53 protein-coding genes (1 of these 53 running past the window's edge) are annotated in these 57,671 nt (G+C 36.5%); 18 read left to right on the top strand and 35 right to left on the bottom strand.

Annotation, left to right across the window (positions count from 1 at the left end):
- On the top strand, nucleotides 1-1,614 hold the 3' end of the coding sequence (locus H9635_RS14780) for a S8 family serine peptidase (protein ID WP_191701087.1). Its footprint begins 2,271 nt before the window's first position; the window shows 1,614 of its 3,885 coding nt (coding positions 2,272-3,885); the start codon falls outside the window, past its left edge; its stop codon occupies nucleotides 1,612-1,614.
- A gap of 61 nt (nucleotides 1,615-1,675) precedes the next feature.
- Here the strand turns inward: H9635_RS14780 and H9635_RS14775 are convergent, their stop codons facing one another.
- The 4 genes from H9635_RS14775 to H9635_RS14760 form a co-directional block, all read right to left on the bottom strand.
- Nucleotides 1,676-2,950, bottom strand: coding sequence for an OFA family MFS transporter (locus tag H9635_RS14775; RefSeq protein ID WP_191701086.1), 1,275 nt, complete (start codon nucleotides 2,948-2,950; stop codon nucleotides 1,676-1,678).
- Nucleotides 2,951-3,272: 322 nt separating this feature from the next.
- Nucleotides 3,273-4,016 carry a DUF4230 domain-containing protein gene (locus tag H9635_RS14770; protein WP_191701085.1) on the bottom strand — a complete coding sequence of 248 codons (744 nt, stop codon included), beginning with the start codon at nucleotides 4,014-4,016 and terminating at the stop codon, nucleotides 3,273-3,275.
- A gap of 563 nt (nucleotides 4,017-4,579) precedes the next feature.
- A complete protein-coding gene (locus H9635_RS14765; protein ID WP_191701084.1) occupies nucleotides 4,580-6,253 on the bottom strand; it encodes a sodium:solute symporter family protein in 1,674 nt (557 codons plus the stop codon).
- A gap of 17 nt (nucleotides 6,254-6,270) precedes the next feature.
- The gene (locus H9635_RS14760) at nucleotides 6,271-6,573 is read right to left on the bottom strand and encodes a DUF4212 domain-containing protein (RefSeq protein ID WP_191701083.1); all 303 of its coding nucleotides are present in this window, start codon (nucleotides 6,571-6,573) and stop codon (nucleotides 6,271-6,273) included.
- A 620-nt stretch (nucleotides 6,574-7,193) separates the two neighbouring features.
- Here H9635_RS14760 and H9635_RS14755 point away from each other — a divergent pair.
- A complete protein-coding gene (locus tag H9635_RS14755) occupies nucleotides 7,194-7,340 on the top strand; it encodes a hypothetical protein (RefSeq protein ID WP_191701192.1) in 147 nt (48 codons plus the stop codon).
- Between the two features lie 274 nt (nucleotides 7,341-7,614).
- Nucleotides 7,615-8,709: a GGDEF domain-containing protein gene (locus H9635_RS14750; protein WP_191701082.1), complete on the top strand. Its 1,095-nt coding sequence runs from the start codon at nucleotides 7,615-7,617 to the stop codon at nucleotides 8,707-8,709.
- A 171-nt stretch (nucleotides 8,710-8,880) separates the two neighbouring features.
- Here H9635_RS14750 and rlmH read toward each other — a convergent pair whose 3' ends face one another.
- From rlmH to H9635_RS14680, 14 genes are all read right to left on the bottom strand, one after another.
- Nucleotides 8,881-9,360 carry a 23S rRNA (pseudouridine(1915)-N(3))-methyltransferase RlmH gene (gene rlmH / locus H9635_RS14745; protein WP_191701081.1) on the bottom strand — a complete coding sequence of 160 codons (480 nt, stop codon included), beginning with the start codon at nucleotides 9,358-9,360 and terminating at the stop codon, nucleotides 8,881-8,883.
- 90 nt (nucleotides 9,361-9,450) lie between these two features.
- The gene (locus H9635_RS14740) at nucleotides 9,451-9,615 is read right to left on the bottom strand and encodes a CxxH/CxxC protein (protein WP_191701185.1); all 165 of its coding nucleotides are present in this window, start codon (nucleotides 9,613-9,615) and stop codon (nucleotides 9,451-9,453) included.
- A 163-nt stretch (nucleotides 9,616-9,778) separates the two neighbouring features.
- A complete protein-coding gene (locus tag H9635_RS14735; RefSeq protein WP_191701080.1) occupies nucleotides 9,779-11,077 on the bottom strand; it encodes a S1C family serine protease in 1,299 nt (432 codons plus the stop codon).
- 137 nt (nucleotides 11,078-11,214) lie between these two features.
- Nucleotides 11,215-12,003 carry an MBL fold metallo-hydrolase gene (locus tag H9635_RS14730; RefSeq protein WP_191701079.1) on the bottom strand — a complete coding sequence of 263 codons (789 nt, stop codon included), beginning with the start codon at nucleotides 12,001-12,003 and terminating at the stop codon, nucleotides 11,215-11,217.
- A gap of 12 nt (nucleotides 12,004-12,015) precedes the next feature.
- Complete coding sequence (locus tag H9635_RS14725) at nucleotides 12,016-12,849, bottom strand: two-component system regulatory protein YycI (RefSeq protein WP_191701078.1); 834 nt, start codon at nucleotides 12,847-12,849, stop codon at nucleotides 12,016-12,018.
- The gene (locus tag H9635_RS14720) at nucleotides 12,836-14,170 is read right to left on the bottom strand and encodes a YycH family regulatory protein (RefSeq protein ID WP_191701077.1); all 1,335 of its coding nucleotides are present in this window, start codon (nucleotides 14,168-14,170) and stop codon (nucleotides 12,836-12,838) included. The genes H9635_RS14725 and H9635_RS14720 overlap by 14 nt, the downstream gene beginning before the upstream one ends.
- Nucleotides 14,167-16,002, bottom strand: a complete 1,836-nt coding sequence (gene walK, locus H9635_RS14715; protein WP_191701076.1) for a cell wall metabolism sensor histidine kinase WalK — start codon at nucleotides 16,000-16,002, stop codon at nucleotides 14,167-14,169. Before walK ends, H9635_RS14720 begins: the two co-directional genes overlap by 4 nt.
- 5 nt (nucleotides 16,003-16,007) lie before the next feature.
- Nucleotides 16,008-16,718, bottom strand: a complete 711-nt coding sequence (gene yycF, locus H9635_RS14710) for a response regulator YycF (RefSeq protein WP_191701184.1) — start codon at nucleotides 16,716-16,718, stop codon at nucleotides 16,008-16,010.
- A 233-nt stretch (nucleotides 16,719-16,951) separates the two neighbouring features.
- Nucleotides 16,952-18,421 carry a M23 family metallopeptidase gene (locus H9635_RS14705; protein ID WP_191701075.1) on the bottom strand — a complete coding sequence of 490 codons (1,470 nt, stop codon included), beginning with the start codon at nucleotides 18,419-18,421 and terminating at the stop codon, nucleotides 16,952-16,954.
- Between the two features lie 287 nt (nucleotides 18,422-18,708).
- Nucleotides 18,709-19,995, bottom strand: coding sequence for an adenylosuccinate synthase (locus tag H9635_RS14700; protein ID WP_191701074.1), 1,287 nt, complete (start codon nucleotides 19,993-19,995; stop codon nucleotides 18,709-18,711).
- Between the two features lie 182 nt (nucleotides 19,996-20,177).
- Nucleotides 20,178-21,530: a replicative DNA helicase gene (gene dnaB, locus H9635_RS14695; protein WP_191701073.1), complete on the bottom strand. Its 1,353-nt coding sequence runs from the start codon at nucleotides 21,528-21,530 to the stop codon at nucleotides 20,178-20,180.
- A 12-nt stretch (nucleotides 21,531-21,542) separates the two neighbouring features.
- Nucleotides 21,543-21,989 (bottom strand): 50S ribosomal protein L9, encoded by a 447-nt coding sequence (rplI, locus tag H9635_RS14690; protein ID WP_191701072.1) that lies wholly within the window; start codon nucleotides 21,987-21,989, stop codon nucleotides 21,543-21,545.
- Complete coding sequence (locus tag H9635_RS14685; protein ID WP_191701071.1) at nucleotides 21,986-23,965, bottom strand: DHH family phosphoesterase; 1,980 nt, start codon at nucleotides 23,963-23,965, stop codon at nucleotides 21,986-21,988. The genes rplI and H9635_RS14685 overlap by 4 nt, the downstream gene beginning before the upstream one ends.
- Before the next feature lie 13 nt (nucleotides 23,966-23,978).
- Nucleotides 23,979-24,926: a YybS family protein gene (locus H9635_RS14680; protein WP_191701070.1), complete on the bottom strand. Its 948-nt coding sequence runs from the start codon at nucleotides 24,924-24,926 to the stop codon at nucleotides 23,979-23,981.
- A gap of 480 nt (nucleotides 24,927-25,406) precedes the next feature.
- On the opposite strand from H9635_RS14680, the gene H9635_RS14675 reads away from it, so the two are divergent.
- The 6 genes from H9635_RS14675 to rbsB are packed head-to-tail and all read left to right on the top strand — an operon-like array spanning nucleotide 25,407 to nucleotide 31,049.
- The gene (locus H9635_RS14675; protein ID WP_191701069.1) at nucleotides 25,407-26,393 is read left to right on the top strand and encodes a LacI family DNA-binding transcriptional regulator; all 987 of its coding nucleotides are present in this window, start codon (nucleotides 25,407-25,409) and stop codon (nucleotides 26,391-26,393) included.
- The gene (gene rbsK / locus H9635_RS14670) at nucleotides 26,390-27,268 is read left to right on the top strand and encodes a ribokinase (RefSeq protein ID WP_191701068.1); all 879 of its coding nucleotides are present in this window, start codon (nucleotides 26,390-26,392) and stop codon (nucleotides 27,266-27,268) included. The genes H9635_RS14675 and rbsK overlap by 4 nt, the downstream gene beginning before the upstream one ends.
- Nucleotides 27,265-27,654, top strand: a complete 390-nt coding sequence (rbsD, locus tag H9635_RS14665; protein WP_191701067.1) for a D-ribose pyranase — start codon at nucleotides 27,265-27,267, stop codon at nucleotides 27,652-27,654. Before rbsK ends, rbsD begins: the two co-directional genes overlap by 4 nt.
- A 15-nt stretch (nucleotides 27,655-27,669) precedes the next feature.
- Nucleotides 27,670-29,166, top strand: a complete 1,497-nt coding sequence (locus H9635_RS14660; RefSeq protein ID WP_191701066.1) for a sugar ABC transporter ATP-binding protein — start codon at nucleotides 27,670-27,672, stop codon at nucleotides 29,164-29,166.
- Nucleotides 29,153-30,094 (top strand): ribose ABC transporter permease, encoded by a 942-nt coding sequence (rbsC, locus tag H9635_RS14655; protein ID WP_191701065.1) that lies wholly within the window; start codon nucleotides 29,153-29,155, stop codon nucleotides 30,092-30,094. The genes H9635_RS14660 and rbsC overlap by 14 nt, the downstream gene beginning before the upstream one ends.
- Before the next feature lie 16 nt (nucleotides 30,095-30,110).
- Complete coding sequence (rbsB, locus tag H9635_RS14650) at nucleotides 30,111-31,049, top strand: ribose ABC transporter substrate-binding protein RbsB (RefSeq protein WP_191701064.1); 939 nt, start codon at nucleotides 30,111-30,113, stop codon at nucleotides 31,047-31,049.
- A 161-nt stretch (nucleotides 31,050-31,210) separates the two neighbouring features.
- Here rbsB and rpsR read toward each other — a convergent pair whose 3' ends face one another.
- Genes rpsR through rpsF form a run of 3 tightly spaced genes read right to left on the bottom strand, consistent with a single transcriptional unit; the run spans nucleotide 31,211 to nucleotide 32,380 of the window.
- A complete protein-coding gene (gene rpsR, locus H9635_RS14645; RefSeq protein ID WP_191701183.1) occupies nucleotides 31,211-31,450 on the bottom strand; it encodes a 30S ribosomal protein S18 in 240 nt (79 codons plus the stop codon).
- A gap of 41 nt (nucleotides 31,451-31,491) precedes the next feature.
- A complete protein-coding gene (gene ssb, locus H9635_RS14640; RefSeq protein ID WP_191701063.1) occupies nucleotides 31,492-32,052 on the bottom strand; it encodes a single-stranded DNA-binding protein in 561 nt (186 codons plus the stop codon).
- A gap of 37 nt (nucleotides 32,053-32,089) precedes the next feature.
- Nucleotides 32,090-32,380, bottom strand: a complete 291-nt coding sequence (gene rpsF, locus H9635_RS14635; RefSeq protein WP_191701062.1) for a 30S ribosomal protein S6 — start codon at nucleotides 32,378-32,380, stop codon at nucleotides 32,090-32,092.
- Between the two features lie 176 nt (nucleotides 32,381-32,556).
- On the opposite strand from rpsF, the gene H9635_RS14630 reads away from it, so the two are divergent.
- Complete coding sequence (locus H9635_RS14630; protein WP_191701061.1) at nucleotides 32,557-33,093, top strand: DUF3267 domain-containing protein; 537 nt, start codon at nucleotides 32,557-32,559, stop codon at nucleotides 33,091-33,093.
- A 102-nt stretch (nucleotides 33,094-33,195) separates the two neighbouring features.
- Here the strand turns inward: H9635_RS14630 and ychF are convergent, their stop codons facing one another.
- From ychF to H9635_RS14615, 3 genes are all read right to left on the bottom strand, one after another.
- Entirely contained in the window at nucleotides 33,196-34,296 is a 1,101-nt protein-coding gene (ychF, locus tag H9635_RS14625) for a redox-regulated ATPase YchF (protein WP_191701060.1), read from the bottom strand.
- 129 nt (nucleotides 34,297-34,425) lie between these two features.
- Nucleotides 34,426-34,626 (bottom strand): DUF951 domain-containing protein, encoded by a 201-nt coding sequence (locus H9635_RS14620; protein ID WP_191701059.1) that lies wholly within the window; start codon nucleotides 34,624-34,626, stop codon nucleotides 34,426-34,428.
- Between the two features lie 3 nt (nucleotides 34,627-34,629).
- Nucleotides 34,630-35,547 (bottom strand): mechanosensitive ion channel family protein, encoded by a 918-nt coding sequence (locus tag H9635_RS14615; protein ID WP_191701058.1) that lies wholly within the window; start codon nucleotides 35,545-35,547, stop codon nucleotides 34,630-34,632.
- Between the two features lie 111 nt (nucleotides 35,548-35,658).
- Here H9635_RS14615 and yyaC point away from each other — a divergent pair, with 111 nt between their 5' ends.
- Nucleotides 35,659-36,285, top strand: a complete 627-nt coding sequence (gene yyaC / locus H9635_RS14610) for a spore protease YyaC (RefSeq protein WP_191701057.1) — start codon at nucleotides 35,659-35,661, stop codon at nucleotides 36,283-36,285.
- On the opposite strand, the gene H9635_RS14605 is transcribed toward yyaC, so the two are convergent.
- From H9635_RS14605 to rpmH, 11 genes are all read right to left on the bottom strand, one after another.
- A complete protein-coding gene (locus H9635_RS14605; RefSeq protein ID WP_191701056.1) occupies nucleotides 36,202-36,909 on the bottom strand; it encodes a DUF554 domain-containing protein in 708 nt (235 codons plus the stop codon). The two genes, yyaC and H9635_RS14605, sit on opposite strands and share 84 nt — an antisense overlap.
- Nucleotides 36,910-37,024: 115 nt before the next feature.
- Nucleotides 37,025-37,870, bottom strand: coding sequence for a ParB/RepB/Spo0J family partition protein (locus tag H9635_RS14600; RefSeq protein WP_191701055.1), 846 nt, complete (start codon nucleotides 37,868-37,870; stop codon nucleotides 37,025-37,027).
- Nucleotides 37,863-38,624 (bottom strand): ParA family protein, encoded by a 762-nt coding sequence (locus H9635_RS14595; protein ID WP_191701054.1) that lies wholly within the window; start codon nucleotides 38,622-38,624, stop codon nucleotides 37,863-37,865. Before H9635_RS14595 ends, H9635_RS14600 begins: the two co-directional genes overlap by 8 nt.
- Before the next feature lie 211 nt (nucleotides 38,625-38,835).
- Nucleotides 38,836-39,750, bottom strand: coding sequence for a nucleoid occlusion protein (noc, locus tag H9635_RS14590; RefSeq protein ID WP_191701053.1), 915 nt, complete (start codon nucleotides 39,748-39,750; stop codon nucleotides 38,836-38,838).
- A 183-nt stretch (nucleotides 39,751-39,933) separates the two neighbouring features.
- Nucleotides 39,934-40,650, bottom strand: coding sequence for a 16S rRNA (guanine(527)-N(7))-methyltransferase RsmG (gene rsmG / locus H9635_RS14585; RefSeq protein ID WP_191701052.1), 717 nt, complete (start codon nucleotides 40,648-40,650; stop codon nucleotides 39,934-39,936).
- A gap of 62 nt (nucleotides 40,651-40,712) precedes the next feature.
- The gene (mnmG, locus tag H9635_RS14580; protein ID WP_191701051.1) at nucleotides 40,713-42,608 is read right to left on the bottom strand and encodes a tRNA uridine-5-carboxymethylaminomethyl(34) synthesis enzyme MnmG; all 1,896 of its coding nucleotides are present in this window, start codon (nucleotides 42,606-42,608) and stop codon (nucleotides 40,713-40,715) included.
- Nucleotides 42,609-42,635: 27 nt separating this feature from the next.
- Nucleotides 42,636-44,021, bottom strand: a complete 1,386-nt coding sequence (gene mnmE, locus H9635_RS14575) for a tRNA uridine-5-carboxymethylaminomethyl(34) synthesis GTPase MnmE (RefSeq protein WP_191701050.1) — start codon at nucleotides 44,019-44,021, stop codon at nucleotides 42,636-42,638.
- A gap of 180 nt (nucleotides 44,022-44,201) precedes the next feature.
- On the bottom strand, nucleotides 44,202-44,966 hold the full coding sequence (jag, locus tag H9635_RS14570; protein ID WP_191701049.1) for an RNA-binding cell elongation regulator Jag/EloR: 765 nt from the start codon (nucleotides 44,964-44,966) through the stop codon (nucleotides 44,202-44,204).
- Nucleotides 44,967-45,749 (bottom strand): membrane protein insertase YidC, encoded by a 783-nt coding sequence (gene yidC / locus H9635_RS14565; RefSeq protein WP_191701048.1) that lies wholly within the window; start codon nucleotides 45,747-45,749, stop codon nucleotides 44,967-44,969.
- 156 nt (nucleotides 45,750-45,905) lie between these two features.
- Complete coding sequence (gene rnpA, locus H9635_RS14560; protein ID WP_191701047.1) at nucleotides 45,906-46,247, bottom strand: ribonuclease P protein component; 342 nt, start codon at nucleotides 46,245-46,247, stop codon at nucleotides 45,906-45,908.
- A 267-nt stretch (nucleotides 46,248-46,514) separates the two neighbouring features.
- A complete protein-coding gene (rpmH, locus tag H9635_RS14555) occupies nucleotides 46,515-46,649 on the bottom strand; it encodes a 50S ribosomal protein L34 (protein WP_008408389.1) in 135 nt (44 codons plus the stop codon).
- 685 nt (nucleotides 46,650-47,334) lie between these two features.
- Here rpmH and dnaA point away from each other — a divergent pair.
- From dnaA to H9635_RS14520, 7 genes are all read left to right on the top strand, one after another.
- Nucleotides 47,335-48,678 carry a chromosomal replication initiator protein DnaA gene (gene dnaA, locus H9635_RS14550; protein ID WP_191701046.1) on the top strand — a complete coding sequence of 448 codons (1,344 nt, stop codon included), beginning with the start codon at nucleotides 47,335-47,337 and terminating at the stop codon, nucleotides 48,676-48,678.
- A 170-nt stretch (nucleotides 48,679-48,848) separates the two neighbouring features.
- Entirely contained in the window at nucleotides 48,849-49,985 is a 1,137-nt protein-coding gene (gene dnaN, locus H9635_RS14545) for a DNA polymerase III subunit beta (protein ID WP_191701045.1), read from the top strand.
- Nucleotides 49,986-50,109: 124 nt separating this feature from the next.
- Nucleotides 50,110-50,346 (top strand): S4 domain-containing protein YaaA, encoded by a 237-nt coding sequence (gene yaaA, locus H9635_RS14540; protein WP_191701044.1) that lies wholly within the window; start codon nucleotides 50,110-50,112, stop codon nucleotides 50,344-50,346.
- A 3-nt stretch (nucleotides 50,347-50,349) separates the two neighbouring features.
- Nucleotides 50,350-51,462, top strand: coding sequence for a DNA replication/repair protein RecF (gene recF, locus H9635_RS14535; protein WP_191701043.1), 1,113 nt, complete (start codon nucleotides 50,350-50,352; stop codon nucleotides 51,460-51,462).
- 67 nt (nucleotides 51,463-51,529) lie between these two features.
- Entirely contained in the window at nucleotides 51,530-53,455 is a 1,926-nt protein-coding gene (gene gyrB / locus H9635_RS14530; RefSeq protein ID WP_191701042.1) for a DNA topoisomerase (ATP-hydrolyzing) subunit B, read from the top strand.
- Nucleotides 53,456-53,483: 28 nt separating this feature from the next.
- Nucleotides 53,484-55,985 (top strand): DNA gyrase subunit A, encoded by a 2,502-nt coding sequence (gene gyrA / locus H9635_RS14525; protein ID WP_191701041.1) that lies wholly within the window; start codon nucleotides 53,484-53,486, stop codon nucleotides 55,983-55,985.
- A gap of 184 nt (nucleotides 55,986-56,169) precedes the next feature.
- Nucleotides 56,170-57,270 carry an HD-GYP domain-containing protein gene (locus tag H9635_RS14520; protein ID WP_404828872.1) on the top strand — a complete coding sequence of 367 codons (1,101 nt, stop codon included), beginning with the start codon at nucleotides 56,170-56,172 and terminating at the stop codon, nucleotides 57,268-57,270.
- Nucleotides 57,271-57,671: the final 401 nt, after the last annotated feature.

The following is a 57,671-nucleotide window of genomic DNA, read 5'->3' as shown; positions in this document are numbered from 1 at the left end:
TTAAATATAACCTTAACTGCTTCTCAAGCTGTGGCACCAAATGGCTCTGAAATCTTAGGTTTTATCCACATTAACGGTGGCGCTACAGAAGCTTCATTGCCATTCGCGGCTGACTTCGGTAGTGCAGCAACAACAGAAATTAAAGATTTTAAAATTACGGAAACAGACTTATCATTTAACGGTGATGGTGTGAAAGACTCAGCGGTACTTTCATTCACATTAACTGGAGATGTAACAACGAACTATATTGAGCTTTGGGATATTATGAATCCGGAAGGCGGAGAATATGGAGATGGGTATATTGGTTATCTTCATTCAGGTACTTCACTTGGAAAAGGTTCATATACACTGAATGTTGGCGGTCAGTATAAGCCATGGGGCAGTGCACCTGCAACAACGATTCCAGATGGTCTATATACAATTGATTTCACAGGTCTTGCCGCTACAGGAGTAGTTTCGGATTATGTTGGACCAATTGTCGTGAAAACAACTAAACCGGAACTTACAGGTACAGTAGCTGAAGGTATCATTACAGGACAAGTAACAGATAAGTATATTGACTATAATGAAGAGTTATATTTATACGGTTTAGATTACAATTTAAATGATAAATTAAAAGCTTCATATGTTGCGACTGTAAATGGTGAAGTACAAGCTCCGGTTGCTTTCAACTTAAATCAAGACGGTAGCTTCACATTCCCGGTAACAGCAGACACGAACGCTGTAACAGTGGTAATTAATGATGCTGCGGGAAATGTTGGCGAAGCGATTATCTTTGAAAATGAAATCGTTGAACCGGTAAAAACACTTTCTGTTAACCCTACTGAACTAAGCTTAACAGCTGGCGAAACGGCACAGCTTGCAGTAACAGAAACATCAACACCTGCTGAAGGTGATGCAACAGAAGAAGATGTAACCTCAAAAGCTACTTATGTTGTTGCAGATGAAAATGTAGCAACAGTAGTCAATGGATTAGTAACTGCAGTAGGAGAAGGTACGACAACAATTACTGTTGCATACGGTGAAAACGAAGTAACTGTAAATGTTACAGTTACAGCACCTGTTGTAGAGGTACCAGTCGTAACACTGGAAATTAACCAAACTCACGTTGAAACGAACATCGGTAAAGAAGTAAACGTTACGATTACTGAAGTAACTACTTTAAACGGTGAAACAACAGAAAAAGATGTTACAAAGCTAGCGAATTACAAAGTTCAAAATGACAAGATTGCTACTGTAAAAGCCGGTACTGTAAAAGGTAAAGGCCAAGGTACTACATCTGTTACAGTAACTTATGGTGAACATACACTGACATTCGATGTTACTGTTGTTAAGCCTGGCAATGGTAACGGCAATGGCAATGGCAATGGCAATGGCAATGGCAACGGTAACGGCAACGGTAACGGTAACGGCAACGGCAACGGCAACGGCAATGGTAACGGCAATGGTAACGGTAACGGTAACGGTAACGGCAATGGTAACGGCAATGGTAACGGCAACGGTAATGGTAACGGTAACGGTAACGGTAACGGTAACGGTAACGGTAACGGTAACGGTAACGGTAACGGCAATGGTCCTAAGCACAATAATGAAGTTACCGAGTCTGAGCTATAATTAATTTTAGTTAAACAAAAAGAGAAATTGCACAGTGCAATTTCTCTTTTTACTTTTATATTTATCTTAAACCTACTACTATTTCTTCTTTCTTATTAAACTCATCATTTTCCAAGTTTACTTTTTCAGGCTTCACAACGAAAATACTAATTAAAGTCGCAAGCGTGAACAAAGCCATAATTACGTATAATACCATGTCATAGGATTGTGTCTTTTCCAGAATAAATGCACTTAACTGATTCCCTGACAATCCTGCAAATGCCCAAGCTGATAAAGCTAAGCCATGCACAGTTGAAATACTGTCTAAACCAAAGTGGTCGGATAACAGTGGTGGTAAAGATGAGAACCCACCACCGTAACCTGCATTTACAATACAAAGTAAAGCAATAATAAGAATTGCCATAGAATTATTAATGCCATCAAACACAACCGTACATAAAATTATGCCAATGGAAGAAATGAATATAATTTTATAGATGGAGTTACGATCTTTTAAACGATCCCCCCATGCAGAAAATGCAATTCGCCCACCTGCATTAAAAATAGCTGTTAATGAACTAACTAAACCAATTGCTCCAAATCCAATGAATGCTAATATCCCTTTTTCTTGTGAAATTAATGCTAAGCCACATGTAATATTAATATAGAACATCAACCAAATACCGATAAACGTTTTATTCGTTAATACTTTTTTATAGCTAAAGCTTTGCATTTGTATACTTTCCTCTTCGAATCCTGATGGTTTCTTTAAAATTAAGTGTCCAATAACCATCATTACTAAATAGATTCCAGCCAAAACGTAAAACATTGTATAGATATTTGTTGGATTCACTAAAATTCCTTCATTGTTTCTTTCACCAAGTAACTTTTCCATTAACGGACTAGCAATGACTTTTGCTAAACCAAAGCCGGCAACAGCAAGACCCGTCGCTAAACCTTTTTGCTCTTTAAACCAAAGCATCAGTGTTTTTACTGGTGTTAAATACCCGATTCCAAGCCCAATTCCCATAATCACTCCATAAGAAATATAAATACCTAGTAACGACTTTTGATAAATAAAGAAACCTGTTGCTGCCATCCCCACAACAAAAAATATGGCCGCAAGCAATGACGACTTATGAATATCTTTTTCAACAAATTTCCCTCCAAAGGCCGCAGACATTCCCAGAACAAAAATGGCTATACTGAATGCCCATTCCACTTCACCGACAGAATTTCCAATGTAAGAGGCAATATCTGCCTTGAACAATGACCAACAGTAAACAGTACCGATACTACAGTGAATCAACAAAGCTGGAATTACAGCACGAATCCACTTATTTTCAAACTTTCCCACAATAAAACTCCTTCGTTATCCTATTAACCCAAAAACACGAACATTATCAATAAAATATAAAATTAATTTCGTATTTTAATGAAAAATATTGTTATTAATATTTATTTTTAGGTTTTATATTGGTTATTTACGAAAATTAATAAAATGATTATATAACATCTTTACAAATAAATGAATAGTAAATGTTATATTAAAATATTTTTTAAGAAAAATTAGAAAAGTTAGGCTAAATACATTTTTATATTCCAAAATAAAAAACAGCCTAATGAATATCATTAGACTGTTAGAAAAACTGGTTATTTTGATTTTAAAAATCACCATTTTATTTAAACGTTACTTTCACAGTATAGCCTAGGTTGCTAAAGAACCCTTTGAGAACTTTCTCCGCGCTTTTTTCTGCTGATTGTAATAATCCTATTTCAATAGCCTTATCTTTAATATCTTTCTGAGCTATTGCTGCCAAGTCAAATCCTTCATTCCATTTTACTTCCCCACGGAATATTCCCTCGTCAGAGAAAGTTTTAACATCATCCATTTGAATTGCTGGATCATGTATAAGTGTTGCCTTTGGTAGGATAATTTCTAACTCTTTTATATCATCATTCACCTTTATATCGTCTGAAGTGATACCTTTAAGATCTACTCCTGCAATAACTGTAGCAGGAACAATTAATAACAGCTCCCTCTTTGTACCTGGGAAATTAACTGCAATGTTATTTCCGAACAGCTTATTGTCTTCTTCCTCAATAGTTACAGTTACATGGGCTTCAGCCGTTGCAAGCGTGGCTAATTCTTGGACTTGTTCTACAAATACAGTACTTTCGCTTTTAAATGTACTTCCAAAGTATAACCAAGCACCTCCAGATACGAGGCCGACGAGAAGCAATACTATTAAAATAAATTTTAATCCCCAAAATTTAAATAGCACCTTCAATAATGCTCCTGAAATATTGGTACTTCTCCTACTTTGTCCAACAACGGCAGTAGCTGCACTTTCTTCTTCGCCCTCTTTTAGTTCCTTTAATATCCGCTCAATTTGTGTTAATGCTTCGTCTTTTTTACTCATATCATCCCCCCTCCCTATGATGTTTAATAGACTCCTATTTTTAAAGTAGGGGAAATTATAAAATTTGGCAAGTTATTCTATATAAACCATCGAAATTCTAGAAGAAACATTTCTTACATTTCATTAAAACAAACTACTGTTTTCAAGTTTATACACAGAATACATAATTATTTAAGATTTCACTGATAACTATGCTATATTGAATAAGTAGAAAAACACTAATACTTGTTGACATCGAATAATGGTAATTTAAGATTGCGAAATCAGCATTATTGGGTGCCAAACCCATTAGAGTTCTTCAGGAACAAAGAATTCTACCGCAGCATCTCCTTGTGAGATGCTGCCTTTTTTGTTTCCTTTAGAAAAGGATCTTACTTAAGTAAATTGTGTAATTTAATTAAAGGAACACTTGCATGACAATACGATGCTTCTAGTTTTCTCAGCCATAAGGTAGAGGCCATCCTATCCTTTAATGAGGAATAAAAAGATGCCAAAACGTCTATTTAACAACGTTTTGGCATCTTTTTAGTTTAGTCATTCTGTAAGTGGAATAATTCCCCCACTTAATTTACATCTTTTATTGAGCCGTCATTTAAATAAACTTCACCGTCTTTATACGTCATTTGTTCAGGATAACGTAGGTTTATAACCGCATCCTGAAGTTCTTGTGAAGGTGGACGCGTTGAGAGTGACACAATGATATTAGTAGCGAAGGCAGCTATTGCTCCGAAAACACCCGCACCTGTATCGATAATTCCTAATATCGTAAATCCGCCATACTTCGCACTAAAAATGTAAACAAGTGTCACAGTTAAACCGACAAGCATACCAGCCATAGTTCCTTTTGCATTCGCTCGTTTCCACCAGACGCCCAATACAAGTGCTGGGAAGAAAGTGCCGGTAGCAAGCGCAAATGCCCATGCGACAATTTGTGTAATGGCACCAGGTGGATTTAATGCAATAATTCCAGCTAGTAATGTTGCAACGACAATAGAAATACGACCTACAAGTAAACGTTTTTGTTCAGAGGCTTGAGGATTGATGATACGATAATAAATATCATGTGCAAACGACGAAGAAATTGAGATCATCAAGCCACCAGCAGTAGATAACGCAGCCGCCATTGCACCTGCAGCCACTAATCCAATAACAAATACACCTAGATTTGCGATTTCAGGGGTAGCCATTACGACAATGTCATTAGCGATTTTAAGTTCAAGCCACTGAAGAATGCCATCACCATTCGTATCGACTATCCCTAGTTTTCCTGTATCAATCCATGATTGAGTCCAGGCCGGTAACTCCGCAATCTTATTACCAGCGATTTCCGTCATTAAAATGAAACGGGCAAAGGCTGCATAAGCTGGTGCACTAAAATATAAAAGTCCGATAAACACTAGTGCCCATGCACCTGACCAACGCGCTGCCTTCATAGTCCCTACCGTATAAAAACGGACAATAACATGGGGAAGTCCGGCTGTACCACACATTAATGTGAACATGAGCGCTAAAAATTGCCACTTTGTTCCATTTGTAAATGGCGCAAAGTATTCCGAGATTCCAAGCTCTCGGTCAAGTTCGCCCATTTTTGTTACAATTTCACCATAGGAAATCCAAGGTAAAGGATTACTCGTTAATTGTAATGACATAAAAATAACTGGTACTAAGTAAGCAATAATTAAAATAATGTATTGTGCTACTTGTGTCCAAGTAATACCTTTCATCCCACCAAATGCTGCATAAAAGGCAATTAACACAACGCCGATCATTGTTCCTAATTTTGCATCTATTTCAAAAAGGCGTCCGATTACTACACCAGAACCTGATAGCTGTCCAATGGAATACGTGAAGCTTATTATTATTGTACATATAGCCGCTATTATTAGTGCTGCCTTACTATTAAAACGGTCTCCGATAAATTCAGGTACAGTAAAGCGCCCAAATTTACGGAGTTGCGGCGCAAGTAATATCGTTAAAAATAAATATCCGCCAGTCCATCCCATAATATAAGCTAAGCCATCATAGCCAAGTAACATGATCGTTCCGGCCATTCCGATAAAGGATGCAGCACTCATCCAATCTGCTCCGATTGCCATCCCATTAAAAATAGGAGGAACTCCACGGCCAGCAACATAGAAATCAGATGTTTGCTTAGCAGTATTAAATACTGCAATCCAAATATACAAAGCGAATGTACACAATATAATTACCAGTGACACTAAAAATTGACTATCCATTATTCAGCCCCCTTCCATTAGTGATCTATCATTTTTTTTGCGCCTATTTCTTTATTACGTTCATCATCAATTCCATACTTTTTATCAATTTTGTCACCGACAATCGCATTTACAAACAGTAAAACAATGAAAGTAAACAATGCTCCAATTGCTCCCATAAAATAATGGAATGGGAATCCTAAAAATTGAATTTCAGTTAATGAGTCTGCAAACGCTACCACGACATAAGACACAAGGAACCAAATAGCAAAATAAACTAGCATGTACTTATTTTTCTCACGGAAATATGCATCAGCAACTTTTTGATCAATCTTTTTCATTCGGACCACCTTTCTTCATAAATTTATCTCAGATCAAAAATGAATTGAAGCGTTTCCATTAAAGGAAGCGGAACCAACAGTACTTTGACTACCATTAAAATAACTAGTGCAACTACAGGAAAAGTAAGTGCAATAAAACGTTTCTTTATTAGTGCATAGGTAAGGCAGCAAATAGTAAATAAAATAAAAAACAGCAGCAACTAAACACCTCCTATAATCTCAACGTTTTCTAATATATGTTGGAAATGACCCGGATAAAACGAATATGAAGTAAAAAACTCCTAGACAATTTGCTCAAAAAAAAGAAAAGGATTACTTAAGGCAAGTATCTAAGTAACTATAAAAAAATAAAAACCGCCTAAAACGATGACAAATCAACGTCTTAGGTGGTACTTTTAAAAACTTCACTTAATTATGATAAATGCGCATTATTATTTATCCTTAATTCCTCTTATATGTACTTAAAAAAAGAAATAACGCTACCTGGTAAGCTGCCAATCCATTTACAGTTATTTTTTAAATTTAATAACCATTAAAAATCAAGAATAAAATTAACCGTTCTGAACAAATTAATTTTGACTCTGTCGCATAGCTTTGACTCATAAAATGGAGGTGAACGATTGATGGCTAAGAAAAGTAAAACAACTTTTACAAAAAGAAAAAAGCCGAAAAAAGATATTAATCATCGTGAAGAGTATTCCAAAGAGTTTAACCAAGTGATTCATAATAATCCTCCACAAGAAGTGACAAAGCACAGAGGCATATAAGAAAAGCTTTAGTCCAGTTCGACTTAGAACTTGGACTAAAGCTTTTCTCATAAAAAATACGCTTCACCGTAACTAATGTAAGCGTAGTTATAAATTGCAGTTATATTTAATCCAACATAGACATTTGGAAAGTGAACTTGCTAGACTACACTTCCACCTTTATACTACAATCAATTTAAAATAAATCAAATAAAGGTATAAAACAGTGAATTTATTTCTCCCATCTCAAATAATCATACTAACGCTTAGTATAGGCTATTTAATAACACTATTATTGATAATCGCCTATGAGCATAAACAATTAACAAAACGTATTAAATATTCCTTTCTCCTCGCAAAATTTATTCAAATTATCGCCTGGATAGGTTTAGGATATGGTGAAGGAGCTTATAAAAGTTTCTTTTTAGGTTTTTCTAATTCCTTACTTTTTATTTCTTATACATTAGAAATCATCGCATTCCTAACCTTAAAAAATATGCTTCATAATGTTGAAAAACGCTTACTTTACTTCTTTATGGTTGTTAGTATAATCGGATTTAATTTAATTATTATTATTAATGATACGACGGCTTTACGCATTATCTTTTATTCAGTTGTAAATGCTGTTATTTACCTTTTTATGTACCGGATGGTTTTCTCAAAAGGTGCAACGGCTCTTATGAAATTAATTGGAAGTCTCTATTTAATAGTTTCTTTCGCATCTGTCATACGCGCCGTAATAACAGCTATATCGTCAGTTCCCACCAGCTTTTATATTCCAGGGACATTTCAATGGACCGTGGTACTAGCAATTTATATTTTCTCAAATTTAGGGACAATCGGCTTTATTCTTTTAATGAAAGAAGAAGTGGATCGAGATTTATATCACTTCGCAAATTTTGATGATTTAACAGGTGTCCTTAATCGGCGTTCCTTTAGCACCGAAACAGAAAATAAATTAAGGTACTATGCTAAAAAAAGAGAAAGTATAACTTATGTTTTATTTGATGTCGACCATTTTAAATCTATTAATGACACATACGGACACCTTATTGGAGATAAAGTTCTTCAAAATCTCACAACAATCATCAAGCCATTTTTACAAACTAATGATTTATTTGGTCGTTATGGTGGTGATGAATTTGCTCTCCTTCTAGTAGACAAAAATGAACAGGAAGCAACCGAAATAATCAAACAAATCAATCAGTCAATAAAACCTTTAATTGTGGGTGAGTTAGTAGTGCACTATACAATAAGTATGGGTGGCATTACAATTGCTCCATCTAACGATACATGCTTAGAAGATGTCTACATAAGCTGCGATAAAGCACTTTATACGGCTAAAAGAAATGGTAGAAACATTTTCGTAAAAGGAAAATTGGAAAGTTAACTTTGACAGTAAAGGAAATACATATAATTTACGTATCTATGATATGACCGTGCTTTATATTATTTATATTTATAAAGGCCGATTTTCTATATAACGAAAATCGGCCTTAGTTTTTGCTTCTTTTTTGAATTTGTAATTTAAATATTAAATTAGGACACGTTAATCCCGCACTTACTTATGATACGGTTCTCCCTTAATAATTCTAAAACTACGATAAATCTGTTCTACTAATACGAGCTTCATTAACTGATGAGGTAACGTCATTTTTCCAAAACACAGCTTTTCGTCTGCTCGTTTTAATACATCGGCGTGCAGCCCCAATGAACCGCCAATAACAAAGGCGACTTTACTTTTTCCGTATGTCATGAGAGATTCTAAATCAGCGGCCATTTCTTCACTTGTTTTCATTTTACCATCTAAAGCGAGCGCAATAACATATGTACCCTCATTAATTTTTGCTAGGATGCGCTCACCTTCTTTACGTTTCACAATTTCCATATCGGCTTCACTCAACTGTTCAGGTGCCTTTTCGTCCGGAACCTCTACTAAATCAATCTTTGCATATCCGCCTAAACGCTTCACGTATTCTTCGATACCTAATTTCAAATATTTTTCTTTAAGTTTACCTACTGAAACGATTGTTATATTCACAACTTATCCACCTTTACATTCCATTTACAAACAAGTTATCCACAAAAGTTATACACATATCCACAACTAAAACCTATATATGGTGTAAAGTTATTTACTTGATACTATATATGTTGCTTGCTCTTCACAGTAAGAACAAGTTGTTGATAACTTTTCATCTTCTGTTAAAAAGTCCATCGTTGGAAATTGTTCTGTCTCAGCTACCAGCATATCTAAAGCGTGATCTATATGGGTTTCGCAGCTATATTTTTTCATTTTTAATCCTTCTTTCTTTTCTGAAATTTCTAGAAACTTATTCACAATTTTTATATGTTATCCACAATCCATTGTAACAAACAAAAATCGGGTAGAAAAGAAAAGCCTTTTTCTTCTCTACCCATTGTGTATAAAATAGTTCTAATATTTAGTTATCCACAATTTATAATTGTGCATTCTCTACTAATTCCAATTGTGCTTCAACTATTTTTCCTTCACGGTACACTTTAATTTGCAATGTATCCCCAATTGCCTTCTCATTATATAAATGCTTTCGTAGCTGAATCGAATTCTCGATTTTTTGTCCATCCATTTCCACAATGACGTCATATTGCTGTAAACCTGCTTTATCTGCAGCAGATCCGCGCACAACTTGTGAAATGACAACACCGTTCGTTACCTCTTCAGGTAATTGTAATGTCTGCTGCTGGTAATAAGCCGGAACCTCTGTCAAATCAACTAATGAAATACCCATTGTTGGGCGTTGAACTTCTCCATGCTTCTCTAACTGTTCGATAATAGGTATTGCCGAATTAATCGGAATAGCAAAACCTAAACCTTCTACAGAAGATTGCGCAATTTTCATCGAATTTATGCCTATTAAATCACCGGCAATATTAATTAAAGCACCGCCGGAATTCCCTTGGTTAATTGCTGCATCTGTTTGTAATACTTCAGTCGACCAATCTTCTACACCATCTTCATTTAAATCAACTGGTACAGACCGATCCTTCCCTGAAATAACACCCGTTGTTACCGACCCATAGAATTCTAAGCCTAATGGGTTCCCGATTGCAATAACTGTTTCACCTTGTTTTAATATGTCGGAATCACCAAATTGCGCCACTGTCTCAATTCCTTCACTCGGAATAGAAATAATTGCTAAGTCTGTCCAAATATCTGAGCCAACAAGCTGTGCTTCAACTTTTTCGCCATCTTCCAACGTTACTTCAATTTGTTCTGCAGCTTCTACTACGTGATGATTCGTAACAATAAAAGCAAAGTCCTTTTCTACTTTATAAACAATACCTGAGCCACTCCCTACAGCTTGTTCAGTCCCGGTACTTTGATTCCAGAAATTTGGTGCAACTTTTTGGATATTTGTTATCCCTACTACAGCGCTCGATACTTTTTCTACTGCATTCGTAACATCAGTCGTTACTTCCGTTGCAGTTTGATTAATTGTTGAGTTTGATGATTCACTTGAAATAGAGTTTATTTCGTTTGAACCTGGCAACTGATTAGCAAGAGACGGTAAAAGTAACCATAATAATAAAGCACCTACAACAACACCGCTCAGTCCCGATATAAAGTAGCCTAATTTACTGCCGCTTTTATTACCTTTGTTTTTTAGGCGCAGCTGTCTTTCTTCCTCTTCTCTTTTTAAACGAGCCTCAAGCTCTGTAATATGGTTGTTTTGGCTATCCTTTTTTTCATTTTCATCTTCAGGAAAATAACCCATGATGTTCATCCTTTCATTACTTTTCTTATTCATAGCATACACATTTAACATTAAAATTAGATGAAAATTACTTAAAACCTCCTTAAAAAAAAGATGTGTTGAAAGTATAGACTTTCAACACATCCCTTTACCCATATTTATACCATCACAAGCTTGGTAGGTTCGTTTGCATCTGTATCATGTAAATGCAAATACTCCCCCGTTATAATTCCGCAAGACTGCAACGTTTGTTCGACACTCATACGAGCTAAATCTTTCATATTATTGTCTTTACTTAAGTGGGCTAAATAAATTTGCGTCTGCTTTTCTGCTACGACATCTGCCATTGCTACTGCAGCATCTTCATTTGAAACGTGACCGACATCAGATAAGATACGTCGTTTAATGCTCCAAGGGTATTTACCCATTTGCAGCATACTCACATCATGATTACTTTCAAATACATACGCATCTGCTGCTGAGATATATCCTTTCATCCGATCACTTACATAGCCCGTATCTGTAATGACAACAAGCTTACGGCCATTATCATGGAATGTATAGAACATTGGATCCGCGGCATCATGCGACACGGCAAACGATTGAATATCAAGACTGCCAAATGTTTTTACTGTTTCCATATCAAAATCGAAGCATAAATCTGTTGGAATTGTACCAACTAAACCATCCATTGCCGTCCATGTTTTTGCATTTGCATATACTGGTATATTATATTTACGTGCAATAACTCCAAGACCTTTAATATGATCACTATGCTCATGCGTTACTAAAATACCTGATAAATTTTTCATATTACGATCTATATTAGCAAACAGTTGCTCCATCTTTTTCCCGCTTAAGCCTACATCGACTAAAAATGAATGATTATCATTTTCTACGTAGACCGCGTTTCCTGTACTGCCACTTGCTAAAACGCTAAATCGCATTGTTAAAACTCCCTACTCTTCCATATCCTCTGTCTGCTCGACGATTTCGGATAAATCATTTTGTATTTCCACAATATTACCTTGTACTGCATCTACAAAATGTATTTCTTGTGTACCGTCAGCTAACTTCACACGCACTTCCCATGTCGGGGCAAAAACCTGTGTTTGTGTTAATTGAACATTTGTGGAATAACCAAGATTCATCTCTAAAATTTGAGAATCTGGTTTTAATAAATTTTTACCATATAAAATCTGCAAAACTTGTATCGACGTTAATAAATTTTGTTGCTTATCTACTTTCTCGTGTTTTTCAAGCATAGTTTGTTCATACGCATACACACGATTTTCTTCATCCCAATAAATTTTTACATAACCGCGCACATTGTAATACAGTGTTAAGTTATTTACCTTTTGGAAAAATGTCGCCTCTCTTTTTTCCTCATTAACATCCCATAATACATAGGCATTTCCTTCATGAACATGGCCATTAACAAATTCAACATATGGATTACGGCCACCGCTTTCCTGCAACTTTACGGGCTTTTCCATCGTAACGATTAGCTTATTTTCATTTTCAATTTGTGTTATCTGATTTGGAAAAAACGGTATTTCTTCTGGTAAGAATTTTTTGATTTCACCAGAATAGTAAGCTGCATTTTCATTGTTATTAGGAAGAGCAATATACGTAATATTATCATCTTTCAAACGTGCTTCAATTTTTGTCGTTTCTCCTAAAACTTCCATTAATTGCCCTTCGTTATAGCTTTCTAGATATTGCGTATACAAAAAGAGATTTAAGATTAAAAACACCCATATAAAAATAGATTTCGTTCTACTCCAATCCATCTGTAATCCCCCCTGTACGCTCGGGCGAAATCTGTTTAAACACATTGTTCGAAATGATAAACCAACTAGGTTCTAAAACGAAGGCTTCATTTTGCGTGAAATGGTAACCAACAACGATTTCATCAATATCTTTAAATGAATATTCCTTTGTATTTCGAAGGTATTCAATTACCTGCTCACCAGAAATCAATTCTTTTTGTTCTCGTTCTCTATTAATTTCATTTGCAGTTGCGATAGTATAAAATGGTCGGCGATAACGGAAAATACGATTCTCTCCCCATGTTGTGGAAATGCGGGAAGTCGTCATATTACTATAAATCGGCAATCCGTGTAAAAACAGTTGATAATCTACTATATGCTTACCTATATTCATGGAAGAGAATCGATAATCCGCTGTAAACCCTCCATGATCATTAATATAATTAAAGCTATCGCTTAATAATTTGGAGGATTTAATTGGCGCAATACTTTCTGCAAGTGGGTATACATAATTAAGAATACGATTCTTTGTATCCACTGTCATAAACGATGTATTATCTGTATATCTTACCGATTGTTCACTTTCCTTATTTGGCTTTACAATCTTGGGATCTGTAAAAACGATTGATTTAAATAAACTTTCACTAATATAATCGACTAAATACGTATAGCGTGTCGATTGTATTGGGTTTTGAGAGACGTATAGTGAAAGTAATGAATCTCTTTCCACCTCAACGTAAGGACTATAATCCTCTGCAGGCTTAACTACCTCTGCTAAAAATCTATCTGTATTTCTTAAATTTGTATATCCTCTAAATAATAAGCGCTTTTCTGTATTTAAAAAGAGAAGCTCCAATTGATTGTTTGTTTCTACAGTGGACCAGTCTAAAATTAAACGATTAAAGCTTGATTCAGGTAAATCCTTATCGTTGTTAAAGGATAAAAGGTTGGTAAAGACTTGAAACGGTATCTCCTCATTGAAAAACATCGTGATCCGATTATTTGCTCTTATAACTTCATTCATTCTTTCATCTGATAGCTTTTCATTGCTATTAATCAATTCCAACTCATTCGTTTGCCATGTTGGAAAATAGCTGTAAATTTCATTCAACACGCTTGGTGATACTGTACCGAAAAATTGGCCATTTTGCCGGTACAGTAATCGATAAGGCTTTAATACATCTTTCAATTCTTTTTGCTCTCCGACCATAACTTCCTCAATTTGTGTTTCTTCTATTAACCCATATTCGGGCCTATAGTTCCAAATAAGAAGCGTAAAAATAATACTAAGTAAAACGAGGAATGTTAACAAAATAGATTTTACTTGTTCAACATATTTCATTCCCAATCCTCCGCTTCATCTAATTCGTATGGTAGAGTGAAGAATATCGTAGTACCTTGACCTTCCTCACTTTCTGCCCAAATTTTTCCGCCATGTGCTTCAATCATTTCACGAGCAATTGCAAGTCCTAAACCTGTTCCACCCATAGAACGTGCTCGGGCACGGTCTACACGATAGAAGCGATCAAAAATTTTCGTCACATTTTCTTTCGGAATCCCCATTCCATCATCTGAAATCATGACACGCAGCATATTACCATGAACTGTAAAGCCAAAACGAATATTGCCACCGTCCGGGGAATACTTTAATGCATTTGAAATAATATTATCAATTACCTGTGTGAGCTTATCGGTATCAATATCAACAAAATAGCTTTTCTCTGGAAGCAAACGAATAAATTCAACATTTTGTGATTTCGACATTTCAAAGCGATCAATTATTTGAGTGAAAAATTTATTGAATTCTACAAACCCTAAATTCAAGTCATACTCTTGGCTATCCATTTTAGATAGTTGTAATAAATCATTTACTAGACGAATCATACGCTCTGTTTCTGTCTGAGTTACATTTAAAAACGTCGGCGCAATATTTTCATCGCGCCAAGCACCTTCTGCCAATGCTTCTAAATAACTGCGCATTGTAGTAAGTGGTGTCCGTAGCTCGTGCGATACGTTCGCAACAAATTCTCTGCGTTCCATATCAATTTTCTCTTGTTCAGTAATATCATGCAGTACGGTAATTAAACCATTTACAAAGCCCGTTTCCTTTTGAATTACAGAGAAATTAGCTCGTAAAATGTACCGCGCTTCACTCATACTAAAATCAAGATTCACTGGATCTTTCATATGAATTAAATCTTCAAAACTATATTCCTGATCTAATCCCAATACAGAGGCAATCGGACGATTTAACGTAGATTCTCTTGTTTCATGAAGTAGATCCAAAGCAGGCTCATTAATTAATATAATTTTCCCTTTGCGATCTGTTGCGATAACCCCATCTGTCATATTACTAAGAACGCTTGCCAATTTTCGGCGTTCAGCCTCTGTCGTAGACTGCGCTTCTTGTAGACGGTTAGTCAAATGGTTAAAAGCAATTGCTAACTGACCAATCTCATCTGTGCCATATACTCGCACTTTTCGAGCGTAATTCCCTTTTGACATCGCTTGCGCCTGTTTTCGCATATCGGAAATGGGCCTTGTAATCGTTCGTGCTACCAGTATTCCTAAAATGATGGTAATTACGAGAGACATCGCAATACCCGCAGCAAAAATACGGTTAATTTCATTTAATTGTTCATATACTTTTTGAATATTTGATTGGACATAAATGGCCCCTATAATTTCCCCATTCGGGCCAACTGATTCGCTAATGGGTGTTGCAAGTATCCAGACTCGTTGTCCTGTATCTCGATCCAATGAAATATTATCCCATAACGTTTCGGCAGATATCGCTTTTCGTATAATTTCTTCATTTGCCCGCTGACCTATAAGTGCCTGACTATTGTTATCAGAAGTAGCTAGAATTCGTCCACGTCTATTAACGATATGAATTTTGTTAATATCTTCAGTAGAAAATTCCTGTAAAATTGTATTTAACCTCTCCTCTATTGAGGGTGTTGTATCATCCGGCTCTTTAATCATTTCTTCACGAATACTATAGTGGACAAGCTCGATCCTTTGACGAATGGAATCCTGGAAATTTGATTTCAAATTCGTCTCAAGCTGCTTTGAAAAATAAATACCAATAATTTGGAGCGCAATAATAATTAAAAGTACATAGATTAATACAAGCTTTACATGAATTGACTTAAAAAAGCTTACTTTTTGCATGCAGTCTACTCCTGTTCAGGATTTCGTAAATAATAACCGACACCTCGTCTTGTCACAATCCATAAAGGATGACTAGGATTATCTTCAATTTTTTCCCGCAGACGGCGAATTGTCACGTCTACTGTACGTACATCTCCAAAGTAATCATATCCCCAAACCGTTTGCAGCAAGTGTTCACGTGTCATTACTTGGCCAATATGTTTTGCTAAATAGTGTAATAATTCAAATTCACGATGGGTCAACTCAATGGAGTCTTCACGCTTTAACACTAAATATGCATCAGGCTGAATTGTCAATGAACCTACAACAATATCATTCGATTCAGCTGTTGCTTCTTCTACTTGAGCAGGGACATTTAATCGACGCATATTTGCCTTCACACGTGCGATTAGTTCACGCGTACTAAATGGTTTCGTAACGTAATCATCTGCACCCATTTCAAGACCTAATACTTTATCAATCTCCGAGCCTTTTGCTGTTAGCATAATAATAGGGAAATCATATTTTTTACGGACTTCACGACATACTTCCATCCCATCACGCTTTGGAAGCATAATATCCAACAGCATTAAATCTGGTTGCTCTTCTTCTACTCTTTGTAGTGCTTCGTCTCCATCGTATGCACAAATTACACGATAGCCTTCTTTAATTAAGTTAAATTGTAGAATATCTGCAATTGGTTTTTCATCATCTACAACTAAAATTGTTTTATCCATCATCTATATACCTCTTTCCTAATAAATTCTATATGAAATGAAAAGTAATTTTTATAATTTACTATCATTACTCTATCACGCTTTACGATTTGATGCATTATACAGATGTTTCCCATAGATTATTTTCCAGGAAATATTTTTTAATTTTTTTCGAATTTTAGTTCTAAAATATAAAATTACTGTATATTGAAAAAAGTGTGCTAAAAGACAAAGCTTTTAACACACCTCCCAGATTAATTTAAATATGATAATGGATTTACTTCTGAACCATTTTTGTGAATTTCGAAATGTAAATGCGTTCCTGTTGAACGACCTGTTGAACCCATTTGTCCAAGTGCCGACCCTTGTTCTACTACTTGTCCAACTGATACGTCAATACGTGATAAGTGAGCGTATAGTGATTCAAAACCATTATTATGGTCGATTACAACATAGTTTCCATAAGTTGAATGACTGCCAGCTGTTTTAATAACCCCATTATCTGATGCTTTGATTGTATAATTGGATGGTCGCGCAATATCGATTCCATAATGATAGCGTCCCCAACGATGTCCCATATTACTTGAAACATAACCTCCAACTGCTGGCCAAGCAAATGTCCCTGTCCCAACAGAAGGAATTACCTTCGTTCCTACAACGACTATACGATTTTCAGGTTCTACTAATATATTTTCTACAGATTGAAGTCGCTCTGTTCGTACACCATTTTCTTCTGAAATTAAATAAGTAACTTCTTTTTTACCTTTTTTACCTTCTTGCTTAACAAGCTTTTCACCTTTTAACATTGTTGGATCTTCTTCAACAATTTTGGCGAAATCAATTTCTTCAATTTTTTTCTTCTCATATACTGCCTTCACAGTAACAAATGGTTTTTCTACTGTTACATTTAATTCTTGACCAATCTGAAGTACTGTATTTTCTTTAAGAGAAGGATTTAAATTTAGTAATTGTGCCGTTGTTAAATCATGTGCAGATGCTATGGAGCCCAACACATCCCCAGATTTTACAGTATAGGTTTCTTGTTCTATTGAACCTGTTTGTAATAACTGAACCGCCTCTGAAACAGAAACAATTTCTTCAGGCTTTGCTAAATCTTCCTGTCCCGTAATCGGAGCTGATAAGGCAACATCGATTAAACGTGTTTCATCTTTTTTTAATTCGGGTAATGAATCATTAGTTGAGTTATTTTTTAATTTATTCAATTGATATTGAGTAATATACTGAAGCTTTAATCCGTCAATTACAGCTTCAAAATCTGCTTTATCCTTCAATGAAGCAACGACTGTTTCTTCTACTTGTAATGAGTAAGCTTGTGCTTGAACAGTCAATGCTTCTTGAAGGTTTTTTATCGTTTCTTCTTCATTTGCATCTACTGTAAACACTTGCTCTGGAATAATTTTAACTTCGGCACTAGCATCGACCTTTAAGTCTTCATACTTTTTACTAGCCTCTAGTTCTTTATTTAGTACAACCTCTTCTACTGTTGCTTCATCTGCAACAGATCCAACATATGTATCAGCTACATAAACGTGGAAAATTTTAGCGAATTGTTCTTTATCTGTTTCATTCGCGAAACCTAGATTGAATGTCACCGTAGAAACGAGTAACGCAAAAATTGCAGCCATTTTTAGTTTTCCATTATGACGATTCATTAGACTTTGTTTTAAATTGCCCAAGCCTAACTTGTTTCCTTTTGAACTCATGATAAAGCTCCTTCCAACTATGTCTAATCTATATTTTTTAGTCCATCTATTTATTTTCAAGCGTTAAAACACACTTTGATACTGTATCATATTTCTCATACCAAATGAACTACTTCAATATTTTTGTAATGAAATTGTATTATTATCTAAAAAATTGTTACATTCTAATTAATTGAGCTATTTTATATTGCTTCGTACCTTTTTATTCTTTTTAACTCTTTAATAGCATAGAAAAAGGAGTATCAAAAGCCTAATGACTTTTAATACCCCTCTAAAGCGCACTTCTATTATTCCCAGATACCGTTTACAATATTAGTTTGTTCACGAGCAGGACCAACTGAAAATGTTGTTAATGGGATTCCTGTAAGTTCTACAATACGATTAATATAGTTACGTGCATTTTCCGGCAAATCTTCCATTGTACGGACACCCGTTACATCTTCTGACCATCCAGGTAACTCTTCATATACTGGCTTACATTGTTTAATTATTTCAAGGTTAGCCGGGTACTCTGTAATTTGCTCTCCATTATACTCATATGCTGTGCAAATTTTTACTGTTTCTAAGCCTGACAATACATCGATGGAGTTTAATGCTAAGTCAGTAATTCCTGACACGCGGCGTGAATGGCGAACAACTACCGCGTCAAACCAACCAACACGGCGTGGACGACCTGTCGTTGTACCATATTCACGGCCCACTTCACGAATTTGTTGACCAATTTCATCGTGTAGTTCTGATGGGAACGGACCATCTCCCACTCGGGATGTATAAGCTTTACATACACCTACTACGCGTTCTACTGCAGTAGGACCTACACCTGATCCAATCGCAATGCCTCCTGCAACAGGATTTGATGAAGTTACGAAAGGATATGTCCCCTGATCAACATCAAGCATAATTCCTTGAGCTCCTTCAAATAACACCTTGCCACCTTCATCAATTACATCATTCAACACTTTTGAAGTATCCGTTACATATTGGGCAATTTCTTGACCATACGCGTAATACTCTTCAAATATATCTTCAAAATTTAAGCCTTCTACTTCATAGAATTTCGTAAATAGGCGGTTTTTTAAATTTAAGTTTTCGCGTAACTTCTTCTCAAAAGTTGGCCTATCCAATAAATCAGCCATACGTATGCCGATTCGAGCTACTTTATCCTGATAGCATGGTCCAATTCCTTTTGCCGTTGTACCAATCTTCTCATCACCACGACTCGCTTCTTCTACGATATCTTGATGAATATGGTATGGCAAAATTACATGCGCACGATTTGAAATTCTCAAATTTGATGTATCAATACCTCTTGCCTGTAAACCTTTCAATTCGGTTACGATAGACTTTGGATTAATAACAACCCCATTGCCGATTACCGACAATTTATCAGAATAAAATATCCCAGATGGAATTAAGTGAAGCTTATACGTTTCTTCGCCAATTTTTATTGTATGTCCTGCATTATCGCCACCTGCAAAGCGAGCTATTGCATCTGCCTTTTTAGAAAGGAAATCTGTAATTTTACCTTTTCCTTCGTCTCCCCATTGTGTACCTACTACAACTACCGCTGTCATATACGAGCACCTCCGACGAATTGAATCCTTAAGAAGTATTAAGTATCCTATTCAGTTTAATAAAACTTACTTTTTATTCCTTAATGATGAAGCATGAACATTTTAACAATTTCGAAACATAAAAGTCAATAAAAAACACGAACGTACACATGTCGATTATGTGAAACGTTCGTGTTTAATGTCTATTCCTCGCGTGGTGGAGGGGTAAATTCTAAATTTAAAAATTTATTGTATTCTTTCCGGAATGCTAAACTTACTGTACCTGTTGGACCATTACGTTGTTTCGCGATAATAATCTCGATAATATCCTTACTTTCCGATTCTTTATCGTAATAATCATCACGGTATAAAAACGCTACAATATCCGCATCTTGCTCAATCGAACCCGATTCACGTAAGTCACTCATCATCGGACGCTTATCCTGACGTTGTTCTACACCACGTGATAGCTGTGATAGCGCAATAACTGGAACTTTTAATTCACGCGCTAAACCTTTTAACGAACGTGAAATTTCGGATACTTCTTGTTGACGGTTCTCGCCAGGCTTACCACTACCTAAAATTAGCTGTAAGTAGTCGATTAAAATCATTCCTAATCCATTCTCTTTTGCTAATCGTCTGCACTTGGCACGAATATCCGCCATCCGAACACCTGGTGAATCATCAATATAAATTCCCGAATTCGATAAACTTCCCATCGCCATCGTCAACTTACCCCAGTCCTCATTTTGCAAATCCCCTGTACGTAGGCGTTGTGCATCAATATTGCCTTCCGCACATAACATACGCATGACAAGTTGATCGGCACCCATCTCAAGAGAGAAAATCGCGACATTTTCACGCGCCTTTACGGCAACACTTTGTGCAACATTTAATGCAAAGGCTGTTTTACCAACCGATGGACGAGCTGCCACGATAATTAAATCATTGCGTTGGAAACCAGCAGTCATTTTATCTAAGTCACGGAAACCGGTTGGAATACCTGTCACGTCTCCGGCACGTGATTGGAGCTGTTCAATATTATCGAATGTCTGAACTAATACATCTTTTACGTGCTTAAAGTCTCCCGCATTTTTTCGGTTTGAAACTTCAAGCATTTTTTTCTCAGCTTCTGCTAAGAGCACTTCTACTTCATCTTCACGCGTATATCCATCATCCGCAATCTTAGAAGCAACGCGAATAAGGCGACGTAATATCGCCTTTTCTTCTACAATCTTTGCGTAATGTGCAATATTGGCAGCTGTCGGTACTGCATTTGCTAGTTCCGTTATATAGCTTAAGCCACCTATATCCTCTAGCTCTTTTTTCGCTGATAATTCTTCTGTAACAGTTACAACATCAATCGCTTTCCCCTGATCGCTTAAATTCAGCATCGTTTGGAAAATCTTCTGATGTGCAATATGATAAAAATCATCTGCAATAACAATTTCAGATGCTGTTATAAGAGCTTGTGGATCAAGGAAAACTGCGCCAATAACCGATTGTTCGGCTTCATTATTATGCGGCGGAACGCGGTCCATCATGGATTCGTTCATTGTTGTCGCTCCTTATTCTTCAATTACATGTACTTTTAACGTTGCCTTTACATCTTGATGTAACTTAACAGGAACATTTGTAAAGCCTAATGAACGGATTCCATCATTGCAATCCATTTTACGCTTATCTACTTTAAAGCCATGCTTTTTTTGAAGTGCATCTGCAATTTGCTTTGTAGAAACTGAACCAAATAAACGTCCACCTTCACCTGATTTTGCCTTTATTTCTACTGTAATAGCCTCTAACTGTTCTTTTAGATCTTTCGCTGCTTGTAGTTCCGCAGCTGCATTTTTTTCTTCTAAACGCTTTTGACCTTGAATTTCGCTCAATGCTTGATTATTTGCTTCTTTCGCATAACCATTTTTAATTAAAAAGTTACGAGCATAACCTTCAGCAACTTCTTTAATTTCACCTTTTTTACCTTTGCCTTTTACATCTTTTAAAAATACTACTTTCATGATTCCTTGCTCCCTTCGACTATTTCGCTAATAGCTTCAATTAAATGATTTTTTACTTCTTCAATAGTTTCTGCCTTCATCTGTGTAGCAGCATTGGTTAAGTGCCCGCCGCCGCCAAGCTTTTCCATTACAAGCTGTACATTGATGTCTCCTAAAGAACGTGCACTAATGCCAATTAATCCATCATTGCGATGTGCAATAACAAAAGAGGCACCCACATCTTTCATAGTCAGTAAAATATCCGCAGTTTGGGCGATTAATACTGAATCATATACTTTAGTTTCCTCACCATGCGCGACTGCAATGCCTGTATAAGGGAATTGAACTGTCTGAATAATTTTTGATCGCTCGACATATGTTCCTACATCTTCTTTTAGCAATCGTTGAATTAAAACCGTATCTGCTCCAAATGTACGTAAATAGGAAGCAGCTTCAAATGTACGCGCACCTGTTCTAAGTGTAAAGCTCTTTGTATCAACTATAATTCCAGACAATAATGCTGTTGCTTCAAGAGGCAGTAATTTTTCGTTTTGCGGTTGATATTCCAACAGTTCTGTAACAAGTTCTGCAGTAGAGGAAGCATATGGCTCCATATACACCAACGTTGGACTATTATTAATAAATTCCTCACCACGACGATGATGGTCAATGACAACAACCTTATCCGTTCTACTTAATAACCGGCTATCAATTACCATACTTGGCTTATGTGTGTCCACAATGACTACGAGAGATTTTGGTGTTATTTTCGATAAAGCTTCGTCAGGTGTTATAAAACGATTGTAAAAATCCGTTTTTTGCTCCAATTCGGTCATCAAACGGCTTACACTGCCGCGCACTTCATCAAAATTTACGATTACAAATCCTTCAATTCCATTCATTGCGACCATTTTACGTACGCCGACACAAGCCCCTATTGAGTCCATGTCTGGATGTTTATGTCCCATTACAAATACTTGATCACTATCTTGTATTAAATCACTAAGTGCATGCGAAATTACACGGGCACGTACCCTCGTTCGCTTTTCAACAGGGTTTGTTTTCCCACCATAAAAGCGAATTTTACCATTTGATTGTTTGATAGCCACTTGGTCACCGCCGCGTCCTAACACTAAATCTAGACCTGACTGTGCTAATTGGCCAAGCTCCACTAATGATTGAGAGCCTGCTCCAATCCCAATACTTAAAGTTAATGACAGGTTCTTCTGCATCATCGTTCGCTCACGTATTACATCTAATATAGAAAACCGCTTTTGCTCAAGCTCTGCTAATATCGATTCATTTAATACGGCCATAAAACGATCGGATGCTATTCTTTTTACGAAAATACCATAATGCGCGGCCCATTCATTCACAATAGAAGTCATCATTGTGTTTGTTACACTTCTCGCTTGGTCATCCATACCTGATGTAAGCTCATCATAATTATCAATAAATAGTATTGCCAACACGGTACGATCTGCCAAGTACTGCTTTTCTATCTGAACTTGTTTTGTAACATCAAAGAAGTAAAATAACTTTTCATCTTCTTTATAATAAATATGATATTTTCGGTCATGTATCGCCACAACCGTTTCATTCTTCTGTTCTTCATTTATAAGTATAGGTAACTCATCTGAAATCGTATCCAATTCAACTCCGACTAATGATTCTTGCTGCAATACCCGAAGCATAAATGGGTTTGCCCATTCCACAGTAAAGTCATCATTTAATAATACAATTCCGAATGGCATTTCAAGAAATGCCTCTTTTCCCACATCTTCCATCCGATAGGAAAGTGCTTCTATATGTTGCTCTGTATCTTTGTACGTCAATGCTTCAATCTTTAACGTATAGTAGGCAACTCCTAAATACACGATTATAAATGCGACCCCAATCCATACATTCCATATCATCATAAGGATAGCTGCCACTACACCTAGTAAAAACAATACTACTAGTGGATATCGAATTGGTCTTTTACGAAAATTGCCCATTTCAATCAGCTCCTCACTTTTGACTCTTTTCCCGAATGTAATCTCTTGCGTTAAAGCCTAAATCGATAATACCAATTAATATAACAAAAGAATAAAGTGGAATGGCAACAATTGTACTTAATACTTTTATAAATTTAGGATAACCAAATGCATCGATAGCAAAATGGATAAAAGAAATACCTTGTAATGTTAGCAATATCCATAAAATCATTGAAATATTTAACATGATAATGGCCAATGAAGAGTTTTGTTCAGGCTGAACAAATAAATTAATGGATAAAGCAATGAGATAATACCATAGGACCGATCTTGGTAAGCGTAACTCACTAAACTTCCCAAACCTTGGTACATCTACTTTCAATCGCTTTAGAATCGGTAAGTTAACAGTGATAATAATGAAGGACACAAACAGCATTGCCAATGTAATGGATGCAGGTAGAGTCATTTCTAACATATTCAGCATATTGTTCATATTATCCATTACTTCTTTTGGTGTTGCCTGTCCTGTCAGCTTCTCCGTCATTTTTATCGATTCAATATAGCTTGTCTTCATGAGTTCCATCGAATCACGGATAAAATCCACTTCAAACAAACGTAATGATATGAGATATTGAATCGCAAATGTTACGAGTAAAACAGTGCTCGTAGATATAAACATAAATACTTTGCTTTTTTTATTGTAAATAGCATCCCCAATTGCCACACCGGCCGCTGCAAAAATCAGTGAAGCGGGTATTAGCAGTAAACCGCCAATAAAAAAAGTGACGATTACAGCAATTATTGCAACTAAAAATGATGACCTTCGATCGTAATTGGCGCTATACCAAATCATCGGTAAAGGAGCTATGACGGCTGCAATAATATTCGCCATAGGAATATAAAATACGATAGCCATCAGCACAGTAAAAATAGCTATCATCATAGCACCATGTGCTAACTTTCTTGTTTGATTAATTTGCATGGAGAACCTTCCTTATCTGTTGTTGGTAAGACGCTATGGTGCATGTATCTTACAGAGCTTTGCTACCATCTTTTATCGATGTTTCGACTTGTCTACTTTCAACTTTTCTCACCTTTCCATTGTACCATTTTTGAATGACCAAACAAACTAACGGTTACGATAAGAGGTACGAATTAGTCGATATATAATACATTCAACTTCGCTCTCGTGTAATAGGCTGGATGATTTCCTACCATTTATAGGAGTAGATTGGGTTTTTACCTTATTATTCAAGTAACGAAAACTCCAAACAAAGTAATAGTATGTCATTTTAAATATTTTAGTATAGCTTAATATGGAGTATTTTTCTTTTGAATAACTAAATTCTATGTTTTAAAAGCTATTTTTCTGTCTTTTATGTCCTTTATTTCGTTGACATTTTGTATTGTATAGCATATATTATGTAACCGGTAACATATTTCATTTTATGGGGGCGTAGTGATGGTTAACATTAAAGATGTTGCAAAGATTGCGAATCTTTCTGTGGCGACAGTATCACGCTACCTAAACCAAAATGGTTATGTAAGTAAAAGATCCTCAGAACGTATTGAACAAGCCATTCAAGAGCTTGATTATAAGCCAAGCAGTGTTGCACGTTCATTAAGTAAAAAACAATCAAATATAATTGGTCTAATTGTGCCAGATATAAAAAATCCCTATTTTCCAGAGTTAGCTCGTGCTGTTGAAGACATGGCCTGGAATTATGGTTATACAGTAGTTCTTTGTAATTCAGACGAGCAAAAGGATAAAGAATTGTTATATATCGAGCGGTTATCACAAACATATGTTGCAGGTTTAATTGTGACAACAAGTTTAATGGATCCCTCTGTTTACATGTCCATCAATACACCAATTGTTGCACTTGACCGGATCATTGATGTAGCAATACCTACTGTGACGACTGATAACCGAAAAGGAGCCAAGCTTGGGACTGAATATTTGCTCACAAATGGTGCGGAAAATTTATTATGTATACGTGGTCCACAAGGTTTAAAAACCGCAGACGATCGCCTTTTAGGATTTCTTGAAGTTATTGATAAACAAGGAGTAGATCCAATTGTGGTAACAACATCATTCGATTTTAAAGAAGCTGCTACGGTGATTGAACAGGCTTTAGTTATACACCCTCATATTGATGGTATTTTTGCGAGCAGTGATACATTAGCGATTGCTGCACTTCATATTGCACACAAACTAGGAAAGCGTGTACCGGAAGAACTGCAAATTGTAGGCTTTGATGGAATCTCGCTAGGTGAGATGGTATCACCTGCTTTAACAACAGTTGGTCAGGACTTATATAAAATGGGTGCTGCTGCTGCAACCATGTTAATTGAGCAAATTGAAGGCAAAGAAATGAAACAAACGATATTGAATATAGATGCACAATTAATTGTACGTGGTACGACGAGAAAGGAAGCTGCAAAATGATAACGGTAATAGGAAGTATCAATATGGACCTAGTCGTTCAAATGGAGGTATTTCCAAAACAAGGAGAGACCGTTTTAGGAAATCTATTTACAACGGTTCCAGGCGGTAAAGGTGCAAACCAGGCTGTAGCTGCTGCGCGCTTAGGCAGTCAAGTTAAAATGTTAGGTGCTGTTGGCTCAGATAGTTTCGGTACGGAACTTCGTGCGAATCTAAATGAAGAAAATATAAATACTAGCTTAGTTATGAATACAAATGGGGCAACAGGCATCGCCAATATTTTACTTTATGAATCAGATAATCGTATTGTCGTTGTACCAGGTGCCAATTCTAAAGTAACCCCAGAGGTGATTGCTTCTGCTAAAACTGTTATTGAAAACAGTCAGTTAGTTGTAATGCAGCTTGAAATCCCAGTAGAAACGATTGAATACAGCTTGAAATTATGTAAAGAGCTTCAAGTGCCAGTACTATTTAACCCTGCTCCAGCAGCAAACTTCGATATAGAATGGATGCCATATATAAAGTACTTAACACCAAATGAAACTGAGTGTGCTCTATTATTTGAAAATGATGTAGAAGCAGCATTAGAGAAATATCCAAATCAATTAATTGTGACATTAGGCGATAATGGTGCGCGCTACTTTGATGGTGAAAAACATGTACATGTAAAAGGATACAAAACGATAGCTGTTGATACAACAGGTGCCGGGGATACATTTAACGGTGCATTCGCGCATGCTGTTACAAATGGACAATCAATTGAAGAAGCAGTATTTTTCGCAAATATTGCAGCCTCATTATCCGTTGAAAAATTTGGCGCTCAAGGTGGTATGCCAAAATTAGAGGAAGTGGTTGCTCGAAAGGAAGGCACAAAATGAAAAAACAAGGCATTTTAAACCGTGAATTAGCAGGTATATTTGCACGTTTAGGTCATACAGATAAAATTGTCATTGCAGATTGTGGCTTACCGATTCCAGAAGGTGTCACATGTATAGATTTAGCTTATAAATTAGGGGAACCCGGATTTAAAGCTATTTTAGAAACTGTGTTACAAGATTTAGAGGTAGAACATAGTTACTTAGCTGAAGAAATTAAAGTGGCAAACGAAACAATTCATTCATTTATTTTGAAAAATGTGGAACCGGTTACATATTTAACACATGAGCAATTCAAACAGATGTCAAGCGAAGCAAAAGTCATTATTCGCACTGGTGAAATGACGCCATACGCTAACATCATGCTGCAAAGTGGCGTAATTTTTTAAGGTAGGTGTCGGAATATGATCGAAATGAAGGGCATAAAAAAAGCATTCAGCGGCAATGTCGTATTAAACAATGTTGAATTCACACTTTTAGATGGAGAAATCCACGCGCTAATGGGTGAAAATGGTGCCGGTAAATCAACAATGATGAAGATTCTGTCTGGCATCTACTCACGTGACGAAGGTGATGTGCTGGTAGATGGCCAGTCCTATACCTTTACTTCTGCAAAGGACGCGGAAAGTTTAGGTATTCACGTAATTCACCAAGAATTAAATATTCTGCCGCATTTATCTGTAGCGGAAAACTTGTTTTTAGGAAAAGAAAAAACAATTGGTCGTACGGGATTCCTGTGTACGCGCGAAATGAACAAAGAAGCACAGACCCTTTTAGGAAAACTCGGCTTACACATTGATGTACGTCAGCATGCAGGTTCCTTATCAGTGGGAAAACAACAACTCATTGAAATTGCCAAAGCAATTAATTCAGAAGCGAAATACATCGTAATGGATGAACCGACAGCTGCTTTAACAGACCGTGAAATTGAAACGCTTTTTGAAACGATTCGCGAACTAAAAGCGAAAGGTATTTCCTTTGTATATATTTCGCATCGTATGGAAGAAATTTTTGCAATTTGTGATCGTATTACGATTTTGCGTGATGGTGAATATGTTGGCGTACGTGAAATTACTAGTACAACTTTTGATGAAGTAGTCAAAATGATGGTTGGACGTGAACTTGGTGAACGTTATCCAAGCCGTGACGCAAAAATTGGTGAGGTTGCGTTAGAAGTAAAAGGGCTAACATGTCCTGCGGTATGCAAAGATATTAACTTCCAAATTCGTAAAGGGGAAATCTTGGCCTTTGCCGGTTTAATGGGAGCAGGCCGTACAGAAGTGGCTCAAGCAATTTTCGGAAACCTTAAAAAGTCAAAAGGTGAGATTTTAATCCACGGTGAAAAGGTGACGATAAAAAATCCGATCCAAGCGATGAAACACGGAATTGGATTTGTAACAGAAGACCGTAAAACAGAGGGTCTTGTACTAGATTTTTCAATTAAAGAAAATATGTTTTTAACAAATTTGAAATCAATTGCAAAGGGTAGCTTTGTTCAAACACAACAAGAGCAATTACAAGCAGCAAAATATATTGAACAGCTAAATATTCGCTGCAGTGATGCGACACAAGCTGTTGGCTCATTAAGCGGCGGGAATCAGCAAAAGGTAGTTATCGCGAAATGGTTAAGTACAAAACCGGATATTTTAATCTTGGATGAACCGACTCGCGGTGTTGATATCGGTGCAAAAAAAGAAATCTACTCGATTATGAACCAGTTAGCCGAGGAAGGTGTAGCCATTTTAATGATTTCCTCAGAGCTAACGGAAGTGTTAGGTATGGCGGACCGTGTAATGATCATGCACGAAGGACGTCAAACAGCCATTTTAGACAACGTTGACTTAACACAAGAAACTATTATGCATTACGCAACAGGAGGAGAAGAAGTTGTTAAAAACTAGCTCAAAAGAAATGTTAGGAAAGCTAGGTCCTCTTTTAGGATTATTTTTAATTGTAATTGTTATTACAATTTTAAATCCAAGCTTTATGACAACAGATAATATTTTAAATATTTTACGTCAAGTATCAATTAGCGCACTTATTGCATTTGGTATGACTTTTGTTATTTTAACCGGCGGCATCGATTTATCGGTTGGCTCGACATTAGCCCTTACAGGAGCCGTTGCTGCCACAATGCTTGCTTCAGGTATGGACCCAGTGTTAACAATTTTTGCTGCCTTACTGTTAGGCGCTATTCTAGGTGCTGTAAATGGTGTTATTATCGCAAAAGGGAAAGTTGCACCATTCATCGCAACATTGGCAACAATGACAATTTACCGTGGATTAACGTTAGTATACACGGATGGTCGCCCTGTTTCTAACTTAGGAAATGAAATTACATTCCAAATGTTAGGGAAAGGATACTTCTTCGGTATTCCAGTTCCGGTATGTACCATGATTCTAGCTTTCATTGCGTTATATGTAATTATGCATAAAACAACATTCGGTCGCCGTGTTTATGCAGTAGGCGGTAATGAAGCAGCATCTAAATTATCAGGAATCAATGTAGATCGTGTAAAAATTGCCGTCTATTCATTAACAGGTATGTTAGCTGCGTTATCCGCACTAATTTTAACATCTCGCCTTAACTCTGCACAGCCAACAGCTGGTACTTCTTATGAGTTAGATGCTATTGCAGCAGTGGTTTTAGGTGGTACAAGTTTAACAGGCGGTAAAGGTTGGATTTTTGGTACATTAGTTGGTGCCTTAATTATTGGTGTGTTGAATAACGGGTTAAACTTAATCGGTGTTTCTTCATTCTTCCAACAAGTTGTAAAAGGAATTGTTATTTTAATCGCGGTATTAATTGACCGTAAAAAAACAGCATAGAAAGTAGGTCATTAGCTTGAAAAAACGATTGATATTTTTAATGGCACTTATGGCCACTGTAATGTTATCGGCTTGTTCGGTAAAGCCTGGTTTCTCTTTGGAGCCTTCTTTTGGTACATCTGCTTCATCTTCTGAGAGTAGTAATGATACGTTGACAATCGGTTTATCTATTTCAACTTTAAACAATCCATTTTTCGTGACGCTAAGTGAAAATGCGGAAGCAAAGGCAAAAGAGCTCGGAGTGAAAACAACGGTTGTAGATGCGCAAGATAATGCGTCAAAGCAAGCTTCCGATATTGAAGATTTAATCCAACAAAAAGTTGATTTAATCATCATTAATCCGGTAGATTCTGTCGCTGTTGCAACTGCTGTTGAATCTGCGAATGCGGTAAATATCCCTGTGATTACAGTGGATCGTTCATCTGAAGGTGGCGAAGTCGTATCACATATCGCTTCTGATAACGTGGCTGGCGGAATGCTGGCTGGTGAATATATTACAGAGTTAGTCGGTGAAGGTGCCAAAGTCGTTGAATTGGAAGGTGTTGCAGGTTCTTCTGCTGCACGTGACCGTGGGCAAGGCTTCAATGAAGCTGTTACAGGTATTTTAAATGTCGTTGCAAAGCAAACAGCAAATTTTAATCGTTCAGAAGGCTTAACGGTAATGGAGAATATTCTGCAATCCAATCCTGATGTTACTGCCGTATTTGCACACAATGACGAAATGGCATTAGGTGCACAAGAAGCTATTTCTGCTTCGGGTAAAAAGATTGTCGTAGTGGGCTTTGATGCGACTGACGATGCTGTGGCTGCTGTAAAGGCAGGGAAACTAGCCGCTACTGTTGCACAAAAGCCTGATGAAATCGGGAATATTGCGATGGAGACTGCGATTGCTTATTTAAACGGTGAAACAGTTGAAAATACTATACCGGTAAAGCTTGAGTTAATTACAAAATAAATAATAATGCATGTAACAGTCTGCAAATAGCTGTTGCATTCCTGTAGCTGCCACAAGAAATTTTAGTGGCAGCTTTTATTATGGGAATATAGGCAAAAACTTTAGAAAACAAAAAAAGTACAACAGAGGTCAATTAAGCCTGTGTTGTACTTTTAAACATATTATTTTTCTTCAGCAACGAATGGTAGTAATGCCATAATACGTGAAACTTTGATTGCATTTGTAAGTTTACGTTGGTATTTAGCAGAAGTACCAGTTACGCGACGTGGTAAAATTTTACCGCGCTCAGAGATGAATTTCTTTAAAAGATCTACATCTTTGTAGTCGATGTGCGTAATGTTATTTGAAGTGAAGTAGCAAACTTTACGGCGTTTGCGGCCTCCGCGACGTGGTGCCATTATCGTGTTCCTCCTTTTAATTTTTAATAATAGATGCCAAGTTCTTAGAACGGTAAATCGTCTTCAGAAACTTCGATTGGTCCTTTGCTATTCGCAAATGGATCTTCATCTACTCGTGTATAATTTTGCTGATTTTGAGATGGCTGTTGATAAGAACCGTAAGAATCCTGTGGTTGTTGCGAGCCTCCAAATTGCTGGTTTGGCTGATTATAAGATGGCTGACCACCATAATTTTGCCCACCACTGTATTGTTGACCTTGTGAACCTTGAGATGCATTTGCTCCTCCACGCGGTTCTAAGAACTGCACTGCATCGGCAATGACATCTGTTGTGTACACACGCTTTCCATCTTGTCCTTCAAAGCTTCCTGTTTGAATACGACCTTCTACACCAATCAAACTCCCTTTTCTCATGAAGTTTGCTAAGTTTTCAGCTTGTTTTCTCCAAGCAATACAGCCTATGAAATCTGCTTCGCGTTCACCTGACTGGCTCGAAAATGTACGATTTACGGCAACCGTAAAACGTGCCATTGGAACTCCACTCGGCGTATAACGAAGCTCTGGATCCTTTGTAAGTCTTCCGACTAATACTACACGGTTAATCATCAATGCACCCTCCTTTTTTCAGCATTTAAGTTAAAAATTATTTTTCTTCTTCGCGTACTGCGATGTGACGGATGATGTCTTCGCTGATGTTTGCTAAACGAGTATATTCGTTGATAGCCTCAGTACCAGCGTTAACTTTCACGATTTGGTAGAAACCTTCGCGGAAGTCATTGATTTCGTAAGCTAAACGACGCTTACCCCAATCTTTTGCTTCTGTGATCTCTGCACCATTTGAAGTTAAGATCTCGTTGAAACGCTCTACTAAAGCTTTCTTCGCTTCATCTTCAATGTTTGGGCGGATGATGTACATTAATTCGTACTTTCTCATTTGTGTTTGCACCTCCTTATGGACTTGGGCTCTCCTATTAAATAGGGAGCAAGGAGTAAGTAACTTCTTATTACTCACATCAATGAATTGTAACATAGTTTCCTATTAGACGCAACCTAATATAACTCTTATGTTTATTCAATTTTTGTTATACTTCTCTGTAAGGGAGGGATTTTATGTATGATAAAAAGCCAGTAGTAATTGAATTGAATATGAAAAAGATAGCGCGGGATAATCTAATATTAACTATCATTTTAATTGTTTTATTAGTTGGTTTAAATGCCCTTATTCATCAGCGTTTTACAGGTGAATTTACCTTGTTTGATGTTTTTAATTTTTTTGTAGCATATATAGTACTCATTATTCTTCATGAAGCGTTTCACTTAATTGGTTTTATGCTATTTGGCGGGGTTCCATATAAAGAACTGGATTATGGTATCAATTTAAAACTTGGTGTCGCCTATGCCACTACAAAAAAACCACTAACAAATGCGGACATGAAAAAAGCATTATTACTTCCATTTTGGACTACAGGTATTGTACCCACAATTATCGGTTTAACGCTTGATAACTTTATGTTAGTTATTGTCGGAGCGTTTTTAATAGCTGGAGCAATGGGCGATTTTTATATGTATAAAGAATTGCGGAAATACCCTAACGATGCAACTGTAAAGGACGATTCGAAAGAGCCAAAATTATATGTTTATTACTAATTGTTTTCCAGAAATATAATCATGCACTGACTAAATTGAATAAGAAAAAGCGAAGGGATTGCCCCGAAAATCATTTTCCGGTCAATATCCTTCGCTTAAATTTTATACGTTAAATAAGAACTCCAGTACGTCGCCATCTTGTACAACGTATTCTTTACCTTCAGCGCGTACGCGTCCTGCTTCTTTAGCAGCAGGCTTCGAACCGTACTCTACTAAATCCGTATATGCCACAGTTTCAGCACGGATAAAGCCACGCTCAAAGTCAGAGTGAATAATACCCGCGCATTGTGGTGCTTTCATCCCTTTACGGAATGTCCACGCACGAACCTCTTGCACACCAGCAGTGAAATAAGTTGCTAAACCTAATAAGCTATATGAAGCTTTAATTAATTGGTCTAACCCTGATTCAGCAATTCCTAATTCCGCTAAAAATTCTTTTTTCTCTTCATCTTCCAACTCAGAAATTTCTTCTTCAATTTTTGCGCAGATTGTAATTACTTGAGCACCTTCAGTTGCTGCATATTCCTGAACCATTTTTACATATTTGTTTTCAGATGGATCAGCTACCTCATCCTCTGAAACATTTGCAACGTAAAGCATTGGTTTAATCGTTAAAAGGTGTAATCCTTTGATGATCTTTTTCTCATCATCTGAAAGGTCTACCGCGCGAGCTGGTTTTTCAGCTTCTAATACTTCTTTAATTTTTTGAAGAATTGGTTCTTCTACCATTGCTTCTTTATCTTTTTGCTTTGCCATTTTTGCAACGCGTGCAATACGCTTATCCACTGATTCCATATCCGCTAAGATTAGCTCTAAGTTAATAACTTCAATATCATCAATTGGATTTACTGTGCCGGAAACATGGGTAATATTTTCGTCTTCAAAGCAGCGAACAACTTGGCAAATTGCGTCTACTTCACGAATATGAGCTAAAAATTTATTCCCTAGTCCTTCACCAGTAGAAGCGCCTTTTACGATACCCGCGATATCTGTAAATTCAAATGTAGTTGGAACTGTTTTCTTCGGTACAACTAATTCTGTTAATTTGTCTAAACGCTCATCTGGAACAGTTACGCTACCTACGTTTGGTTCGATTGTTGCGAACGGATAGTTAGCCGCAAGAGCACCTGCTTTTGTAATTGCATTGAATAAAGTCGATTTCCCCACGTTCGGCAAACCTACGATACCAGCTGTTAATGCCATTTTGACACAACCTTTCTATATTCACTTCATTTTTATTTGAAATCATAAATTATATGGATTTTTCTGTCCATTAAATTTCTATAACCTTGTCTATTATATTGATTACACACTTAAAAGTCTATTTTGCTTTTATACTTCTTCTGCTTGACGTAAAACTTTCTTCATTTTTTTCTCAAATTCACGACGTGGAATCATAACACTATGTCCGCAGCCCTCACACTTTATGCGAATATCAGCACCTAGTCGAATTACTTTCCATTCGTTTGTGCCACAAGGATGTTGTTTCTTCATTTCTACAACGTCATTAAGAGCGTATTGTTTTGCTTCCATCTTTTATTCTCCTCCTTGATTTCGCTCATAAAACATCATTTTTGGTACAGCAAGAGGGATACCGTTACGTGTTAAGATATCCATTACATCTTTTCGAATCACTCGAGAAATTGAATAATGTTGTAAAGGCAATGTTTCGAGTGTAATGCCAATTGTAGCTTCTGTGCTTGTCGTATTTGTGATTCCTAAAAAGACAGGAGCAGTAACAAGCTCTTCGTGTTTTTCAGGCAACGTATCCAAATAGTTTTGAATTATCATTTGGACTTTTTCAATATTTGTCTCAAGGGGAATTTGCATACTAATCGTAGCTTTTGAGTTATTAATGGAATAGTTAACAACGTCTACAATGCTTCCATTTGGAATAATGAATTGTTCCCCTGTTATGCCCTTTACTTTCGTTGTACGAAGACCAATTTCCATAACGGTACCTTCTGCTGTATTAATTTTTACAAAATCTCCTACACCAAACTGATCCTCTAAAATAATGAAGAATCCTGTAATAACATCCTTCACTAAGTTTTGGGCTCCAAAAGCAATGGCCACAGAAGCAATACCTGCCCCGGCTAATAAACCGGCTACTTGTATATTCACAGCAGATAAAATTCCCATAATAGCAGAGAAATACACTAAATAACTTAGTACACTTTGTAAGAGCTTTACTATTGTAAGTTGACGGCGCTCATTATTTCTTACGCGCAACATAAAGATACGATGAATCACTTTTTTACCAACAAAAACAACGATATATGAAATAACGATGATTGCTAGGATTTTTGCGCTAGCCAATATAATCATATCCCAGAAATCCTGGCTTGTGACGTAATCCCAAAGCTTTGTTGTATAGCGAGCAAGTCCTTTTAAGTCTGTTGTTGCTATATCTTCAAAATCAATTCCTTCTTCTAATTTCAAATCTTCTTCCAAATTTACCACCTCTTGTATAACAAACTTTAAAAATGAATATACTGCATAAATAATATCGTATTTTGCACTATTTCTCGAGTAATCCACTTAAATTTAAAGGAGTGACTACAAGTGACACAAGCCTGTCCACAAAACTATAGCGTCCATTATGAACAGACAAGCGCTGTTTGGGAGTTAAGTGAAATCTTTTTGAAAATGGTTCCATTTGAACATGAAAAACTTATTTTTTGTTGTATCGGTACAGACCGCTCGACTGGGGATGCATTAGGTCCGATTATCGGTAGCCAGCTGCACCAAACCTTTTCTTTCCCATTCCCGGTTGTTGGAACCCTAGAAGCACCACTGCATGCATTGAATATCGTTGACCGTTACGAACAGCTTATAAAAGAGAATGAAAATGCATTCATCATCGCCATTGATGCTTGTTTAGGAGAGTCTAATGCAATTGGTTCAATTTTAATACAGCATGGTCCTCTTTTTCCTGGAAAGGCTGTAAAAAAGGAATTGCCTCCCATTGGAAATGTTTCTATTAAGGGAATTGTTAATGTAGGAGGCTTTATGGAAGCTAAAGTACTTCAAAATACAAGGCTTCATGTTACCTATTCTATGAGTGATAAAATTGTACGTGCACTCGTTTTAGCATGGCAGCGTCATTTACTGAAACAGAAAAATAACCGTTACGAGTATCCCGACCATCAAAATCGCTGGCAACAAATTGGCTATTCGAATTTTCGTTAGTCCCGCAATATTTAATCCAATTGCGATAATCATAACACCACCCGTAGCTGTCATCTCTTTAATAAATAGATTAAGCGCTTCTGTTGGAATATATGTACTAATGACACCTGCAAACAATGCAATACTTCCCTGATATATTAATACAGATATTGCTGACAGTATTACGCCAATGCCTAACGTTGAGGCTAAAATGATTGACATAAAACCATCAATTATTCCTTTCGTAATTAATACATTATGATCATTACGTAAACCACTATCAAGGGCACCGATAATTCCCATGGAACCTATAACAAAAATGAGCGATGCAGTAATAAACCCCTCTGCAATCGTTCCTTTTTGTGCACGTTTTCCGAAAAGGGATTCAATCCATAAACCAAAGCGGTTGAACTTTTCCTCTAGGTTGAGCCATTCTCCGATAACAGCCCCCACTATTAAACTAATTACTAATAGAATGAAGTTATCACCCTCTAATCCCATTTGAATTCCTAAGAGAGCAACAACTAAACCGATAATTGACATAACAGTTTGTTGCATTGATTCCGGAATATTTCTAAATAATCGTCCCACTAATGTCCCAATTATAATAAATAGTGAGTTTAATAAAGAGCCTAATAATACCATGATCTTTCCTCTTTCTAGTTGCTATCTGCTTATTCTTTTATAGCCTATGTACTACGATAATGATCTTTACATTCACAGTAAAAAATGCGCTGAAACATAATGCTCAGCACATTTTTTACTGTTCTTCTATATTTAATATTTCTAAAATGCGGTGTAAATCATCCTCTGAATAAAATTCGATTTCGATTTTCCCTTTATTTTTTGCTTTTCTTATTTGTACTTGCGTTCCGAAATATTCACGCAGTTGGGATTCTGTTGCTTCTGTATGAATATCCTTATTCGTAGCCTTTGTTTCACGTGAAACGGTTTCGTTTATATCCTGGATGTACTTTTCCAATTGACGGACATTTAAATGATCTTTAATTACTTTATTCGCCACTTCTGGAATTCGTCGTTTGTTTTTTAAACCAAGTAATGCTCGCCCATGGCCCATTGTCAGTTTCCCTTCATTTACAAGGTCACGAATTTCATCGGGTAATTGTAATAAACGAATTAAGTTTGCAATATGCGGGCGACTTTTTCCTAATCGCTTCGCTAAATCATCCTGTGTGAAATTCAGTTTACCAATTAAACTATTATATGCTTCTGCTTCTTCAATTGGAGTTAAATCTTCCCGTTGTAAGTTCTCTAAAATTGCGACTTCCATCATTTGCTGCTCTGTAAAATCTTTTACAATGACAGGTACTTCCGCTAATCCGGCAAGCTTAGCAGCGCGGTATCGTCGTTCCCCAGCAACGATTTCATACTTTCTGCCGGATTTTCTAACAACAATTGGCTGGATAATACCATGTTCATTAATCGAGCTTGCCAGTTCTTCAATAGCGGTTTCATCAAAAATCTTACGTGGCTGAAATGGATTTGCCAAAATTTTTGAGACGGCAATTTGCTGTACTTGATCTTCCTTATGTACGGCCTCTTCTCTAAAAAGCGCGTCAATCCCTTTACCTAACCCTTTAACCATTTTTAATCACTTCCCTTGCTAACTCTAAATATACTTCTGCCCCACGTGATTTTGAATCGTATAAAATTACGGGTTTTCCATGACTGGGTGCTTCACTTAACCGCACATTGCGGGGGATAATAGAACGATAAACCCTATCCTGGAAGTAGCGTTTTACTTCATCTATTACTTGAAGCCCTAAATTGGTACGTGCATCCAACATCGTTAATAGCACACCGTCTATCATTAATTCCTTGTTTAAATGCTTTTGAACAAGACGAACCGTAGAGAGCAATTGACTTAAACCTTCTAATGCATAGTATTCACATTGAACAGGTATAATCAGTGCATCAGAAGCGGTTAATGCATTTATAGTTAATAAGCCAAGAGACGGTGGGCAGTCAATAATAATAAAATCAAAATTATTTTTAATTTCCTGTACCGCCTTTTTTAGTCTTACTTCACGTGAAATGGTTGAGACAAGCTCAATTTCCGCACCCGCTAATGAAATTGTAGCAGGAACTATATATAAATTTTCCACATCTGTCTGTTGTATAACTTCTTTTATATCTTCATCATTAATTATTACATCATAAATACAGCTTTCTAAGTCTCCCTTTCGCACACCTAGTCCGCTTGAAGCGTTTCCCTGTGGGTCGATATCGATTAATAACACTTTCTTTCCTAAAAAAGCTAAACATGCACTTAAGTTTACAGAAGATGTCGTCTTTCCAACGCCACCTTTTTGATTGGCAATCGCAATTATACGTCCCAATATCCGCACCTGCTTTCATCACTTCAATTTAGGTATTTTTTCAAAGTTTAAAAAACTTAGAATATTTCTCTATTATGACACATCTACTTTTATATTAACAAAAATAGTGACAAAGCGATGCTATGAAAATAAATTTATTTTTAAAACTTAATACTTTCTATCCACTAAAAAACTGCCTCAAAAGGTAGAATCTTTCGGGCAGCTAAATAATTTATTTTCTCTTCGGAATTTTAACAGTGATTTGATAGTAATCATCTGTATCCTCTTCCTCCGTTTTCACGTCGATTCCACTTTTCGTCACCATTGTTAACGATTGCTTAATTGTATTCAGGGCAATACGCACATCTTTACTAATCGCTTTACGAGTGGGTTTGCGTTTTTTCACTTCTGGTTCTTCTGGATTAAGAAGTTTTTTAATCTGCTCTTCTAGTTGTCTTACATTCCAATCATATTCTTTAGTAGCCGCAATAAGCTGCATTTGTAATTGCTCATCTTTTATAGCAATTAAAGCACGCGCATGACGCTCTGAAATTTCACGATTTAAAATAGCATCTTGGACAAACTGAGGTAATTTTAATAAACGTAATTTATTAGCTACCGTTGATTGGCCTTTTCCAAGACGTTGTGCAAGTGCTTCTTGTGTAAGCGAATGCAAGCCTAATAATTGTTGGTAAGCAAGCGCTTCCTCAATTGCTGATAATTCTTCACGTTGTAAGTTTTCTATAAGTGCAATGGAAGCCGTTTCACGATCATTTAATTGGCGGACAATAGCAGGAACTTCAGTCCATTGTAGTGATTTCATAGCTCGATAACGACGTTCCCCAGCAATGATTTCGTATTTATCTGAATTATCGCTCATTGGACGGATAACAATCGGTTGGATAACACCATGTGTATGAATTGTTCTTGCTAATTCTTCAATCTTCTCATCATCAAAAACTGTACGTGGCTGATAACGGTTCGGAATGATTTTGTCTATTGGAATTTTAACTACTTCTTCTGAAGCCATCGAGATACTCTCTATTACTTCTTCTGAAGCCAACGAGTTCTCTATTACTTCTACTTCACTTTTTACTTCTGGCTCTTTGCTCCCGCCTCCGAAAAAACGTGAAAAAGTACTTTTCATCCGTGTGGCACCACCTTTAGGAAACTATCTATCTCTTATACAATATTATTTATGATTCATACGAAAATGTACAGTGTTCAATGAACAGTAAATTTTTTAAAAACAACATAAATATAAATATGTATGCTTCAAAAGGTGAAAACATTTCATATTTTATATTTTTATTTTAATTTTTTTTAAATTTTATATAATTGGTGTCTTATTTGGTACACCTGGTTTACGGGGATATTTTTTTGGTGTTGACTTTATTTTATCAAATACATAGAGCGAGCGTTCACTTTCTTCAACAGGTAGGTGGAACGCAAATTCTTCTTTTAGTTTGCCTCCTAAAGTGGAAATAGCCTTCGTCGCATCTTTTAATTCTTCTGCACCTGCAGCGGCTTTTAATGCCACAAAATATCCGCCTTCTTTTGCCAATGGCAGACATAATTCAGATAAAACAGAAAGACGTGCAACCGCGCGAGCAGTGACTACGTCGAACTTTTCACGATAGGTAGCATTTTGACCAAACTCTTCTGCACGGGCATGTACAAATGTCATACCTTCCAGATTTAGCTCATTTGTTAAATGATTTAAAAATGTAATTCGTTTGTTTAAGGAATCCACAATCGTAATTTGTAAATGTGGGAAACAAATTTTAATTGGAATACTTGGGAATCCAGCTCCTGCCCCTACATCACATACCGATGTGACTTTCGTGAAATCGAAGTAAAATGAGGCACTAATGGAATCATAAAAATGCTTTAAATATACGCCTTCTAAATCTGTAATGGCCGTTAAGTTCATTTTTTCATTCCACTCAACTAATAGCTCAAAATATTTATTAAACTGTGCTATTTGCTGCTCTGAAAGCTCAATGCCCTTTTCCTTCAATGCTTCAATAAACTGCTTTTCGTTCATAAAATGCACTCCTCTATATTTAAAAGAATGAGCGCCTTTCTGTATAAAGACGCTCACATCATTCAGTTCGTACTTACTTTTGCAATTTTCCCTTGCTCAATATAAACAAGTAAAATCGATACATCTGCAGGGTTTACGCCAGAAATACGTGAAGCCTGTGCAATGGAAAGTGGTCGAACACTTTTTAGCTTCATACGGGCTTCTGTTGCCAAGCTTGAAATCGCATCATAATCAATATTTTCAGGGATTTTCTTATTTTCTAGCTTCTTCATTTTTTCTACTTGTTGAAGTGCTTTTTGAATATAACCCTCATATTTTAACTGTATTTCAATTTGTTCTTTTATATCGTCAGAAAGCTCAATATCTGAAGGTGTTAATGAAGCAACTAAATCATATGTCATTTCTGTACGTTTTAAAAGGTCTGCTCCGCGAATGCCATCTTTAAGTTCTGCTCCGCCTACAGAACGAATCACTTCTTGAGTTGTAGCATTTGGTTTGATGATCACTTCACGTAAACGGGCAATTTCCTGTTCAATTTTTGCTTTTTTCAACTGGAATTTTGCATAACGTTCTTCTGAAATCATTCCTGCCTTATAACCCTTTTCCGTCAAACGTAAATCCGCATTATCATGACGTAAAAGTAAACGATATTCTGCACGAGATGTTAATAAACGATAAGGCTCATTTGTACCTTTTGTCACTAAATCATCAATTAATACACCGATATATGCATCTGAACGATCTAAGATAATTTCTTCACGTCCTAAAACTTTTGCCGCTGCATTCATACCTGCCATCAAACCTTGGCCTGCTGCTTCTTCATAACCTGAAGTACCATTAATTTGACCAGCTGTATAAAGACCCTGAATTTTTTTCGTTTCCAGTGTTGGCCATAATTGTGTTGGAATTACTGAATCATACTCAATAGCATACCCCGCACGCATCATTTCTGCGTTTTCCAATCCTGGAATAGAGGCAAGTAATTTCTTTTGAACATGCTCAGGTAAGCTTGTCGATAAACCTTGCACATATACTTCGCGTGTATTGCGTCCTTCAGGCTCCAAGAAAATCTGGTGACGAGGCTTATCGCTAAAACGCGTTACTTTATCTTCAATTGATGGACAATAACGTGGACCTGTACCTTTTATCATCCCTGAAAACATTGGAGATAAATGTAGATTTTCCTCAATTGTACGATGTGTTTCTTCTGTTGTATAAGTTAACCAGCAAGGTAGCTGATCCATAATATATTCTGTCGTTTCAAAACTAAATGCACGCGGTGCATCATCACCCGGCTGAATTTCCGTTTTTGAATAGTCAATTGTACGGTTGTTTACACGTGGTGGTGTCCCCGTTTTAAATCGGACTAAGTCAAATCCTAATTCTTTTAAGTTATCCGCCAATTTAATCGATGGCTGTTGGTTATTTGGACCTGAAGAATACTTCAGATTTCCTAAAATAATTTCTCCGCGTAAAAACGTACCTGATGTAATAATGACAGCTGGTGCACGGTAAACTGCACCCACTTGTGTAATGACACCTTTTACTTCTCCATCTTCTACAATTAGTTCATCGACCATTGCTTGATGAATTTGCAAGTTTGGCTCTTCTTCCAATACACGTTTCATCTCATGCTGATACTGGAATTTATCCGCCTGTGCGCGTAATGCTCGTACAGCCGGACCTTTCCCCGTATTTAACATCCGCATTTGGATATGTGTTTTATCAATGATGCGTCCCATTAATCCGCCAAGTGCATCAATCTCACGAACAACGATTCCTTTTGCAGGTCCGCCGACTGAAGGGTTACATGGCATAAACGCAATCATATCTAAATTAATTGTAAGCATGAGTGTTTTAGCACCCATTTTTGCAGCTGCATAAGCTGATTCCACACCAGCATGTCCTGCACCAACAACGATTACGTCAAAATTACCTGCTTCATATTGTAATGACATGTTGTTCTTCCTTTCCTTTACTTAAATTTATTTTCCTAAACAGAACTGCGAGAACAGCTGATTAATTAAGCTTTCCTGAACAGTATCTCCTATAATTTCACCAAGAATTTCCCACGTACGCGTAACATCTATTTGAATCATATCAACTGGTACACCAGATTCTGCTGCAGCCAGCGCATCTTCAATTACTTGTTGAGCTTGATGCAATAAAGCAATATGACGTGCATTTGAAACATATGTTAAATCGTTTGCTTCTACTTGACCTTCAAAGAATAAGGCTGCAATCGCTTCTTCTAGCTCCATAACACCTTCTTCTTTTAATAGCGAAGTCGTTACGACACGATGTTTGCCTGCCAATTCATGGACACGATTTAAATCGATTTTGCGCTCGATATCTGTTTTATTTACAACGACGATATAATCCATCGTCTGGATAGTCTCAAATAATCGCTCATCCTCGATTGTCAATTGCTCCCCATAATTTAAAACAAGCAATATTAAATCAGCGTCTTTTAACGCTTCACGAGATCGTTCAACACCAATTCGTTCTACAATATCCTCTGTTTCGCGAATACCGGCAGTATCGACTAAACGTAAAGGTACGCCACGTACATTTACGTATTCTTCAATAATATCACGAGTCGTACCTGCGATGTCGGTTACAATCGCTTTATTTTCTTGAACTAAACTATTTAAAAGAGAAGACTTCCCTACATTTGGTCTACCTAAAATAACGGTTGATAAACCTTCACGCAAAATTTTCCCTTGTGATGATGTTTGAAGTAATTTAATAATTTCTTCGCGTACCCAACCGCATTTTTCAAGCAGTACCGGAATCGTCATTTCTTCTACATCGTCATACTCTGGATAATCTATATTTACTTCAACTTGTGCCAATGTTTCCAATAGTGCTTGGCGTAAAGACGTAATGAGACGTGAAAGCTTCCCGTCCATTTGACCGAGTGCAACATTCATAGCACGATCTGTTTTAGCACGAATTAAATCCATAACAGCTTCTGCCTGTGATAAGTCAATACGACCATTTAAAAATGCCCGCTTAGTAAATTCCCCAGGTTCGGCCAAACGTGCACCATAGCGTAATACAAGCTGTAAAACACGATTAACTGACACAATACCACCATGACAGTTTATTTCGACTACATCCTCACGTGTAAACGTTTTTGGACCGCGCATCAGTGACAGCATCACTTCTTCTACAACCTCATCCGTTTTTGGATCGATTAAGTGTCCATAGTGAATCGTATGTGATGCTACTTCTTTTAAACGCTTATGATTTGGTGATTTAAATATTTTATCTGCAATCGCTACTGCCTCATCTCCGCTTAGACGAACAATGGCAATGGCTCCTTCGCCCATTGGTGTGGATATCGCAGCAATTGTATCGAATTCCATCTTATATCCTCCTAATTTTGTGTTATCCACATGTGGATAAATCACATCCGTGCTACACTTTCTAACAATTTAGACTAACATATTTTAAAAAAAATCTAAAGCAATGTTGTTTTTTACATGTATTATTTACATAAAAAAACGGCCTATCCAAATGAATAGGCCGACACTGTCTGTATGCATTTATTTTACTGGCTCAATGACTAAATAGCGATTTGGCTCTGTACCTTCTGAATATGTTTCAATATCCAATCGGTTAGCCAATACATTATGAATAATTTTTCTTTCATAAGAAGCCATTGGTTCGAATGAGACCGGTTTTCGTGTACGTACTGCCTTGTCGGCCATCCGCAATGCTAGCTGCTCAAGCGCAACTTGACGTCGTTCACGATAATCTTCTACATCCATTTGTAAAACCATAAATGATTTGGCAGTTTTATTAAGAATAAGCTGTGTTAAATGTTGCAGCGCATTTAAAGTAAGACCACGCTTCCCTATTAATAATGCTGCTTTTTCACTCGATAACTTAAAAGAAACATATTTGCCATCTGATTCATGTTCAATTGTTAAATCTGTAATTCCCATTCCCAAAGCAATATTCGTTAAATACGACTTTGCTTCTTCAATAGGATCCACTTGTTGTTGTTCATGATGAATTGATTGATCTTCATTAACTAAAACCGACTCATTTTCAAAGGTTTCTTCGATAAATGACTGTTCTTCTACTACAGGTGTAGGATGTGAAGTCGTTTCTTTATTCACTTGTTGCTGAACAATTTCTTTTACAGTAACACGAACTTCTGCATTTCGTGCACCAAAACCTAAAAATCCTTTTTTACCTTCTTGTAAAACTTCTACATCAACTTGTTCCCGAGTATGGTCAAGCTTTTGTAACGCTAATGAGATCGCTTCTTCTACTGTTGCGCCTATTTGCGTAGTTTGTTTCACTTATTTCGCTCCTCCTGCATCGGTAGCATCCGGTTTATTTTTATTCCAAGGTTTGTAAATAACAAGGTTTTGTAATACAGATACAAAGTTTCCGACTACCCAATATAATGATAAAGCGGCAGGTAAGATAATACCGAAACCAACAATCATTAATGGCATGATGTACATCATAATTTTCATTTGCGGGTTATCTACTGCTGGTCCAGTCATTAATACAACATACTGAATAAGACCTGCGATAACAGCAAATATAATACTTGGTTCAGCTAATGGAACCGCTAAAAATGTTCCTAATTCAAATGCGTCCGGTGTTGCATTCATACGGCTAATTGCATGATAGAAACCGATCAGAATCGGCATTTGAATAAGAATTGGTAAACATCCAGCTAATGGGTTAACACCTGAAGTTTGCATTAACTGCATCATTTCCTGCTGGTACTTTTGTTGAGTTGCAGCGTCTTTAGAGCTGTATTTTGCTTGAAGCTCTTTTAACTTTGGTTGCATTTCCTGCATTTTTTTAGAGCTTTTAACTTGTTTGATTGTTAAAGGTAAAATAATTAAACGAATAATAACTGTTACGATAATAATTGCAAAAGCATAATTCGCAGCATTGCCTTCGAACATATCAGCAAACAGCTTGATGAATGATACTAGTGGCCAAACGATATATTCATTCCAAAAGCCATCGCTTTCAGATGAAATCGGCTGGTCAAATTCTGTACAGCCTGAAAGTAGTAATACTACAGAGACAAGCGACAGCATTATCCAAAGATTTTTCTTCAACCTTCTTCCTCCTAAAGCAAACCTATTCAATTTTTTATGACAACAGTTTACCATGTGCATACGTTTGTACACTACTAATTGTTCCGATAATTTAAATTTTATCGTATCTTTATTTCAAACTATCGAACAATTTTATAGTAAATTTTTAGTGCGATATTAACCTTTATATACTCTTGCAACCTTTAATACATGCTGCAAGCTTTTTTTGGTTTCATGAAAATCTATTGTGGCCGCCTGCGTTCTGGCGATAATAACATAGTCCATATCTTGTCTTACTTCATCTTTTATTTCCAGAAAAGCCTGGCGAATATAGCGCTTCACTTGAACTCGAGTGACAGCATTCCCCACTTTTTTACTTACTGATAAGCCAATACGAAACGCCTCTTGTTCTTCTTTTTTCAAGCAATAAACAATAAATTGGCGATTCGCAAATGACTTACCTTTTTTAAACACCTTTTGAAAATCTTCATTTTTCTTTATTCGTTGGCGTTTATTCATGATCCATTCACCTGCTCCATCTAATCATTGGTACTTTTTTTGCTTCTGTCGAAACAATCAATTACACCTAGGCGTAATTGCGCCAGATTTTCCAGTAAAAAATTACCTTCAAAATCTGAGCCATCTGCCAGAGGCTTATCTTCATTCAGTGTCTATAACACCTACGGAACTGACAAAACAAACATGCATCCCCTACCTATACAGGTAAGTATTTTCTACTGAATGAAGATAAAAGAAAAAAAAGACCACTGATGTGGCTCAGTGGACTTATGCTGATAATACTTTTCTTCCTTTTTTACGACGGCGAGCTAATACGTTACGGCCGTTTTTAGTGCTCATACGAGCGCGGAAACCGTGAACTTTAGAGTGCTTACGTTTTTTAGGTTGGTACGTGCGTTTCATTTATATACACCTCCTGAATTCGAGCGTTACTATATCTATCTCTACATACAGACCATGATATTATATAAATAATGAAACCCATTTGTCAATCCTTCTATTTATTTTTCTATTTTAAAATGAATTTCCTAATTAATTCTCCTAATCTTTCCTCTAGCCAGTTATCCACAATCCATAAATATTTTTCAACTTCAGCCTGTGAGTAGTTTTTTTTCTCAAAAAATTATCCACAACGTTTATCTACAGCTTTTTCACATATAACTTCCCTGTGGACAACTATGACTCGAATAACATATGATTATGTGGATAAGATTGATTAAGTATTGAAATAGCTCACTTTATTTGATACGATAACTGTGTTTTACTTTGTGGAATTCTTTTCTGGGAAATATTTTATCCACAATTGTTGATAATCTGTGGACAATGATTTCCCCGGCAATTGTATAACACATATCCACAATGTGTGGGTATGTGTATGAAAGTGTTTTTTATTGATAAAGTTCATATTTTATGGCTCTGTTTTTCTATTAAATATCTAACAGGGCGTTTCTTTTTTTTGTGAATAAGAACGAAACAGTTTCAACAAAAATCACATAAAAAAAATTATCTCATTCTATGTTGAACGAAATAAATCTTTTCTAATATATGAATTAATATGTGAAACGAATTAACGAAAGGAAGAACAAGCTTGGAACATTTAGAAAATTTATGGAATGCCGTCCTTGCCCAAGCTGAACAAAAAATTTCAAAACCGAGCTTTGATACTTGGCTGAAATCGACAAAACTGTTGGCTCATAGTGGCACAAAAGTAACGATATCAGCACCTAACTCTTTTGCCCGTGATTGGCTTGAACAATACTATATTCATATGATTACAGGAATATTAAATGAGTTAACTGGCGAAGATCTGGTCATAAAATTTGTCGTTCAGAAAGATCAAGTTGCAGACGACTTTGAACTACCACCACCAATTACCCAAGCAAAATCAAGTGAACATCATGATATTACACCTGGTATGCTCAATCCAAAATACACATTTGATACGTTCGTTATCGGTTCTGGTAATCGCTTTGCTCATGCAGCAAGCTTAGCTGTAGCAGAAGCACCAGCAAAAGCGTATAACCCTTTCTTTATATACGGGGGGGTAGGACTTGGAAAAACCCATTTAATGCATGCCATTGGCCATTATGTAAAAGAACATAATCCTACTGCAAATGTCGTCTATTTATCATCGGAGAAATTCACAAATGAATTTATCAACTCGATTCGTGATAACAAAACAATTGATTTTCGTAATAAATACCGGAATGTTGATGTGTTGCTAATTGACGATATTCAGTTTTTAGCTGGGAAAGAATCAACGCAAGAGGAGTTTTTCCATACATTCAATACTTTACATGAAGAATCAAAACAAATTGTCATTTCAAGTGACCGACCACCTAAGGAAATCCCTACATTGGAAGATCGTTTGCGCTCTCGATTTGAATGGGGTTTAATCACAGACATAGCACCACCTGATTTAGAAACACGTATTGCTATTTTACGAAAAAAAGCCAAAGCTGACGGTCTAGATATTCCAAATGAGGTTATGCTGTATATTGCCAACCAAGTCGATACAAATATCCGTGAATTGGAAGGTGCATTAATCCGTGTAGTTGCTTATTCTTCTTTGGTCAATACGGATGTCTCACCGGAACTGGCTGCAGAAGCTCTAAAAGATATTATGCCAAACTCAAAGCCGCGCATGATTTCAATTTTAGATATTCAAACAGCAACTGGCGAACACTTCAATATTCGATTAGAGGATTTTACGGCAAAGCGCCGTACAAAGTCGATTGCTTTCCCAAGACAGGTTGCAATGTATTTATCGAGAGAACTAACGGATTTTTCATTACCTAAAATTGGTGAGGAATTTGGTGGCCGAGACCATACGACCGTCATACATGCACATGAAAAAATATCTTCATTAATTAAAACGGATCAACAACTCCAACAGGATATTAAACAAATTCGAAGCATGCTAGGTAAGTAAAGTTGTGTATAACTCACTGTTTTTCACACAAGGATATTCACAACTTGTGCACATGTGGATAGCTTACAAGCCGTAAGAAAAAGTTCGGTTATCCACAAATCCACAGGACCTATTACTATATCTATTAATATCTTTAAATAAATAATTAATTATATAAGAGAGGTAAACTAATGAAATTTAATATTTTACGTGATCATCTTTTAGCTGGATTAAATGATGTAATGAAAGCAGTTAGCTCTAAAACGACGATTCCTATTTTAACAGGAATTAAGATTGATGTTACAAATGAAGGTATGACTTTAACTGGTAGTGATGCAGATATTACAATCCAAACATTTATCCCAGTAGAAGAAAATGGCGAACAAATCATAAACATTACTCAAACAGGTTCTATCGTATTACAAGCACGTATGTTCAACGAAATTGTTCGTAAATTACCTACAAACGAAGTAGAAATTGAAATTACAAACGGTACTGCAACAATTATTCGTTCTGGTAAATCAGAATTTCATCTAATCGGATCTGATGCAACAGAATATCCACAACTACCTGAACTTGCAGCTGATCGCCAATTTACAATACCTACGGATCTATTAAAGTCGATTATTCGTGAAACGGTATTTGCTGTAGCTACTTCTGAAAGCCGTCCCGTGTTGACAGGTGTAAACTGGAAAGTTGATGGCGATGAATTAATATGCGTTGCAACGGATAGTCACCGTTTAGCACGTCGTAAAGTAAATCTTGAAAATTTACCAACTGATGTGACTTCAGTTGTTATTCCAGGAAAAAGTTTAAATGAATTAAATAAAATTTTAGAAGATACGAATAACCCAGTACAAATTGTATTAACGAGTCAACATGTACTGTTTAAAACAGATGACGTTCTTTTCTTTTCACGTCTTTTGGAAGGGAATTACCCAGACACATCCCGTTTAATTCCAGAAGAATTTAAAACAATGATTACTATTAACGGAAAATCACTTCTTCAAGCAATTGACCGTGCATCGTTGCTTGCTCGTGAAGACCGTAATAATGTTGTTCGATTTGAAACGCTTGAAAACCAAACAGTGGAAATATCATCAAATTCACCTGAGATTGGTAAAGTGGAAGAGCAAATCCAAGTGGAAAGCCTAGAAGGGGAAACTTTAAAAATTTCCTTCAGTGCAAAATACATGATGGAAGCGCTAAAAGCAATTGATGGTCAAGATGTTGTAATTGAATTTACGGGGGCAATGCGTCCATTCATTCTGCGATCTGTAGCAGATGATGCGATTTTACAACTGATTTTACCGGTACGTACTTACTAAAAAAATATAATTTTTAAAAAGGAATGGTCTTTAACTTGTTATTGAACCATTCCTTTTTTACTTATGGACAAATTTTAGGTATGATAGAATGATAAGACTTTATTTAAGTGGAGGATGAATTACGTTGAATGATTTAGTAATTGATACAGAATTTATAACGCTTGGTCAAGCGCTGAAAATGACAGATACAATTAGCTCTGGTGGTATGGCAAAATGGTTTTTAAGTGAACATGAAGTGTTTGTGAATGGAGAAGCAGAAGGTCGCCGAGGAAAAAAATTACGTCATGGAGATGTTATTAATATCCCAGGTGTTGGCCGATTTAAAATTGTGGATGCGTTTATTGCAAACGGAGAAGAATAATTCATGAACATCGAGCGCTTACAGCTAACGAATTATCGTAACTATGAATCGTTAACACTAGATTTTTCAAATAAAATTAACGTTTTTATTGGGGAGAATGCTCAAGGAAAAACAAATGTTATGGAATCAATCTATGTACTAGCGATGGCCAAATCTCATCGTACTGCGAACGATAAAGAATTAATACTTTGGGACGCGGATTATGGTAAAATAGAAGGTGTGGTAAATAAGCGTTACGGTGGCATTCCTATCGAATTAACGATTTCAAAAAAGGGCAAAAAAGGCAAAATCAATCATCTTGAACAAACTAAATTAAGTAATTACATTGGACAGATGAATGTTGTCATGTTTGCTCCTGAAGATTTGAATATCGTAAAAGGTAGCCCACAAATTCGCCGAAGATTTATCGATATGGAAATCGGGCAAATATCGCCAGTCTATTTACATGATTTACTGACATTTCAAAAGGTATTAAAACAACGTAATCATTTACTGAAAAAAAACCAAGGCAAACAAGCATTTGCATCTGATGTAATGTTTGATATTTATACAGAGCAATATGTTCAGGCAGCTATACAAATAATTCGTAAAAGATTTCAATTTATGGAACTCTTGCAGGAGTGGGCGGAACCAATTCATTTTGGCATATCACGCGGTCTAGAAAAGCTTGTAATTAAATACCGCCCTGTGTCAGGGATGGAAGCAAATTGGTCAGCTGAGCAAATGATAGCGCATTTAACGGAAAAACTAAAAGAGGTTAAACAGCGTGAAATTGAGCGAGGCGTAACATTAATAGGTCCACACCGTGATGATTTGCAGTTTTTCGTGAATGACTATGATGTACAAGTATATGGCTCGCAAGGTCAACAACGTACAACTGCGTTATCACTAAAGCTTGCTGAAATCGAGCTCATAAAACAAGAAACAAAAGAAACACCGATTTTATTGTTGGATGATGTTTTATCTGAATTAGATGATTATCGTCAATCACATTTATTAAATACAATTCAAGGTGAAGTTCAAACATTTGTTACAACGACAAGTGTTGAAGGTATTCACCATGAAACAATACAGCACGCTAAATTGTTCCATGTGAAAAAAGGAGCAATTGAATAACGATAAATGCATGAAAGTTAATATTAGCGAAGCATACTGAAAGTTATGAAAGAGTAGGTGACCAATAGTGACTTTAGAAGATAATAAAGTCCAGCAATCTTATGATGCGGATCAAATACAGGTATTAGAAGGATTAGAAGCTGTACGAAAACGTCCTGGTATGTATATTGGTTCAACAAGTTCAAAAGGATTGCACCATTTAGTGTGGGAAATTGTAGACAATAGTATTGATGAAGCTTTAGCTGGATATTGTACAGATATTTCAGTAACGATTGAACAAGACAATTGGATTCGTGTAGAAGATAATGGTCGTGGTATTCCCGTAGATATTCAGGAAAAAATGGGTATGCCTGCTGTTGAAGTTATTATGACAGTTCTGCACGCTGGCGGTAAATTTGGCGGTGGGGGCTACAAAGTATCAGGTGGTCTTCATGGTGTTGGTGCTTCAGTAGTAAACGCTTTATCAAGTCAAACGATTGTTCAAGTACATCGTGATGGGAAAATTCATGAAATAATTTTTGAACGCGGTCATACTGTCCAAAAAATAACTGTTATTGGTGAAACCGATTATACAGGTACAACTACACGCTTTAAGGCCGATAGTGAAATTTTTAAAGAAACTACAACATATGAATACGATATTTTAGCGACTCGTATTCGTGAATTAGCCTATTTAAACCGTGGAATTAGAATTACAATTGCCGATGAGCGAATTGGCCAGGAACGTTCAGAAACATTCCACTTTGAAGGTGGTATTCGCGAATATGTTGAGCACATAAACGTAAACAAAGAACCAATCCATGTACCAATTGATGTATTTGGAGAAAAAGAAGGCATTTCTGTGGAAATTGCTATGCAATATAATGCTGGCTTTAGTTCAACAATTATGTCATTTGCGAATAACATTAATACGTATGAAGGCGGTACGCATGAATCAGGCTTTAAAACGGCTTTAACGCGTGTCATCAATGATTATGCGAGAAAATCAAATTTAATTAAAGAAGCAGATCCTAACCTTACAGGTGAAGACGTACGAGAAGGGTTAACAGCTATCGTATCGATTAAACACCCCGACCCTCAGTTTGAAGGGCAAACAAAAACTAAATTAGGGAATTCTGAAGTGAGTCAAATTACAAACTCATTATTCTCAGAAGGCTTTGAACGTTTCCTGTTGGAGAATCCTTCAGTAGCGCGCCAGGTTGTTGAAAAAGGTACAATGGCTGCTCGAGCACGAGTTGCAGCGAAAAAAGCACGTGAATTTACACGTCGTAAATCAGCATTGGAAGTTTCAAGTTTACCTGGTAAGTTATCAGATTGTTCTTCTACAAATCCTGCTGAATCGGAAATTTATATCGTTGAGGGTGACTCTGCGGGTGGTTCTGCAAAATCAGGTCGTGATCGTCACTTCCAAGCAATTTTGCCATTGCGCGGTAAAATTTTAAACGTTGAAAAAGCCCGCTTAGACCGTATTTTATCCAATGCTGAGATTCGTGCAATGATTACTGCATTTGGTACAGGTATTGGCGAAGAGTTTAATTTAGAAAAAGCACGTTATCACAAAATCGTAATTATGACGGATGCCGATGTCGATGGTGCGCATATTCGCGTATTATTATTAACCTTCTTCTTCCGTTTCATGCGTCCATTAATTGAGGCTGGATATGTTTATGCAGCAAAACCTCCACTTTACCAAGTGAAACAAGGGAAACATGTAGAATACTGCTATTCAGATCAAGAATTAGAAGATATTTTGCAGCGTCTACCAAAATTGCCTAAGCCAAATGTACAACGTTACAAAGGTTTAGGAGAAATGAATGCAACGCAATTATGGGATACAACAATGGATCCAGAGCACCGTACGTTAATTCGTGTAGAATTGGATGATGCGATTGAAGCCGATAGAATTTTCGATGCATTGATGGGTGATGAAGTTGCCCCACGTCGTGACTTTATCGAAGAAAATGCAGTCTATGTACAAGACCTGGATATTTAATTAGTTCAATTGGAAGGAGGTCCTTATTTTGTCTGACATTCAACATGGACATATAGAATCAAAAAATATTACAACAGAGATTAAATCATCTTTCTTAAGCTATGCGATGAGCGTTATCGTTTCACGTGCCTTACCGGATGTACGCGATGGGCTTAAGCCAGTACACCGTCGTATTTTGTACGGCATGCAGGAATTAGGTAATACTTCAGATAAACCATATAAGAAGAGTGCTCGTATCGTTGGGGATGTAATGGGTAAGTTCCATCCACATGGTGACTCTTCCATCTATGATGCAATGGTACGTATGGCACAGGATTTCAGCTATCGTTACATGCTTGTTGATGGTCACGGTAACTTTGGTTCGGTAGATGGTGATGGCGCTGCAGCTATGCGTTACACAGAATCTCGTATGTCAAAAATCGCGATGGAAATGCTTCGCGATATCAATAAAGATACAATTAATTATGGTCCGAACTATGATGGTAGTGAAAACGAGCCGTTAGTATTACCAGCACGTTATCCAAACCTTTTAGTAAACGGTGCTTCGGGAATCGCTGTAGGTATGGCGACAAATATCCCACCACATCAATTAGGAGAAACAATTGATGCGGTATTGGCAGTTGCGGATAACCCAAGTATTACAACTGAAGAGCTGATGGAAATTATTCCGGGACCTGATTTCCCGACAGGTGGTATTCTTTTAGGTCGTTCCGGGATTCGCCGTGCCTACGAAACAGGCAGAGGTTCTTTAACAGTTCGTGCAAAAGTTGAGATTGAACAAGCTGCAAATGGTAAAGAGACAATTTTAGTTCACGAATTACCTTACCAAGTGAATAAAGCAAAACTTATTGAAAAAATTGCTGAGCTAGTACGTGATAAAAAAATTGATGGTATTACAAATTTACGGGATGAATCAGATCGTAATGGTATGCGTATTGTGATTGAGGTTCGTCGTGATGCCAATGCAAACGTTGTACTCAACAACTTATTTAAACAAACAGCGATGCAATCAAGCTTCGGTGTAAATATGCTTGCATTAGTGGATGGACAGCCAAAAGTATTAGGTCTAAAAGAAGTGCTCTATCATTACTTAGAACACCAAAAAGTAGTTATTAAACGTCGTACTGCTTTCGAACTTCGAAAAGCAGAAGAACGTGCACATATTTTAGAAGGCTTACGTATCGCACTGGATCATATTGATGAAATTATTGCGATTATCCGTGCCTCTCGAAGTGGGGAAGAAGCAAGACCTCAATTAATGGAGCGCTTCAATTTATCTGAACGTCAGGCACAAGCAATTTTAGATATGCGCCTAGTACGTTTAAGCGGATTGGAACGTGAAAAAATTGAAGCAGAATACCAAGAACTTCTAAAACTAATCGACGAATTAAAGGCGATTTTAGCTGATGAAGCAAAGGTAATTGAGATTATCCGTACAGAAATGACGGAAATTAAAGAACGTTTCAATGATACACGCCGTACAGAAATAACTGCTGGCGGTTTAGAAATGATAGAAGACGAAGATTTAATCCCAAGAGAAAATTCAGTACTGACATTGACACATAACGGGTATATTAAACGTTTAGCAGCGAATACATATCGCTCGCAAAAGCGAGGGGGCCGTGGTGTACAAGGTATGGGTACGAATGAGGATGATTTCGTTGAGCATTTACTATTTACATCTACGCATGATACGATTTTATTCTTTACTTCAAAAGGTAAAGTTTTCCGTGCAAAAGGATACGAAATTCCTGAATTCGGTAGACAGGCAAAAGGTTTACCAATTGTTAACTTACTGAATATCGATAAAGGTGAACATGTTACTGCAATGATTCGCGTTACGGAATTTAAAGAAGATGCATACTTTATCTTTACGACAAAAACGGGTGTAACGAAACGTACACCAGTAGACCAATTCGCAAATATTCGTACGAATGGGTTAATTGCTATTACATTGCGTGAAGATGATGATTTAATTTCAGTCCATTTAACAGATGGTACGAAAGAAATTATTATCGGTACTCGTGAAGGTATGCTAGTTCGTTTCAAAGAAGACGATATTCGTTCAATGGGGCGTACTGCTGCAGGGGTTAGAGGTATTAAACTTCGTGATGGCGATTATGTAGTTGGTATGGAAATTATTGAACCGGGTCAGGAAATATTAGTTGTTACTGAAAAAGGTTACGGTAAACGTACGCCTGAATCAGAGTACCGTTTACAAAGCCGTGGTGGTTTAGGTCTGAAGACGATGCAAATTACTGATAAGAACGGTAAGATGTGTGCGGTAAAAGCAGTTGATGGTTCAGAAGACATTATGCTAATTACAATTAACGGTATGTTGATCCGCATGGATGTTAAAGATATTTCTGTTATTGGACGAAGCACGCAAGGTGTTCGTTTAATTCGCCTAGCAGATGAAGAAATTGTTGCAACAGTAGCACGTGTGAAAAAAGACGATGATACTGATGAAGACGAATTAGAATTAGAATCGGATTTAGAAGGCGAATCAACTTCTGAAACAGAAGAGTAAATCGAAAAGTAATCTAGTAGGTTTTTACTATCTAGATTACTTTTTTTAATTGTATTTTTTTCTCCATTCGTTATAATAAACTGTGTAATAGTAAAGATTTGTAAGGATTAATTATAATTCTGGATTATCTAATCTAAATATTTCAATTAAACCTAAATACCTATAATAATGAACTGAAGGGGTTGTGAAGTTGGAAGCAATAGTTTTGAGAGCCGAAGAATTACGATTAGGTAAGGTAATTGCAGAAGATATATTTGCCAATACACAATATCCAATCATATATAAAGATACTAAAGTGATATCTGAGCATCTGCGTGTAATTGAGCTCTTTAATTTAAAAACAGTATTAGTTTATAACGATTTAGAAGAAATCAAGTCAGTTGAGACGAATTCTGAAAAGAATCCTTTAACTGTGCCACTACCGAAGTATATAAGTTTTGAAAATTATTATAATGATGGCATTGTCCAATTGAAAAAAGAATTTTTGAATTGGGCGGCTGGTGGGAAAATTGATCTTACAAAAGTTCGGGGCATTATGATTCCACTAATAGAAAAAGTATTAGAAGACCGTTCGTACATATACAACATAAATAACTATTCAAATCCAAAGGACTACTTATACCATCATTGTATTGCTACGGGATTAATTGCAACGGTTATAGCAAAAAAAATGGGCTTTGAACGTGGCGATACTATTCAACTAGCCATTGCGGGGATGTTAGCGGATAGCGGAATGTCACGTATTCCAGCGCGTATACGGGACAAGAAAAACGCGTTAACATCTTCTGAATTTGAAGAAGTACGAAAACATGCTTTTTATAGCTTTATGTTAGTAAAGAATAATCCTGCTATGAAAGAGGTAATGAAAGTAGCCATCTTCCAGCATCACGAGCGACTAGATGGCAGCGGCTATCCGAATGGAATCCGTAATGGCTCCATCTCCACGTTTGCACAAATTATCGCAGTGGCAGACGTTTTCCATGCGATGACTAGCGAGCGAGTATATCGTTCAAAACAATCTCCTTTTAAGGTAATCGAAATGATTAAAGAAGAAGAGTTTGGAAAGTTTGATATTAAAGTTGTGCAGGCATTAATTGATATCGTCGTTGATTTACCAATTGGAACAAAAATTGAATTATCCAATTTAGAGTTAGGAGAAGTAATGTTTATCAATAAATATTCCCCTACCCGCCCGCTAGTAAAATTAACTCGTACGGGAGAGTTACTGGATCTTGCTACTAATAGAAGCTTCTATATTTCGCGTGTCATTACAAAGGATTATTAGATTAAGATTATTTCTGAAGAGAGCTGTTTTTCATAGAATGGATACGGCTCTTTTTAATAAGAAATAAAATATTAAAAACAAACATAACTTTTTTTAAAAAATTATTGACGCTAGGATTTCACAATGATATTATATTAAGAGTCCTTAAGAGAAACCAATTATAAATTATAAAAATTTATTAAAGAGTTGACTTAAGAGGGAAAATAGTATAGAATTATAAAAGCTGTTAAACGGGTTATTACTTTTCTTAAAAACTTTCAAAAAGTTGTTGACAAGCAACTTAGAGAAATGTTATGATATAAAAGTTGTCACTCGAACAACACAATGAACCTTGAAAACTGAACAAGCAACGTTAATGAAACAAGCTTCTTAAATGAAGCAAACAATAGATTTTAACTTTT

The sequence above is a fragment of the Solibacillus faecavium genome, from assembly GCF_014836905.1.
Classification (GTDB): domain Bacteria; phylum Bacillota; class Bacilli; order Bacillales_A; family Planococcaceae; genus Solibacillus; species Solibacillus faecavium.
This window is presented reverse-complemented; position numbering and strand designations above follow the sequence as displayed.

Bases quoted from the DNA above. Each gene is read 5' to 3' on its own strand.
- H9635_RS14770 (WP_191701085.1), bottom strand. From the start codon at position 4,016: ATGAGTAAAAAAGACGAAGCATTAACACAAATTGAGCGGATATTAAAG.
- H9635_RS14765 (WP_191701084.1), bottom strand. From the start codon at position 6,253: ATGGATAGTCAATTTTTAGTGTCACTGGTAATTATATTGTGTACATTC.
- H9635_RS14760 (WP_191701083.1), bottom strand. From the start codon at position 6,573: ATGAAAAAGATTGATCAAAAAGTTGCTGATGCATATTTCCGTGAGAAA.
- H9635_RS14740 (WP_191701185.1), bottom strand. From the start codon at position 9,615: ATGAAAAAATATAGCTGCGAAACCCATATAGATCACGCTTTAGATATG.
- H9635_RS14735 (WP_191701080.1), bottom strand. From the start codon at position 11,077: ATGGGTTATTTTCCTGAAGATGAAAATGAAAAAAAGGATAGCCAAAAC.
- H9635_RS14730 (WP_191701079.1), bottom strand. From the start codon at position 12,003: ATGCGATTTAGCGTTTTAGCAAGTGGCAGTACAGGAAACGCGGTCTAC.
- H9635_RS14725 (WP_191701078.1), bottom strand. From the start codon at position 12,849: ATGGATTGGAGTAGAACGAAATCTATTTTTATATGGGTGTTTTTAATC.
- H9635_RS14720 (WP_191701077.1), bottom strand. From the start codon at position 14,170: ATGAAATATGTTGAACAAGTAAAATCTATTTTGTTAACATTCCTCGTT.
- walK (WP_191701076.1), bottom strand. From the start codon at position 16,002: ATGCAAAAAGTAAGCTTTTTTAAGTCAATTCATGTAAAGCTTGTATTA.
- yycF (WP_191701184.1), bottom strand. From the start codon at position 16,718: ATGGATAAAACAATTTTAGTTGTAGATGATGAAAAACCAATTGCAGAT.
- H9635_RS14705 (WP_191701075.1), bottom strand. From the start codon at position 18,421: ATGAGTTCAAAAGGAAACAAGTTAGGCTTGGGCAATTTAAAACAAAGT.
- H9635_RS14700 (WP_191701074.1), bottom strand. From the start codon at position 19,995: ATGACAGCGGTAGTTGTAGTAGGTACACAATGGGGAGACGAAGGAAAA.
- dnaB (WP_191701073.1), bottom strand. From the start codon at position 21,530: ATGAACGAATCCATGATGGACCGCGTTCCGCCGCATAATAATGAAGCC.
- rplI (WP_191701072.1), bottom strand. From the start codon at position 21,989: ATGAAAGTAGTATTTTTAAAAGATGTAAAAGGCAAAGGTAAAAAAGGT.
- H9635_RS14685 (WP_191701071.1), bottom strand. From the start codon at position 23,965: ATGGGCAATTTTCGTAAAAGACCAATTCGATATCCACTAGTAGTATTG.
- H9635_RS14680 (WP_191701070.1), bottom strand. From the start codon at position 24,926: ATGCAAATTAATCAAACAAGAAAGTTAGCACATGGTGCTATGATGATA.
- H9635_RS14675 (WP_191701069.1), top strand. From the start codon at position 25,407: ATGGTTAACATTAAAGATGTTGCAAAGATTGCGAATCTTTCTGTGGCG.
- rbsK (WP_191701068.1), top strand. From the start codon at position 26,390: ATGATAACGGTAATAGGAAGTATCAATATGGACCTAGTCGTTCAAATG.
- rbsD (WP_191701067.1), top strand. From the start codon at position 27,265: ATGAAAAAACAAGGCATTTTAAACCGTGAATTAGCAGGTATATTTGCA.
- H9635_RS14660 (WP_191701066.1), top strand. From the start codon at position 27,670: ATGATCGAAATGAAGGGCATAAAAAAAGCATTCAGCGGCAATGTCGTA.
- ssb (WP_191701063.1), bottom strand. From the start codon at position 32,052: ATGATTAACCGTGTAGTATTAGTCGGAAGACTTACAAAGGATCCAGAG.
- rpsF (WP_191701062.1), bottom strand. From the start codon at position 32,380: ATGAGAAAGTACGAATTAATGTACATCATCCGCCCAAACATTGAAGAT.
- H9635_RS14630 (WP_191701061.1), top strand. From the start codon at position 32,557: ATGTATGATAAAAAGCCAGTAGTAATTGAATTGAATATGAAAAAGATA.
- ychF (WP_191701060.1), bottom strand. From the start codon at position 34,296: ATGGCATTAACAGCTGGTATCGTAGGTTTGCCGAACGTGGGGAAATCG.
- H9635_RS14620 (WP_191701059.1), bottom strand. From the start codon at position 34,626: ATGGAAGCAAAACAATACGCTCTTAATGACGTTGTAGAAATGAAGAAA.
- H9635_RS14605 (WP_191701056.1), bottom strand. From the start codon at position 36,909: ATGGTATTATTAGGCTCTTTATTAAACTCACTATTTATTATAATTGGG.
- H9635_RS14600 (WP_191701055.1), bottom strand. From the start codon at position 37,870: ATGGTTAAAGGGTTAGGTAAAGGGATTGACGCGCTTTTTAGAGAAGAG.
- noc (WP_191701053.1), bottom strand. From the start codon at position 39,750: ATGAAAAGTACTTTTTCACGTTTTTTCGGAGGCGGGAGCAAAGAGCCA.
- rsmG (WP_191701052.1), bottom strand. From the start codon at position 40,650: ATGAACGAAAAGCAGTTTATTGAAGCATTGAAGGAAAAGGGCATTGAG.
- mnmG (WP_191701051.1), bottom strand. From the start codon at position 42,608: ATGTCATTACAATATGAAGCAGGTAATTTTGACGTAATCGTTGTTGGT.
- mnmE (WP_191701050.1), bottom strand. From the start codon at position 44,021: ATGGAATTCGATACAATTGCTGCGATATCCACACCAATGGGCGAAGGA.
- rnpA (WP_191701047.1), bottom strand. From the start codon at position 46,247: ATGAATAAACGCCAACGAATAAAGAAAAATGAAGATTTTCAAAAGGTG.
- rpmH (WP_008408389.1), bottom strand. From the start codon at position 46,649: ATGAAACGCACGTACCAACCTAAAAAACGTAAGCACTCTAAAGTTCAC.
- dnaN (WP_191701045.1), top strand. From the start codon at position 48,849: ATGAAATTTAATATTTTACGTGATCATCTTTTAGCTGGATTAAATGAT.
- recF (WP_191701043.1), top strand. From the start codon at position 50,350: ATGAACATCGAGCGCTTACAGCTAACGAATTATCGTAACTATGAATCG.